We start from the raw sequence: 56362 nt of genomic DNA, 5'->3' as shown, positions 1-56362 counted from the left end.
CCGAAGTCGTGCTCATCTCGAAGAAGAGCGACGAGGACGAGGTGCGCTGGGTCTATCTCGACATCGGCAAGTTCGGCGGTCTCGCCGAGACTATGGACGAGTCGATTCGCTACGCCATCCGCACCCCGCATGACGGTGCGGACATGACGCCGTGCGTGCTCGCTGGGCCAACCTGCGACAGCGCCGACGTGCTGTACGAGAAGAACCCGTATCCGCTTCCCGTCACGCTCGAGATCGGCGACAAGCTGCTGATCGAAGGCACCGGGGCCTATACGTCGACCTACTCGGCGGTGGCGTTCAACGGCATCCCGCCGCTGAAGACCTACCACATCTGATTTGCCACATCTGATCCGCCTCTGATCTGAGGCCTGACGAACCCGGGAGCCGGCTTGCCGGCTCCCTCCCTGACATTTCGATCTGACGACGTCTTGGACAGGCGTGCTTCTCGCACGTCGTTCAAGCGGGGACTGACGCGCCATGACTGCTCTTCGGAAGACACAGGTTGACCTCTCTTCGAAAGCCGCTCCGTTCGCGATCCGCAGCGAGCGTGCTGCCGACGTTGCGATGCGTGAAGCGCTGCTGGATGCCAGCTTTGGCGAGAACCGCCATGGCCGCACCTGCCAGCGCCTGCGCGACGGACGCGCACCAGCCGCGGGGCTTGCCCTGTCGGCAATGCGCGGAGGGACGCTCGTGGGAACCGTGCGGCTGTGGCACGTCAGCGCTGGAGGCAGGCCCGCTCTGGTCCTCGGACCGCTGGCGGTGGACCCTGCCTGCCGCGAGCTCGGGATCGGCGCCGCGCTGATGCATCAAGCGCTGGCCGCCGCCCGGGCGCGCGGGCATGCCGCTGTGATCCTGCTCGGCGATGCCCCTTATTACGCCCGCTTCGGCTTCTCACCCGCGAAAACTGGCGAGCTGTCGCTGCCCGGCCCGTTCGAGCGCGACCGCCTGCTGGCGATCGAATTCACGACGGGCGCGCTGGACGGCGCTGCCGGGATGATCGTCCCGACCGGCGCGGCCTTGCCCAAACGCCGGGCGGCTCGCGCTCTCCAGGCGCACGCGGCTTAAGGATTGCCGTCTTGGCGACGACCCAAGCCGCGGTCGTGCCCACGCCCGCGCTGACGCCTGTCCCTTTTGGGTTGCGCGGGCCCGAGAAACCCCCTTTAACCCGCGGAAACGCCCCTTTCAGTCGAGGCTGAACCGATGTCCCGTCGCCTGATTTCCACCGGCTCCCCGTTCGAGAAGACCGCCGGCTACAGCCGCGCCGTGATCGACGGCGAGTTCGCCTTCGTCGCGGGAACCACCGGGTATGACTACACCACGATGACAATGCCGCCCGATGTCACGAGCCAGTCACGCAACTGCTTCAAGACGATCGAAGCGGCCCTGAAGGAGGGCAGCTTCGAGATGGCCGACATCGTCCGCGCGATCTACTACATCACCGACATCAAGGACGCAGACGCACACTTCAACGTCTGCGGCGAAGTCCTCGGCGATATTCGCCCGGCCGCAACGCTTCTCGTCGTCTCGGCACTCTACAAGCCCGAGATGAAGGTCGAGATCGAAGTGACCGCGAAGCGCCGCGGCGCCTGATCCATCCCTCACCCTTTGTCTGCCAGTACTTTCCGGAGAAACCATCCCATGAGCCCCGCCTCGCAGATCTACGCGAAGATTACCGGTCCTGTCGTCATGGTCGGCTTCGGCTCCATCGGCAAAGGCACGTTGCCGATGATCGAGCGGCATCTCGATTACGACAAGTCGCGCATCACCGTGATCGATCCCAAGGACGAGGGCCGCAAGGCACATTGCGAGAAGCACAATGTAAAATTCATCCAGCAGGGCGTGACCAAGGACAATTATCGCGACCTGCTGACCCCGCTCCTCACTGAAGGTGGCGGCCAGGGCTTTTGCGTCAATCTCTCGGTCGATACCGGCTCCACCGACATCATGGAGCTCTGCAACGAACTTGGCGCTCTTTATATCGACACCGTCAACGAGCCCTGGCTCGGCTTCTATTTCGATTCGTCGAAGGGCCCGGAAGCGCGCTCCAACTACGCCCTTCGCGAAGCGACGCTGGCCGCCAAGAAGGCGCGCCGCGCGGGCTCGACGACGTCCGTCTCCTGCTGTGGCGCCAATCCCGGCATGGTCTCCTTTTTCGTCAAGCAGGCGCTGCTCAACGTCGCCGCTGATCTGAAGCTCAATGCTCCCAAGCCGAAGACCAAAGCCGAATGGGCGGATCTGATGCGGCAGGCTGGCATCAAGGGCATCCACATCGCCGAACGCGACACCCAGCGCTCCAAGACGCCGAAGGAGCCGGACGTCTTCGTCAACACCTGGTCGGTGGAAGGTTTCCTGTCGGAAGGCGTGCAGCCGTCCGAACTCGGCTGGGGCACCCATGAAAAATGGATGCCCGAGAACGCGCACACTCACGAAGCCGGCTGCGGCGCCGCCATCTATCTGATGCAGCCCGGCGCCAACACGCGCGTGCGCACCTGGTGCCCCACCCGCGGCGCGCAGTACGGCTTCCTCGTCACCCACAACGAGTCGATCTCGATCTCCGATTACTTCACGGTGCGTGACGGATCGGGCACGGCAATCTATCGGCCGACCTGCCACTACGCCTATCATCCGGCTGACGACGCCGTGCTGTCGCTGCATGAAATGTTCGGCCGCGCAGCGAAGATGCAGGAAAAGCACCACATCCTCGATGAGAACGAAATCGTCGACGGCATCGACGAACTCGGCGTGCTGCTGTTCGGCCATGACAACAATGCCTACTGGTACGGCTCGCAGCTCTCCATCGAAGAGACCCGCAAGCTTGCGCCCTATCAGAACGCCACTGGCCTGCAAGTGACCTCCGCCGTGCTCGGCGGCATGGTGTGGGCGCTTGAAAACCCGAACGAAGGCATCGTCGAAGCCGACGAGATGGATTTCGATCGTCTGCTGGAGATCCAGATTCCGTATCTCGGCCCGGTAAAGGGTTTCTACACCGACTGGACGCCGCTGACGGATCGTCCGGGACTATTTCCGGAGGACATCGATACGAGCGATCCGTGGCAGTTCCGGAATGTTCTGGTGCGGTGACAACCCAGCCGTCATGGCCGGGCTTGTCCGGACAAGCCCGGCCATGACGCTGCAACTACGAGTTCGCTATTTCTCTTTGATCGGCGGCGCGATCTTCTCGGCAGGTGCCGGCGGCAACGCTGGTTTAGCCGCGCCCGCCGCGCCTTGCGTCTGCGGATCGGGGCGCGCGGGCTCCGGGGCCGGCGTGGTCGGCCGATTACCGCCGGGCCTGGCTTCCGCAGGCTTGTTCTGATCGTCCGACGGCGCGCCCTGGAGTGGCTGCGTCGCCTGCGCCGTCTGCATCTGCATGCGGATCTCGGCGCGGATTTGCGCCAGCGACATGCCTGACACCACGACGCCTGCTGCGAACAGCGAGCACGCGATGAGCAGGTCGAACTTCAGTCTGCGCTTGTCACTATTGCCGGTCATATCGATCACCGCAGTTGTCCGCGGTATCAACGAACTTGCCCCACCCCGGTTCCGTTGCCGGAAAGGCGGGAACCTGCCGCCCCTGAGCCAAAACGCCGCGCTTACTCCGTGGTGCTGACTTCCCACGTGGCATGCCGCACGCCGGGCAAGTGCTGGAGATCGGTCGCCGCCGTGTTCAGTTCGTTAGGATCGACCGCTGTCGCGACCAGCTTTGCGACGATCTCCAGAATGTCGTCGCCGATCTCGACCACGTGGACGTCGGCTACCGGATATTTTGCGGCCTCGAGTTTCTCGACCAGGCGGTCGCGCATGTCGGGCAAGACGTCGGCCGCGACCGCGAGCTTGAAGTAGGAGGTCGCCTCGGAGGCCTTCTCGTTCAGCGGGATGCGGTTGATGGCGTTGACCAGCGGGCGCAGCATGGTGTTGCCGGCGATCACGAACACCGTCAGCGCCGCGGCCTGCGCAACCATGTCGGCGCCAGCGCAGGAGCCGACCGCGGCCGAAGCCCACAGCGTCGCCGCGGTATTGAGCCCGCGCACATCCATCCCCTGCTTCATGATGACGCCGGCGCCGAGGAAGCCGATGCCGGAGACGACGTAGGAGATCACCCGCACCGCACCGTCAGCGCCGGTCAGGTGCATCGCGAGATCGACGAAGGCGGCGGCGCCGACCGCGACCAGCACATTGGTGCGCAGGCCCGCGGTGCGCTGGCGATACTGCCGCTCGGCACCGATCAATGTGCCCAGCACGAAAGCCGTGAACAGGCTGACCAGCGTGTCGGCAAAGTCTGCAATCTGGAAGGTCGTTAGAAACCGCATGGCCCCATCTACGGTCAGAACGATAACAGCTTAAAGCTCCAGAAGCCCGCCGTCCCCATTTTCATCCGCGAACGCCAGCTGAGTCCCCTTGGCGTTCCAGGCGAGCGCAGCCATGGGCGGGGTGCCATTGCGGCGAACCAGGATTTCCGCGCCGTCCTCCAGCCGCACCATCAGCACGGTGCCGTCGCTGTAGCCGGCGGCGAAGATGTCGTTCTTGGGGTGACAGGCAACCACCGACACGCGCGCCTGCAACGGCGCGAGCATCGCGGGCTCCTTGCCCATCGGCCCGTCCTTGCTGGCGAACGGCCACAGGATCACGGTGTCCGCACCCGAGGTCGCCAGCGCCTTGCCGCCCGCGCTCCACGACATCGAGCGGACGCGTCCGGGATAGCCGGTCATGCGCATGTGCCTGTTGTCGGCAAGCCGCCAGCCATGCAGCGCCGATTCGTGCATCGTGGTGACCAGAAATTTGTTGTCCGGGCTGAAGGTGACGCCGAGATGCGAACCGGCCCAGGGCAGGAATTCGGCCGACGCCGCCATGTTGGGAAACCACAGCGTCGCGCCGTTGTAATGGGCGATCGCGAGCCGCAGGCCTTTCGGCGCGAACGCAAGCCCGCCGACGGTCGAGGGCACCTCGATCGACTTCTCTTCTTGCTTGCCGCTCTTGACGAAAGCCGTCTTGCCGGCCGACCAGGCGTAGGCGCCGTCCGGATGCAGCGCCACCGCATCGATCCAGCGCCGCTTCGGGTCGGTCGCAAGCAGGGTCACCGCGCCCTTGGCGTCGAGCGACACAACCTTGCCGTCGTCGCCGCCCATCACGAGACGCTTGCCGTCGGAAGCGGTCGAGAGAATGCCGCCGCTGTGCACGGCGACCGTGCTGATCTCGCCCTGGCCATCCACGAACGCGACGTTCTCCTCGCCGCCGACGAAGGCGGCGCGGTCGCCAAGGAAATGGGCCGCGGTCACGCCCATGCCGAGCGCAACCGGCTTGACGCGGTCGGTGACGGAGACGATCGAGGCGGAATCGGGGGCCGGCGTGAACTCTTTCATCACGAGACGATGCAGCTCTCAAAACCCTGGCGAATGAGATCTTGGGGCAATTCGCGGCCGATGAAGACGAGGCGGCTCTCGCGCGGCTCGCCGTCCTTCCACTTCCGCTGGTGGTTGCCCTCCAGCATCATGTGGACGCCCTGAAAGACGTAGCGGTCGTCATCGTCATGGAAAGCGAGGATGCCCTTGGAGCGCAGGATCTTGCCACCCTCCACCTGCACCAGGTTCTGGAGCCAGGGCATGAACATGTTCGGGTCAAGCGGCTTGTCGGTCTTGAGCGAGAGCGACTGCATGTCCTCGTCGTGATAATGCTTCAGGCCGTGGCCGTGATCATGGTGGTGATGGTCATGCCCGTGATGATCATGGTCATGGTCATGGTCATCGGCCTTCAGGAAATCCGGCTCGATGTCGAGGATGCGGTCGAGGTCGAACGCACCGCGATCAAGCACGTCGGCCAAAGCTACCGAGCAGCGCTCGGTGCGATGGAGCTTCGCATAGGGGTTGATGCCGCGGATGCGGGCCTCGACCTCGGCAAGCTCGGGCTTGGTGACGAGATCGGTTTTGTTCAGCACGATGACGTCGGCGAAGGCGATCTGGTTCTTGGCCTCGGGCGCGTCCTTCAGACGGTCGGACAGCCATTTGGCGTCCGCAACCGTCACGACCGCATCGAGCCGCGCGTTCTTCTGCACGTCCTCGTCGACGAAGAAGGTCTGGGCGACCGGGGCCGGATCGGCAAGGCCGGTGGTCTCGACGATGATGGCGTCGAACTTGCCCTTGCGCTTCATCAACCCGTCCAGGATGCGCACGAGGTCGCCGCGCACGGTGCAGCAGATGCAGCCGTTGTTCATCTCGAACACTTCCTCATCGGCGCCGATGATTAGGTCGTTGTCGATACCGATCTCGCCGAATTCGTTGACGATGACCGCGTATTTCTTGCCGTGGTTTTCCGACAGGATGCGGTTCAAAAGCGTGGTTTTGCCGGCACCGAGATAGCCGGTCAGGACGGTCACGGGAATTTTCTGGGAGGTCGCTTCAGACATAACAACTCCGGACTTCGGGCTTTACGCGCGACGCGAGGCGGGGTGGCCCCTGCCCTAGTGGTCAAGCGCGCTGGTCAGGGCCTTTATATTGTGCCTGACCATATCAATGTAAGTGGGTGCAGGCCCCTTTTCGCCGGTCAAACCGTCCGAAATCAGGGTCCCGCCGACTTTTGAGCCGGTCTCTGCCGAGATCCGCCGGATCAGCCGATCGTCACTGATATTTTCCAGGAACACGGCCGGGATTTTTTGGGCCTTGATCTGGCCGATGATGGTGGCGATGTCCCGCGCGCTGGGCTCGGTTTCCGTGGAGACGCCGAGGGGCGCGATGAACTGGACGCCGTATTCAGCGGCGAAATACCCGAAGGCGTCATGGGTCGAAATCACCTTGCGCCGCTCCTGCGGGATTTTGGCCACGGCGTCGCGGACCTCGCTGTCGAGCGTTTCGAGCTTTTCCAGATAGGCCTTGGCCTGGGCGCGGAAGAACTCCGCGTCATCGGGGTCGGCCGCGGCAAGCGCATCGGCGATGCCGGTGACGTAGATTTTGGCATTGGGGACGGACTGCCAGCCATGCGGGTCGGCGGCCGAGCCGAGCTTGAGCGGCGCGATGCCGGCGCTCGCAGTCACGACCTGCGCCTTGGCTCCGGAGGATTGCACGAGGCGCGGCAGCCAGCCCTCGAGGCCGAGCCCGTTGACGATGACCAGTTTCGCGTCCGCGATCCGCTTCGCATCACTTGGCGCCGGCGTGTAGACGTGGACGTCGCTGTCGGCGCCGACCAGCGTCGTCAGATTGATCCGGTCGCCGCCGACATTGCGGACGAAATCGCCGAGGATAGAGAAGCTCGCGACGACGTTGAGCCGCTCCGCGGCGTGCAGCGGCGAGACGATCAGCAAAAGCACACAAAGCAGGATGCGCCGCATCGCTGTCACGCTTCCAGATGCCGGCCGGGAAATAGTTGCCTGACGACGCCGCCGACGCGACCGAACAGGACGGAGACGATGTAGAGCGCGCTCGCCACCAGAATGATCGCAGGGCCCGACGGCACGCGGGTCTGAAACGACAGCACGAGGCCAGCATAGCCGGAGACGGCGGCAGCGACGACCGCGATGCAGATCATCACCGTGAGATCGCGCGACCAGAACCGCGCGATGCCGGCCGGCAGGATCATCAGGCCGACCGCCAGCAGGGTACCGAGCGCCTGAAAGCCATTGACGAGATTGATGACGACGAGCGCGAGGAAGGCGAGATGCGCAGGTCCGCCGGCACGACTGACGGTGCGCAGAAATAGCGGATCGACGCTCTCGATCACCAGCGGCCGGTAGATCACCGCGAGCACCAACAACGTCACTGTGGCGTTGAAGGCGACGACCAGCAGCGTCTGGTCGTCCATCGCGAGGATGTTGCCGAACAGCACGTGCAGCAGGTCGATATTGGTGCCCTTGATCGAGACGATGGTCACGCCCAGCGCCAGCGAGGCCAGATAGAAGGTCGCGAGCGAGGCATCCTCCTTCAGCCCGGTCGAGCGCGCGACGAGGCCTGCGAGGATCGCGACGGCAAATCCCGCAATCAAGCCACCGGCCGTCATCGCGAACAGGTTGAGACCTGACAGCAGGAAGCCGACCGCCGCGCCCGGCAGGATCGCATGCGCCATGGCGTCGCCGACCAGACTCATCCGCCGCAGCATCAGGAACACGCCGATCGGCGCACCCGCAAACGACAGCGCGATGACGGCGGCAAGCGCGCGCCGCATGAACTCGAATTCGGTGAACGGGCCGATCAGCGCGTCATAGATCATCGGATATCAAGCCGCCCGCGAGCGGGCATCATCGGCCGAACAGGCGGCGGCGCTGTCGTCGAAGGCTTCGCACATCCGCATCGCGACGATCAGGTTTTCGGGCGTCAGCACCTCCGCGGTCGGTCCCCACGCCACGGGGCCGCGCGCCAGCACCAGCGTCTCGCTGAAATGGTTACGCACCATCTCCATGTCGTGCAGCGCGGCGAGCACGGTGCGGCCTTCGCCGTGCCAGTGCTTCACCAGCGCCAGCAGATCGACCGTGGTCTTGCTGTCGATGGCGTTGAAGGGCTCGTCCAGCACGATCAGCCGCGCGTCCTGGAGCAGCACGCGCGCGAACAGCACGCGCTGCATCTGGCCACCCGAGAGTGTGCCGATCGGGCGGTTTTCGAAACCGTTGAGGCCAACGGAAGCGATCGCGCGGAGGATCTTTTCGCGCGCGGTCTTGCCGATGCCGCCGAACAGGCCGGTCCCACGCCACAGCCCGGTGCCGACGAAGTCCAGCACCGAGATCGGGAAGCTGCGGTCGATCTCCGCGCTCTGCGGCAGATAGGCGATATCGCGGGAGTCGAGCCCGCCGAGATGGATGCTGCCGTCGAGCGGCTTGAGAATACCGACGATGCCGCGCAGCAGCGTCGACTTGCCGGCGCCGTTCGGGCCGATCACGGCCAGCAGCGCGCCCGGAGCGACCTCACCATTGAGGTGGTGCACGGCCGGATGCCGGTCATAGCCGAGCGTGACATTGTGGAAATGCAGTCCCGCCATCGTCACCTCATCGCCAGCCACACGATGCCCCACAGCACCGCGCAGACGGCAAGCGCGGCCGCGAGGCGGCTGGCCATGGTCATGCGCAGGATCGACCAGTGCGCCGCCTGGGCCGGATGCGGCACTGCTGCGTCATGGACATGGGCGTGTGTATGGTCATGCCCATGGGAAGGGGCATGGTCATGGGCGTGGCTGTGAGGCTGGGTGTGGGACGCGGCGAGAACCATCCGAGAACGTTATATTATAACATTACCCTTGTCCACGCCCCGGCTCAGGGCTTGCCGATCACCATCGCGATGGCGGCGGCCACGAAGGGGAACGGCACTGAAACCGCGCAGCGGAACCAGACGAAACGGGCCGGCATGAATGGGATTTCCCACAAGATCACCCGCTGGAAGGCGAACAGCGCCCAAGCGACGACATAGGCGACCACCTGCGGGACGCCGCCGCCCGACTTCAGCGCCACCGTACCAATGGAGAAACCGATCACCGGGCCGCCGGGCGTCGCGGCCCCGGCAACCACGGCGGTCGCGACCCCGAGCCAGCCGCTATCGGGGCCGAGCCAGCCGCTGATCACCTCCTGCGGGATGATGGCGGCGATGTAGCCGGAGCCGATCACCCCGAGCGCGATCCGCGGCACGATGTTGATGAAGTCCATGGAGCCTTCGCGCAGCGAGGCCTTGAACACCGGAGGCCCGCGGCGGAAGGCGATCAGGCCGACGCCGAAGACCGAGCCCCACAGCAGCATATCGATGAGAAGCGCCGCGCTCATGTCTCGTCGTCCTTCATGGCCGGCTTCGGATAGAGCCGGACATAGACAAAGCGGCCGAGCGCGCCGGCGAGCACCGGCAGCGGCAGCGAGATGATGATGCGCCACAGCGTGAAGTCGGTGCCCATGATCGGGATTTCCCAGGCCACCGCCCGGCCATAGCCGATCAAGGTCCAACTCACGACCATGGCGATGACGGCACCGAAATCGGCGCCGACCGCGAGCAGCGCGCTCGCCACCGGATAGGCGGTGAAGGGACCGCCGGGCAGGATCGCGCCGAAGGCGGTGCCGATCAGAAGGCCCTTCAGGCCGGATTTCGGCCCGAGTGAGCGCGAGACTTTTTCGTGCGGCAGGATTTCCGAGATGAACGCGCCGAGCAGGCAGCCGGCCAGCACGCGCGGCAGGATGCCGCCGAACAGCGAGAGATCGTGGGTGAGAATTTCGAGAACGCCGTCGGTGCCGTCACGCCGCCAGACCAGCGCCGCGCTCACCGCCACCAGCACCGCGATCATGATTGTCGACCAGCCGATCGGCTTGCGCACGCGGCCCGGCCGCGGCTCGGACTCCACGTCGTCGGCGGGCGGCGGGTCTTTCGGGGAAGGTCCTGACAACGGGCTCGTTCGGCTCGAGGGTGATGCCCGTCCTGATTAAGGACGTCGTCCTCGCGATGCAAACAGTACCGGCGGCGGGAGCGTTGCGCCCCCTGCGCAGAGCCATGCGAGGCACAGACGAACTCCGTAAGCATCAAAGGCGGCCGCGCATGCGACCGCCTTTTCAATCCCGTCATTCAGGAGCGGCAAAGCCGAACCCGAACGCGTGAAGCCTCAGGCCTTGTCGAACAGGGACTCGACGTATTCCCAGTTCACGAGGTTTTCGACGAACGCCTTGAGATAATCCGGACGACGGTTGCGATAGTCGATGTAGTAGGAGTGCTCCCAGACGTCCACGCCGAGGATCGGGGTGGCGCCGTGCACCAGCGGATTCTCGCCGTTCGGGGTCTTGGCGATCTCCAGCTTGCCGTTCTTGACCTGGAGCCAGGCCCAGCCCGAGCCGAACTGACCGACGCCCGCCGCCTGGAAGTCCGTCTTGAACTTCTCGAAGCCGCCGAGGTCCTCGTTGATCTTCTTCTCGAGCTTGCCCGGCAGCTTGGTGCCGCCGCCATTAGGCTTCATCCAGCTCCAGAAGTGGATGTGGTTGTAATGCTGGCCGGCATTGTTGAACACTGCGGGGTTCTTGCCGAACGAGCCCTTGACGATCTCCTCAAGGGACTTGTCTTCCCATTCGGTGCCCTTGAGCGCGTTATTGCCGTTGGTGACGTAGGCCTGATGATGCTTGTCGTGGTGGAATTCGAGCGTTTCCTTCGACATGAATTGCCCGAGGGCGTCATAGGCGTAAGGGAGTGGGGGCAGCGTAAAGGTCATGGGTTGTTGTCCGCGACTGATGGGGGAACGAGACTTAACGGTCAACCTTATAGAAGGTTCCTTTGCCGTTAAATACCGCGAATTTGCCAAAACGGGTGATGCAGACGCTTGGCCCGATTGCATAAAATCGTCGCAAGGATCTGGGGCATTTCAACCGGGCCTTAAAATGTCATTGCCTTTGAGGTGCTTATGGCAGAACGAACGCACTGACAGGGCGGAGATGCAAAAGAGAGAGCCATGAGCATCGAGATCGACATTTTGAACGGCGACGCCTCGTGGTCGATCGCGGAGCCGCTGCACAACGCGGTCTGGCCGCGCCACAGCGTCGAGAAGCAGCCCTGGGCTCACGTCAAATGGGCCAATGCCGACCTGCGCGTGCTGATCGAGACGCCCGAGGATGGTCTCGTCTGCCATGTCGGCATCTACTTCCGGACAGTCAGCTGGAACGGGCAGAAGGTTCACGTCGGCGGCATCGGCGGTGTCTGCACCCGCGAGGACCGCCGCGGCCGCGGCTATGCGACCATGGCGATCGACGCCGCGGTGCACACCATGCGCGCCAACGAGGCGGTCCGCTTCGCGCTGCTGTTCTGCGAGCCACATAATTTTGCGTTCTACGAGGCTCGCAAATGGAGGCCCTTCACCGGCGAGGTCTATTGCGAACAGCCGGCGGGACGGATCCGGTTCACCCACATGGCGCCCTACGTCTTCGACATCGTCAGCGCGCCGACGCTGGGCACCATCGACCTATGCGGTCTCCCGTGGTGAGCCCTGCGTGACGGCAGGTTGGTGCCTGCGCCGCACGTCCTATAATATGTCGAACATCATCTAATATTCCGCGCGGTAACACATGACGATCGACGCCTCCGTAGACGCCGTGCCGCCGCGTGCCCCGGTCGCCTCCTCAATCACCAGTCTTTTGACGGCACCGATCCTGCCGACGCTGCTGCAGCTCGCGATTCCCAACATGATCGCGATGGTCGGCAGCACGCTGGTTGCGATCGCCGAGACCTCCTATATCGGCCGGCTCGGCACCATTCCTCTGGCCGCCATCGCGCTGGTGTTTCCGTTCGCGATGCTAACGCAGATGATGAGCGCGGGCGCGATGGGCGGCGGCGTCTCGTCCGCGATCAGCCGCGCGCTCGGCGCGGGAGATCGCGACCGCGCCGCGACGCTGGCGCTGCATGCCGCCATCATCGGTCTCTGCGGCGGGCTGTTCTTTACGGTAATGATGCTCGCCTTCGGCCGCTCGTTCTTCATGCTGCTCGGTGGGCGCGAGCGCGTGCTCGAGGAAGCCAGCGGCTATTCGCAAATGCTGTTCTCAGGCGCGGTCGCGATCTGGCTCGTCAACACGCTGGCCTCGGTGATCCGTGGCACCGGAGACATGCGCCTGCCCTCGATGACCCTGATCGGGGCGAGCGTGCTCCAGATCGCGCTCGGCGGCACGCTCGGGCTCGGCCTGTTCGGCGCGCCACAATTCGGCATGCCCGGCGTTGCCGCCGGCCAGCTGGTCGCGTTCAGCTGCGCCGCGATCTTCTTGCTCTGGTATCTCCTGTCCGGGCGCAGCCGGCTGCCGCTGAAGGTCCGCGCCTTCCATTTCGAGCGCGCAATGTTCTTCGACATTCTCAAGGTCGGGGCGGTGGCTTGTCTGTCGCCGCTCCAGACCGTGTTCACCATTTTGATCTTCACGAGGATTCTCGCCACCTTCGGCACCGAGATGCTCGCCGGCTACGGCATCGGCTCGCGCCTGGAATTTCTGCTGATCCCGATCACCTTCGCCTTCGGCATCGCCTCGGTCCCGATGGTCGGCTTGGCGATCGGCGCGGGGCAGTTGAAACGCGCGCGGCGCGTGGCCTGGACCGCGGCTGCGGCCTCGGGACTCACAGTCGGCCTGATCGGCCTCGTCATCGCGCTCGAGCCGTCGCTGTGGGTCGCGCTGTTCACGAGGGATCCCGGCGTTTCCGCCGCGGCGCACAGCTACTTCCACTGGGCCGGCCCGGCGTTCGTGTTCTTCGGTATCGGCGTGTCGCTGTATTTCTCCTCGCAAGGCGCGGCGCGCGTCGGCGGTCCCGTGCTCGCCTCCACCGCGCGGCTTCTGATCGTCGCGATCGGCGGCGTTGGCCTGATGATGGCGCAGGCGCCGGCCTGGACCCTGTTCGCGCTGATCGGCGGCGCCATGGTCGTGTTCGGGCTTTCGACCGCGGCCTCGGTCGCCTTCGTGCGCTGGGACAAATGAGCGCAGGTGAATAAGCGCAGGCAAGTAAGCGCAGGAATGTGATTCCATCCAGCGTTGCACTATCCCGCCAGGCTGCTATGGAGGCGCTCCACTTCGGGGCTCTCCATGACTTCCAGATTCGCTGCTCTCATCGTCCTCCTGGCTGCGCTACTTGGCGCGACTGCCGCCCGTGCGCAGAGCGCCGACGGGACTTGGCAGACCCAAGCCGGCGACGCCCGCGTCAAGATCAGCAAATGCGGCGGCGGCATCTGCGGCAATGTCGTCTGGCTGCGTGAACCCCACGACACCGCGACCGGCCAGCCCGCCACCGACAACAAGAATCCCAATCCCGCCCTCGCCAGGCGCCCGATGATCGGCTTGCCATTGTTCAACGGCATGCAGCCTTCAGGGCCGAACAAATGGTCCGGCCAGATCTACAATGCCGATGACGGCGGCACCTATGCCAGCAGCGTCAGCGTGACATCAGCGGATTCGCTGCGCGTCGAAGGCTGCGTCGGCGCGCTCTGCGGCGGCGAAACCTGGACGCGCGCGGGGCGTTAGCTCGCTCCCGCGATCATCGCCTTCAGCGCCGTGGCCGCCGAGGCGTAGCCGCCCCGCGCGCCGTCGATGAAATGGACGTGATCGCTGCGCAGCGCCGACGGCGTGAAGCAGGTCATCATCGCGGCGTCCTGCTGATAGAGACCATAGCGCACGATGCCGTCGCGCGCGGCCGCGGCGAGACGATTGCTGAGGGCGCGTTCGAGTTCCGGCGTACAGTCCAGGATCATGCGCAGGCCATCGTCATATTTGCGGAAGTCGGAGTTCTCCACGACTTGACGTGTATAGCGCTTCGGTACAAAGCCGCCGACGTTGAGATCAAAGCGCATGATCAGATAGACGAAGAGCGTGTAGGCCAGCACGCTGGCGCGGCGTGCGAGCAGCGGACCTCCGCGCTTGGTGCGCGCCTCATAGTCAAGCCCCTGCGGCGGCCATGTCAGCGGCGGCCCTTGCGGCGGCACGGGCCGACCGGCATCCGGACTGCGCTCGACTAGCTGGATGACATCCTCGATCACCTTGCGGAAGGCTCGCGGATCGGCGCCCTGGGTCGGCATCACCAGCACCGACAAAATCAGCCCGCGCGCAGCCGGAATCACCTCGAACCGGCAGGACAGGCCGGAGAGATCGGGCTGCGTGCCCGCGGGCGCTTCGGGTATGGCAAAGTCGCCGCGCTTCATCGCGGCGTCGGCCCAGGCAAGCCCGCCGCCCGAAAACATCGCATAGGACAAATTGGCCGACGGACCGAAGCGCGCGACGCGCACGTCGAGGCCCTGCGCTCGGATGGCACTCACCGGCACCAGCGCGACGCGCATCCCCAAATCGAGATCTTCCCGCACCCAGGTTGCGGTCGCAGCCAGAGCCCCGCGGGCCGGCTCGAGATCGCGAGGCGCGACCGCGAAGCTCGCGCCGTCGCCGCCGAACACGAACGGGAATTCGCGTCCCTCCAATGCGTTTGTCACCGCTGCGATCACGGCGGCGCCGGCCATGTTCACCGCCTTGTAGCGCTGCGCCGCGATCGCCTTGGTGGAATCCACGATGTCAGCAACGCCGACACTCCAGTCGTCCGGCAGCGGCGAATACAATGCGGGGTCCATCAGGCTGGTGAAGCCGCGAAAGACGGGAATGCTGCCGTAGAAGGAAGCGGCTGACATTGCGGTTGCCGGTCAAGTTTCGAATGAGGGAAGATACGCGGCGGGATCGCTTCGGGTTCGCCGGCCGGCTCGCCCGAAGGTCGCACCATCATTGGCCGAAACGACCTCAACGACAAGGTGCCGGTTCATTTCAGCACAAGACAATCGCGCCATCGGCTGACGCAGCGCCAGCCCGACGCCAGAGTTCTTCCGATGGACGATCCCCGCTAGTGCAGCTTCTCGTCCTCATGCTTGCGCAAGGCTTCGAGCGATGCGTCGTGGCAGCCGACCAGACGCACGAACTGCTGCGGATACATTTCATAGCCGTGACTGCCGGAATTCTGCTGCGTCATCGGCGGGCAATGAACATCGTCCGGCTTGGCGCGAGATGGCTCGGTCCGGTCGGGATTTGAAGCGGTCATGTTTGGCGTGGTCATGGACTGCTCCTGTCAATTGGGGCAGATCGATTGACATAACCCAATCGATTTCGGGGGCATCTTACGACCAAATCCGGCTTGATGTCATTGCGCCGGATCAACGCAATTATGGCGACCGGGTTCCGCTTACGCCGTATTCCCCGCGTCGATCGTAAACACGGTGCCGGTGACGTTGCGGCCGCCCTCACCGAGCAGATATTCCACCATGCGCGCGACGTCATCCATCTCCGGCAAGCGACGCAGCGCGCTGCGGCCGGCGATGCGCTTGCGCCCTTCGTCGGAAAGATTGTGCGTGAGCTCGGTATCGATGAAACCGGGCGCGATCGCGTTCACGGTGATGCCGAGCTTGCCAACCTCGCGCGCGAGCGAGCGGGTGAAGCCGGTCGCGGCGGCCTTGGTCGCACCATAGACCGAGAGACCGTTATAGCCTGTCGTCGCAATGATCGAGGAGATGTTGATGATGCGGCCCACACCATCGGCCATCATCTGCCGCGCGACATATTTGGTGAGGATGATCGGCGACAGCACGTTGAGCTGCACCAGCGCCTCGATCTCGGAATTGTGCATGGTCGCGAGCAGGCCTTCGGTGCCGAGGCCGGCATTGTTGACGAGGCCGTAGACCGGGCCGAATTCGTCGCGCACGAGCTTTGCATAGGCCGGGATCGCGTCGATTACGGCGAGGTCGCAGGCACGGAAATGCAGGCGCCCCTCCGACCCGGCGATCGCGGCCTTGAGCTCGTCGCTCTCGCGCCGCGCCGCCGCGATCACGTTGTAGCCGGCATCAACAAGCCGCTTGCCGATCGCAAGGCCGATACCGCGGCTACCGCCGGTGACGAGAACATTATGCATCGGTGCGCGCCAGTTTGCCGGCCGGGGTGACGTCGAGCGCCTCGACGAAGCGGATCACCGCCGGCACCTTGTGGGACGCGAGCTGCGCGCGGCACAGATTCAGGATCTGGTCGCGGATCTCTTTGGCGCGCGCCGGATCGGTGCCGTCGGCGAGGATCAAATCGGCGACGACGATGCCGCCGGTAATCGGGCTCTTGCGCGACTTCGCCCGCGACATACGCACGTCGGGATGTCGGTTGATCACCGCCTCGATCTCTTCAGGGTGAACCTTCAGCCCACCGATATTGATGATGCCGCCGCGGCGGCCGACGAAATAGTACCGGTCGCCGCGCAATTCGACGATATCGCCGCTGTCGACAAATCCGTCGTCATCGGTGAGCGCAGCCGCATTGCGGCCGATATAGGCGTGCGCCGTGCGCGTCGAGCGGATGCGGAGCGAGCCGTCGACGACCTTCATCTCGACACCGTTGCGGCTGCCGAGATAGTCGGCCGGGAAGCCTTCCAGCCCGTCATTGACGGCGAAGCCGACGCCGGCCTCGGTCGAGGCATAGGCATGGCCGACGGATGAATTCGGGAACGCCGCCTTCAGGCCGTCCAGCACCGCCTGGTCGGCGATCTCGCCAGAGAGGCGGACGTAGCGCGGCGCAAACTGAGCGGCCGAGCCGCTCATCAACAGCTTGCGCCAGTGCGAGGGCGTGCCTGAGATATGGGAGACGCCGCGCGCCTTCAGCCGCGTGACGTGATCGCTGAGCACCTCATGCGGATCGGACAGCACCAACGAGCCGCCGGAGAGAACGGCGCGGAGGAAGATTTGCAGGCCGCCATAGCGGCGGATGTCGTAGAACGTTGCCCACACTGGCGCGGGCCCCTTCGCGGGGCCTTCGGCGATGATCGCCCCGGTGAGTGCCTCCAACGTATGGCCAACGATCTTGGGCACGCCCGACGTGCCCGACGTGAGCATCAGCCATTCCGTGGCGCGTTCGGTCCTGGCCGGGGCGGCGACCTGAAGCGGCAATTGCGCGGTGACGACCAGCGGCACGCCGGTATCGGCCCAGCGATCCGGCTCGTCGGTGACGACGGCATCGATCCCGGCATCCGCGATCAGCGCATCGAGATGCGCCGGGTTGAGATCGGGCGGGCACAGCAGCATGCGACGGGCGATACTGTCGAGCTCGATCATGGCAAGGCCCGACCGGAGCTGATCGGACAATTTCAGCAGCACTGCGCGGCCGGACAATTCGCGCAGGCGGCCACCCAGGACCGTGTGCGACAAAATATCCGTCAGCGACACGACATCGTGCGCGTCCGACAGCGTGCGGCCCGTCAGCTCCGCGCCAAGATGGTCGCGGAGCGCAAAGATCTCACGCGGGGACATTTTCGTAGGCCCGCACAAAATCGCCCACGGTGGCGGGGAACGCTGCGTCCTCGGAGATGGTGAAGGGGTCGACGCCGGTCTCGTCCTCGAGGCGCGCCACCAGGATGGCGAAGGCGAGCGAGTCGAAGCCCGTCTCGTGCAGGGACAGATCGTCCGAGAGCGCGGGAAGCGTGACGTGCTGCTCCTTGGCGATCTGCTGGATCGCTTCAATGACTTTAGACCGTACCGACATGGCTGGCTCGCTTCTGTTGTCGTTCGTATTGCGGCGGCTCTTGATGACCGCCTCCCATGCCCGTTTGTTTACCCGACAGAAGTAAATGGCTTCTTGGACAATTCGGATAAAATTGGACCTATCTGGCGGATTCTCACGCGGTTAAAGCCGGATCGTACCCTCGTTGATTTGCGTATAGGTCTTCGCATCCAGCGCAACGTAGGCGCCGGTCTTCGGGTCCAGCATGAACAGGGGATCGGAGATCGCCCCCGGATCAAATCCCTCGCGCGCGAGCTCGCCCTTCTTCTGCTTGAACGTCTCGGTCGCATCGAGCTCGCGCGAGATGCGCATGAAGACGGGGCATGCGTAAGCCGGCAGACGCTGCGCCAGATGTACGGGCAGCGCCGCGACGTCAAAGCCCTCGTTTACCACGATCGCGCTCATGCCGGCGCGGCCATCCGTGCCGGGGATGCCGACGCCGTAAGTGGTGGCGTCGATCACGCCGGTGAAATCGCGCACGGCGTCGTTGACCTCCGAGGTCGCCACGTTCTCGCCTTTCCAGCGAAAGGTATCGCCGATGCGATCGACGAAGTGGAAGAAGCCCTTGTCGTCGAGCCGCATCAAATCGCCGGTGCGGAACCAGGCATCGCCCTTGGCAAAGACATCGCGCAGGATCTTCTTCTCGGTCTCGCTCGCCTCGGTGTAGCCCTCGAAGCGACCGCCGCCCGCATCCGCCGTGCCGATGCGGCCGATGGCTTCGCCGGCCTCGCCGCGCGCGCAGGGGATACAAAAGCCTTCTGCATTGCGCAGCGGCACGCCGCTATCGGGACCGAGCTTGACGAGGCTGGCAGGGAAACGATGCGCGAGCAGCGGCGGGATGCGGCCGATCGCGCCGAGCTGACCCTCGACGTTGAACAGCGAGAAATTGCCTTCGGTCGCCGCGTAGAATTCGAGGATGCGGGGGATTGCAAAACGGGCCTGGAAATCTTCCCAGATGTCGCCGCGCAGGCCGTTGCCACAGACAAGACGAAGGCGATGCCGGTTCTCGTATTCGGACGGCGGCGCCTTCAGAAGATAGCGGCAGAGCTCGCCGATATATTGGAATAGCGTGCAATCGTGACGCACGATCTCGGGCCAGAAATTCGATGCCGAGAATTTTTCCGCGACTACCACCGAGCCGCCGGCGGCCAGCATGCTGCATGGTGCAACGATGCCGCCGACCGAGTGGAACAGCGGCAGGCAGTCGTAAAGCCGATCCTGAGGCGTTGCGCCGGTGAGGCCAGCAAACCAAAAGCCCCAGTTCAGGATGCGGCGGTGGCTGATGCTGGCCGCTTTCGGCAGGCCGGTGGTCCCGGACGTGTAAATCAGCAGGGCCCGATCGTTGATGGTGACGTCGCCACGCTCGTCCGGAGAAAGCGGGCCGTCATTGAGCGCGGCAAGTGCGACGTCGATCGCGCGTCCACCGCGGGCATCACCATGGGTCCAGACCTTTGCTTCCGTCTGCAGGTGCGGCGACGCGCTGTCCAGCGCCTTCGTGAGCTCGTGCGCGACGATAATTTGAGCGGGCTTTGCGACATCAATGCAATGCGCGAGCGACTGGCCGACGAGCTTGGTGTTGATCAGCGCGACCACGCCGCCGACGCGACTGATCCCGAGCCAGGCCGCGACATAGTCGATGCCGTTCGGCATGATCAACGCGACAGTCTCGCCCTTGGCCACACCGGCCGAGCGGGCCCACCGCGCATAACGATTGATGCGTTTCGAGAGCCCCTCATAGTCGAGGCTTGCGTCATCGGCGACCAATGCGACGCGATCGGGCTGGCGCTGCGCCCAATCGTCGACGATGTCGGCGAATAGCCGGCCCGGCAGCGTCTCGATCCGCGCGGTGAGCTCGATGGCCTTCAGCCAGATCTTTGAAGCCGAAGGTGCGCGCGCGGCTTTCGGTTGCTCGATGACGCCAATGGTCATGCCGTTCATTCTTTCGGAACGTGTCTGCTGTTTCCCTAAACTTAGCGCGCATGCCCTGCCCAGATGTTAAGAGACAAGGTAAAACCCGGTTAGTGCGCGATTAACTCTGGTCATCCTTTACCAAGCCCGTGGGATCGGCGTGCGCGGCTGCGCAATTCTTGCGATAGCAAAGCCAGTTGCCTTGGGACGCGCCGCGCGTGTCCCCTTCTCCTGCTTGCGGGGCGCAGGTGAACTGAAGAGCGTCATGATTACCAAGCGACATTTCCTTCATGCTTGTCGGGGATCAGGAAGGAGTAGCGACCTGTATCAGGGCGCGCGAGGCTAGGCGGCCCCGGGTAAACGGTCTAAGCTTTTCTACCCTGCATTGTCCGGGTTGCAAAAGGGAGACGACCGTGGCTCTCGACTCGTCAGAGTTTCCTGTCCAGGCCGCGCCGTTCGAGCAGCCGCTGACCAATTTTGCCAGCCGCCTGAAGGACGGACAGGTTAAGGTGGTCGCGATCGGCTCGTCGACCACGGCGGGCGAAGGAGGCATCGCGCCCTATCCGCAGCGGCTGCTGGCGGACCTGCGGATAAAATTTCCAAATGTCGCAATCGAGGTGATCAACCGGGGCGTCGGCGGCGAAGAGGCCCGTCTGGAGCTGAAGCGGTTCGACCATGACGTCTTCGATCTGAACCCCGATCTCGTCGTCTGGCAGGTCGGCACCAATTCAGTGTGGCAACAGAATCCCCCATCGTTCAAGGACACCACGCAGGCCATCCGTGACGGTGTTGACCGGCTGCTCGGCGCCAAACGGATCGACGTGATCCTGATGGACCTGCAATATGTGCCGGCGCTGCTGACACCGGCCAAGGCCGACAAGACGAACGCGATGGTCGGGGCGATCAGCGAGATCGCCCATGCAACGAGGGTCAACGTCTTTCGTCGCTTCGCGCTGATGAAGGCCTGGCACGATGTTGCAAAAATTTCGTTCGACCGCATGGTCGACCCCGGCGATGGCGACAGGCTGCACGCAAGCGACTGGACCACAGACAAGATGACCTGGGAATTGACCAACGCGATCGCCGTCGCGGCCGACAAGGCGCCGCCCTCCGGAGACGCACACTGCACGTAGTTCTTCATGCTCCGTCGGATCGACGACCGAACGAGCGGCGAGTGCTAGCCGCCTCGCTGATGGCGCAAGCGCTGCGGCGGTGCGTTGAACGGATAATACGGATTGAGATCGCAGCTCGCGGAGCGGCCCGAAGCGGTGGCGCGGCACTGCGGCAGCGAGGTGAAGGAGCAATCGTACCACTCCCCGCCACCGCCATTCGCGCCCGAATAGACATGCATGCAGATGGGATAGCGTGGGTCGAATGTTTGCGCATGCGACGGCGCGGCTGCAAGCAATGCACCGACGATCGCGATCAGGCCGAATGAGCAACGCATGAAAAATGTCCCGGACATCGCAATGGCCAATCGTTAGTGCACCTTCTTGTGACGCCGGCGCGGCGCCGGCGGCGGTTCGTCGAAGGCGTAATAGGGGTTGACGTCGCAGCTCGCCGAGCGGCCCGACGCCGTGGCGCGGCACTGCGGCAGCGAGGTGAAGGAGCAGTCGAAATAGTCGCCGCCGCCCCCGCCGAAGCCGCCGGGCGTGTAGACGTGCATGCACACCGGGTACCGCGGATCATAGGTCTGGGCGCCGGCATCTGCCGCAACGAACAGCGTGACAATCGCGGTGAGGGTCAGGATCGGCAGGCGCATCGGACAGTTCCTCGAATCGGTGGCAACGGCACGCGTTATGCCATTTCGATATGGCACAACCGCACGGAAGAAGCGATTGTTCCTATTCCATAGCTCTCCCGCTTGTGACACGCGGCGAAACGGATGAGGGACAGCGCCGCAAGGATGCGAAAGCGGAAAGTCCCCCTTTTCCGGCCTGCGCGGAACGCATAACTCGCTGCAGCTCTCCTTCGACAAAGGTCGCAAGCATCCGGCGCAGGAATTCGTTCGCTGGCCGGAGCGAACGGACTAGTCTTTCGATCACAACGCCGGCCCCGGACCGACGACGTTCCAGGGCAATCAACAAACAAATGGGCTGAAGGAAACGCGCTTTCGCTCTCGGGCGCGGCTCCGCCGTGCGCGGGGAGAAGATGCGCTGGCCAGGCTGGTGGTGTCAGGGCATGCAAGAGAGCTTCTCGTCTCCGTTCATCCGCTATCCGATCGGCACCTCACTGCTGATGGCGGGCATCCTGTTCGTGGGCCTCGTGGCCTATCCTCTGCTGCCGGTTGCCCCGCTGCCCCAGGTCGACTTTCCGACCATTCAGCTCTCGGCTTCGCTTCCCGGCGGCAGCCCCGAGACCATGGCCTCTTCCGTGGCGCAGCCGCTCGAGCGCCAGCTCGCGCAGATCCCCGGCATCACGCAGATGACGTCGACCAGCTCGCTGGGTTCGGCGTCGATCACCATCCAGTTCGACCTCAACCGCAGGATCGACGCCGCCGCCAGTGACGTGCAAGCCGCGATCAATGCGGCGAGCGGCCAACTGCCGAAGAACCTGCCCTCGCCTCCTACCTATCGCAAAGTCAACCCGGCGGATTCGCCGGTCATGATCCTGTCCGCGACGTCGGATACACTGCCGCTGACCGTCGTCAGCGACCGCACCGACGCGCAGCTCGCGCAGCAGATCAGCCAGCTATCCGGCGTCGCGCAAGTGTTCGTCGGCGGGCAGCAGAAGCCCTCGGTCCGCATACAGATCGATCCGGCCAAGCTCGTCGCCAAGGGCCTGTCGCTGGAGGACGTGCGCGCCCAGATCGCGGCTGCGACCACCGACAGCCCGAAGGGCAGCATCGACGGCGCCAGGCGTGCCTACACGATCTACGCCAACGACCAGCTCACCCAGGCCCAGCACTGGCAGGACGTCATCGTCGCCTATCGCAACGGCGCGCCGTTGCGAATCCGCGACATCGGCGAGGCAGTGGCAGGGCCGGAGGACATGAAGACGGCGGCCTGGGCCGACGGCAAGCGCGGCGTGTTCCTCGTCATCTTCAAGCAGCCCGGCGCCAACGTCATCGAGACCGTCGATCGGATCAAGGCGCAACTGCCGCGGCTGATCGCGGCGATCCCGCCCGCGATCTCAATCAAGATCATCAGCGACCGCACCATCACCATCCGCGCCGCCGTCGAGGACGTGCAGATCACGCTCATGACCACGATCGCGCTCGTGGTGATGGTGATCTTCATCTTCCTCCGCAGCTTCTGGGCCACGATCATCCCGAGCATCACCGTGCCGCTGGCGCTACTGGGAGCCTGCTCGCTGATGTGGGCCTTCGGCTATTCGCTGGACAACCTCTCCTTGATGGCGCTGACGATCGCGGTCGGCTTCGTGGTGGACGACGCCATCGTGATGCTGGAGAACATCACCCGTTACGTCGAGCAGGGCGAGAGGCCGCTTGCTGCGGCGTACAAGGGTGCGGCCGAAATCGGCTTTACCATCGTCTCGATCAGCATCTCGCTGATCGCGGTGCTGATCCCGTTGCTGCTGATGGGCGGTATCATCGGCCGGCTATTCCGCGAATTCGCGGTCACGCTGGCGATGGCGATCCTCGTCTCTCTCGTGGTGTCGCTGACCCTGACGCCAATGATGGCCTCGCGCTTCCTGCGTGCCAATCACGAGGCCCGGCACGGCCGCTTCTATCAGTGGAGCGAACGAATGTTCGAAAGCGTGCTCGGCGCCTACGAACGCGGGCTCGATGTCGCGCTACGCCACAGTTTCGTGACCCTTTGCATCTTCTTCGCGACCGTAGCGCTCTCGGTCTACCTCTTCGTCCTGATCCCGAAGGGGTTCTTCCCGCAACAGGACAACGGCTTCCTCACAGCCGTGTCCGAGATGCCCCAGGACATCTCCTTTGCCGAGATGAAACGGCGCCAGGTGGAGCTCAACACTATCGTGCAGGCCGACCCCGCCGTCGATTCGATCGCGATGTTCATCGGCGGCGGCGGTACGGCACTGAACTCGGGGCGCATGTACATCACCTTGAAACCGCGGGAGGAGCGCGACGCCGGCGCACAGCAGATCATCGCGCGGCTGCGGCCCAAGATCGCCAAGGTCGAGGGCGCCAAGCTCTATATGCAGGCCTCGCAGGACGTTCGTCTCGGCGGCCGCGCCAGCCGCACCCAGTTCGAATTCACGCTCCAGGACGCCAACCTCGCCGAACTGAACGAATGGGCGCCGAAAATCCTCGCCGCGATGAAGACACTGCCGCAACTGCGTGACGTCGCGACCGACCAGCAAACCGAAGGCACGACGGTTCAACTCAGGATCAATCGCGACACCGCCGCACGCTACGGCATCCAGCCGCAGCTGATCGATGATACCCTCTATGACGCGTTCGGCCAGCGTCAGGTGGCGCAATACTTCACCCAGACCAACAGCTATCACATCGTCCTGGAGATCACGCCGGATCTACAAGGCCAGCTCGGTACGCTCGACAAGCTCTATCTCAAATCGCCGCTTACCGGCGACGAGGTGCCGCTCTCGGTGTTCTGCAACTGGACCAATGTGCCCGTGCGCCCGCTCGCGATCTCGCATCAAGGCCAATTCCCCTCGGTGACGATCAGCTTCAATCTCGCCGAGGGCGTTGCGCTGGGAGAGGCGACCGACGCGGTGCTGCATGCGGTCGGCGAGATGCGGGCGCCGCCGGCGCTGGCAACGAGCTTTCAGGGCACCGCGCAGGCGTTCCAGCAATCGCTCAGCACCGTGCCGTTGCTGATCCTCGCCGCACTGGTCGTGGTCTATTTGATCCTGGGCGTGCTCTACGAGAGCTACATCCACCCTCTGACCATCCTGTCCACGTTGCCCTCGGCCGGCGTCGGCGCCGTCGCGATCCTGATGATCTTCGGCTTCGACTTCAGCCTGATTGCCCTGATCGGAGTCATTCTCCTGATCGGCATCGTCAAGAAGAACGGCATCATGATGGTGGATTTCGCCATCGCGGCCGAACGGGAGCAGCATCTCACCCCGGAGCAATCGATCCGCCAGGCGGCGCTGCTGCGTTTTCGCCCGATCATGATGACGACGATGGCTGCCCTGCTCGGTGGCGTGCCGCTGATGCTCGGAAGCGGCACCGGTTCCGAAATCCGCCAACCGCTCGGTTATGCGATGGTCGGCGGCCTTCTCGTGAGCCAGGCGCTGACGCTGTTCACGACCCCGGTCGTCTACCTCTATCTCGACCGCTTCTCCGACCTGCTCTCGCGCTGGATGGAGAAGAAGCCGCAGGCCGCCGCCGCGCGCGACGAGCAGAAGGATCACGCGGCGGAATGAGCGCAGCGGAGCATATGGCCCGTGGCTGCTATCCGCCGAGCCCCTGCAACACCAGCCGGTTCAACCTCGCCGCAAACGCCGCAGGGTCTTCCGGCAGTTCGCCATCCAGGATCTGCGCCTGTTCGAGCAGGAGCAGGCTAAGGTCATCGACCACCTTCGAGCCGGCTTGAGCCTTGGTGATCGCCGTGACCAGCGCATGGCGCAGATTGATCTCGAGGATCGGCTTGGTGCGCATGCCGCGGTTCTGCTGCGCCAGGATGCGCTCGAGTTCGCGGCTCGGGCCCTGGCTGTCGGCGACGAGGCAGGAGGCGGAGCTGGTGAGGCGCGTCGAGGCCTTGACGTCGCTGACGCGCTCGCCCAGCGCGGCCTTGATCACGGCGATGGTGGCAGCCTCGTCGGCGGCCGGCTCGTTCTTCTTCGCCTCGTCCGCCTCGTCGACGCGCGGAATCAGGTCGAGGTTGAGGTCGCCCTGGCTCAGCGACTTCAGCGGTTTGCCCTCGAACTCCGATGGCATCGAGGTCCAGAAGGCGTCGACCGGATCGGAAAGCAGCAGCACTTCGATGCCGCGCGCTGTCGCCGCCTCGAGCCGGGGGCTCGACTTCAGCCGCTCGATGCTGTCGCCGACGAGATAATAGATCTCGGTCTGGTTCGGCTTGAAATCGGCGATGACGTCCTTGAGCGAGCGCTTTTCGCCCGAAGTCGTGGTGAAACGCGACAGCGCGAGCAGCTTTTCACGGCGCTCGAAATCCTCGTAGATACCTTCCTTCAGCACCGCGCCGAAGGCCTCCCAGATCTTCGCAAAGTTCTCCGGGTCCTTGTCGGCAAGGCTTTCGAGTTCGTTTACCACGCGCGTCGCCACCGCTTTACGGATCTGCACGAGCTGCGGATTGTTCTGCAGCATCTCGCGCGAGATGTTCAGCGGAAGATCCTCGCTGTCGACGACGCCGCGGATGAAGCGCAGATAGCCCGGCAACAGATCGGCGTCATCCGTGATGAAGACGCGGCGGACGTAGAGCTTGACGCGACCTTTACGCGAGGGCTCGAACAGGTCGAACGGTTTCGTCGACGGCGCGAACAGCAGCACGGCGTAGGAATAGCGGCCTTCGGCGCGGTAGTGCAGCGTCATCGCGGGATCGTCGAAGGCGGATGCGATCTGCTGATACGCCTTCTTGTAATCCTCGGCTGTCAGCTCGGACTTGGAGCGCTGCCACAGCGCGCTCGCCGAATTGATCTGGCGCGGCTCGCCCTCTTCCGGCGCCAGCTCGATCGGGAACAGGATGTTGTCGGAATAGGCGCCGACGATGCGCTCGATCTCGTAAGTCTCGAGATACTTCTTCGCGTCGTCTTTGAGGTGCAGGACGATCTCGGTGCCGCGTGCCAAGCGCACCGCTTCCTCATCGCTTGCGCGCGCAATCTCGAAGCCGGAGCCGCCGGAGGACGTCCAGGTCCACACGTCGCTCTCGCCGGCGCGGCGGCTGACCACGACGATCTTGTCGGCGACCATGAAGGCGGAATAGAAGCCGACGCCGAACTGACCGATCAGGCCGAGGCCGTCCTTGGCTTCCTTCAGCTTCGAGACGAACGCCTTGGTGCCGGAGCGGGCGATGGTGCCGAGATGGTCGATCAGCTCCTGGCGCTCCATGCCGATGCCATTGTCGGCGATCGTCAACGTCCCCGCGGTCTTGTTCGGAATGATACGAATCTTGAGAACGTCGCCCTCGCCCAGCAGCGCCGGACCGGCGATGGCTTCATAGCGCAGCTTGTCACAGGCGTCCGATGCGTTGGAGACGAGCTCGCGCAGGAAGATGTCGGTCTCGGAATAGACGGAGTGCACCATCAGGTGCAAAAGCTCGGAAACCTCGGCCTGGAAGGGCTGCGTATGCACAGCCGTGTCTGACGTCGTCATGCGTTCACCCGGTCAATCGAAGGGGAAGAGACCCGGGATATAACGCGATGGGGTAGTGGATCAAGTGGACGTGAACAATCGCCCTCCCCGCGGAGGGCGACTTATCCCGGTCCATGCCGATCAGGTCACACAGCGGCCGGGCTGGAGCAGCTTTGCGACCTCGGTCAGGGAGCTGACCATCGGCTCGCAGGCAATCGTCGGCTTTTTGCGGCTCTGCTTCTGGTTCGGGAGCAGCACCGGCGGCTTGGCATTGCCGGTCTCGATCACCGCGGGGATGCGCAGCAGCACCGACGTGTCAGCCAGGTCGTTCAGCCGCATCGACACAGTGCGGGTCGGGACCCCCGCCTGCTTGATATCGGGCAGCCGGTCGGCTTTGCTGGAACGATTGACGTTATGGCCCGGCTTGTCTGCAACAGCCTGCCAGCGGTCGGCCAGATCATGGCCGGAGGCCAGCTGCACTGCGCCCACCTGGACGGCGCCGAGCGTTGCGGCAATCGCGACGGCGCCCAAAAATACCTTTTGAATCTGTGACATATCTATCGGTCCCTCGCCCCATGGCGATGCGGGAACAACGGAGCAGAGGACCGGGAGTTCTCAATCGTTAAGATCACTTAACCGTGTGCAGGACCCTGGCAAAAAATTTCGCAACCGCCTGGAACGACTCCGGCGGCGGGGAGTCGTTTCAACAGCCGGCTATTCCCCCCTGCCCCATAAGCCGGCGACGTAGGGCGCGACTGTGGTGATGCCAGTCGCGCCTTACTTTTGTCTGGGCTTCACTTCTGTCTGGGCTTCACTTCGCCTTTTCCGCCAGCCACGCCCGCCCTTCGCCATAGAGCTTCTCGACCTCAGGCCCAGTCAGGCCGGGCATGTCGCGCTTGACCTTGTAGCCGATCAGCTCCTGCATGTAGGCGAGATGGCGGTAGCCTTCGGGCAGCGCGGCGAGGGCTTTCTGGTCGAGCTGAAGTGTCGCGGCGGGATCGACCGGATCGATCCGGTCCTTCTCGTAGATCGGCTGGCGGCGGACGATGCCCCATTTCCCCTGTCGCTTCTCCAGGAAATCGTAGAAGCGTCCGGTGCAGACGACGTCGCAGGGCACGTCGTGCACCGGCGCGCGCTGCGAGATGGTCATCTTGGTCTGTGCGATGGCGCGCGCACCCTCGAGGTCGATGCTGGTGCCGCCGAGGAAATGCAGGATGCGCACGCCCTTGGCAAACCCCTCCTGACTAACCCGCATGAAATCCCGCGCCGGCCCCTGAAACCAGGTGGCGGACATCCAGCCCTCTTGGTGCCAGACGGTGGCAAAACGCTCCCAGTCGCCGGCATCGCGCCACACCGCCCAATTCTCGACGAGGTCACGGATGGCGAGGCGGTCGAGGAGTTCTTGGTCCATGAACACGTCTCCGATGGCACTGCGGCTGCAACGGCCGCTGCACGAGGTATGAGCGGCGAAATTCGACGGCCGTCAAGCGCGGCAGCCGGTCAACAAAAATCCGGCGCACCTTGCGGCACGCCGGATCAGATGTCGTCAAATGCCGGGCGCAGGCGCCTTCCTTACGCCGCCGGTACTTTCGGCGCGCGGTTGCGCGAGTTGCGCTGGAAGAACAGGGCCTGGCTCGCCACCGCCGACACCATCGCCGGCTGGAACGGTTTTGAGATCAGGAACGCCGGCTCGGGACGTTCGCCGGTGAGGAAGCGTTCCGGGTACGCGGTGATGAACACCACCGGCACCTCGAAGGTGCGGAGCAGCTCGTTGACGGCGTCGAGGCCCGACGAGCCGTCGGCGAGCTGGATGTCGGCGAGGATCAGGCCGGGCCGCTTGTTCTTGGCCAGCGCGACCGCATCGGCGTGGGTGCGGGCGACGCCGACGACATTGTGGCCGAGATTCTTCACCAGGCTCTCGAGGTCCATGGCGATGAAGGTCTCGTCCTCGATGATCAGCACGTCGGTGGCGATCTCGACGGCCATCTCACGCCCGGCGGCATCCGCAAGCCGGCGCGTCTCGCTGACGTCGGTGCCGAGAATGTAGCCGACTTCCTCTTCCGAGAATCCCTCAAGCGAGAGCAGCAAAAAGGCCTGCCGCGGCAGCGGCGTGATGTTCGACAGCCGTCGCTCCGGCGGCATCGGCAGGTTCGTCACCTCGGAATCGTCGTTGACGGAAACGGAATTCCAGATCTGGGTGAACAGCCGGAACAGGCCGGCGCGGGGCCCGTGGCTCTCGTCGAGCACCGACGGATCTCCCAGCATGGCTTCCAACATGGCTGCGACATAGGCGTCACCGGATGACTGGCTGCCCGTCAGGGCGCGCGCGTATCGGCGCAGCAAAGGCAAGTGTTCAGCAACAAGCTGTGAACGGGACATCCCCACTCCATTCATCTTCGGGCCGACCTTGACGTGCAGACGTTACGCGGGGGGCCCGGGTTCCCCTGCTGGGCTGATTACGCTTCAGACCGAGAAAAGTTCCGCATCGGGGCGGAACTTTTTCTCGCAGCTCGAATTGAGCCTATCCAGGGAACGGCTCCCGGTTGAGAGAACTTCTCGATTTTACAGTCACTTAACTCGGGGAAACGTGGAACAGGTCATGAAAGATCTCAAGTCTCAAGCAAGCAAAAGCACGACCCCCGGCAAAGGAGGGCTCACTCCGGAAATCCAATCCCGGATCGGCCATCAGCTGCGCGCCATGTACGACGACGTGGTGCGGCAGGGCGTTCCGGACCGGTTCGCGGAACTCATCAAGAAGCTTGATGCGCCAGGAGCGACACCCCAAGTAGAAAATGGTGGCGGATCCAACGACAACAATGGGAGGGATTGATGCCTCTCACCGACTCCCTGCGTAACGACATTCTGGCGGCCGTGCCCAGCCTGCGCGCGTTCGCCATCTCGCTCAGCGGCAATGCGGACCGCGCGGACGATCTGGTTCAGGAGACGCTGTTGCGCGCGCTTGCCAACATCGACTCGTTCCAGCCCGGCTCCAACCTGCCGGCGTGGCTGTTCACGATCCTGCGCAACCTGTTCCGCTCCGACTATCGCAAGCGGCGGCGGGAAGTCGAGGATGCCGAAGGCAACTATGCCAAGACGCTGAAGACACAGCCCTCGCAGAACGCCCATCTCGAGTTCGAGGAATTCCGCACGGCGCTCGATAAGCTTCCGCAGGACCAGCGTGAAGCGCTGATCCTGGTCGGTGCCTCCGGCTTCTCCTACGAGGATGCGGCTTCGATCTGCGGCTGCGCAGTCGGCACGATCAAGAGCCGCGTCAACCGCGCGCGCTCGAAGCTCGCGGCACTGCTCTATGTCGACGGTGCCGAGGATTTCGGGCCCGACGAGACCATCCGCGCTGTGATCGGCGGCAGCGGCGGATAGCGGCGGGCGTCAATCGGACTTAAACAAGACGAAGGCGGCCGCTTCCGCGGCCGTCTTCGCGCGTCTGAAAACCTGATGCGGGCTTATGGATGGCGGGTAGCGTGGCGGCGATCACTCGTCCACGAAGGTCACGGTCTCGGCCACGCTCGCACGCGAGGTGCGGTAGCTGTTGACCTTGTGGGCGTTGTCGGCATAGCCGAACGAGATGCCGCAGACGATGCGGCGGTCATCAGGCAGATTGAAATGGCGGCGGATCAGGCCGGAGTGGCGCGCCAGCGCCGCCTGCGGAATCGTGCCGACCCCGAGCGCCTGCGCGGCCAGCATGAAGTTCGAGACATAAGCGCCGCAATCGATCGCACCGTAGATGCCGAGCGGCTCGTTGGTGTGGATGATGGCCACATGCGGCGCGCCGAAGAAATTGTAGTTCTCCAGCGCCTGCTTCGCATAGGCCGTCTTGTCGCCCCTGACGATGCCGAGCGTGTTGTAGAGCTGAAAACCGCTCTCGCGGCGGCGTTCGAGATAGGCGCCGACATACTCGCGCGGCGGCGTGAAGTCATAATCGTCGCCGAGCCCGCCGGATGCTTCCGCGTAAATCAGCTTGCGGAAGCGCTCCCTGGCCTCGCCGCTGGCGATGATCACCTGCCAGGGCTGACTGTTGCACCACGACGCCGTGCGCTGCGCGGTAGTCAGCAAATGTTCGATCGTCGCGCGATCGACGTCCTTGGCCAGGAAGGCACGCACCGAATAGCGCTCGTTGAGGAGCTCTTCGAGCACGCCGATGCGGTCGTTTTGGTTCACTTTAGCGTCCATTGCCTAGCTCGCTTTTCGTGCCCCGGACGCGACGCAGCACGAAGTGATGCGGCGCTGAGCCGGGGCCCATTGTGGCCTGTCCATCGTGGCTCCCAGGTCCCGGCTCGCGCTTCGCGCGTCCGGGACACGAGATATCAACGTCCCTTCGTCGGAATCTTGTTATACGGCACGTCCTTGTCGACGCGGATGTCGCCCGGCAGTCCCAGCACGCGCTCGGCGATGATGTTGCGCAAGATCTCGTCGGTGCCGCCGGCGATGCGCATCGAGGGCGAGGACAGCAGCATCTGCTGAAACTGGCCCTGCACCGTCTCCTCGTCCACGCCGGTGAGAACGCCGGCCGCGCCCTGGAGGTCCATGGCGTAGGTCGCAATGTCCTGGAGCATCATGCCGGACACCAGCTTCCCGATCGAATTCTCCGGCCCCGGCCTGTCGCCCTTGGACAGCGCCGAGATCGCGCGGTAGCTGGTGTATTTCAGCCCGCTCGACTTCACCGCCCAGCTCGCAAGCTTTGAACGTACGGCGGGATCGTCGATGGCGAGGCCGTCCTCCAGCATCAGGTTGGAGCAAAACTCCAACATCTCGGGGACGCCGGTCGCAAGCCGGGAGCCGATCGACATGCGCTCGTTCATCAGCGTGGTCAGCGACACGCTCCAGCCCTCGCCGACGGCGCCGAGGCGCTGGCTGTCCGGAATGACGACGTCGGTGAAATAGACCTCGTTGAACTCCTGCATGCCGTTGGCCTGCTTGATCGGGCGCACCTCGACGCCGGGGCTTTTCATGTCCAGGAAGAACATGGTGAGGCCCTTGTGCTTGGGCACATTGGGATCGGTGCGCGCGATCAAAAGGCCATAGTCGGAATAGTGCGCGCCTGAGGTCCATATCTTCTGGCCGTTGACGACCCAATTGTCGCCCTTCTTCTCCGCGCGCGTGCGCAAGCCCGCGACGTCAGAGCCGGCCGACGGCTCGGAGAACAGCTGGCACCAGATCTCCTCGCCCGCGGCGAGCTTCGGCAAATGGCGGCGCCTGGCGTCCTCGCTGCCGAACGCCATCACGGTCGGGCCGCACATGCCTTCGCCGATCTGGAACGGCTGGGTCAGCTTGCCGTAGACGCCTTCCTCCTGCTGCCAGATCACGCGCTCGATCGGCGTGGCGCCGCGGCCGCCATACTCTTTCGGCCAGTGCAGACAGGCCCAGTTGCCCTCCGCCTTCTTCTTCTGCCAGGCCTTGCCGACATCGACGATGTCGTGCTGTGCAAGCCGGATGCGGCCGAGCGAGGATTTTGACAGCTCCGCCAAAAACTCCTTCGGCGCGTTGGCGTCGACCCATTTGCGCGCGGTCTCGCGGAATGCGGCTTCCTGCGGGGTGTCATCGAAATTCATGGCGAACCTCAGTTCTTGCTCGGTGTTAGTCCCTCATGGTGAGGAGGCGCGTAGCGCCGTCTCGAACCACGAGGCCCCAGTGGGGCCTTCATCCTTCGAGACGCCGCGTTCCGCGGCTCCTCAGGATGAGGGTCAGCCTCTTCCCTTGGTCGGGATCTTGTTGAACGGCACGTCCTTGTCGACCCGGATGTCGCCGGGCAGGCCCAAGACCCGCTCAGCGATGATGTTGCGCATGATCTCGTCGGTGCCGCCTTCGACACGCGTGCCCGGCGCGCGCAGCAGCATCGCCTGGAAGCGGCCGGCGACCTCGGCATCTTCAGGACCGCTGACCACGCCGGCGGCGCCCTGAAGATCGAGTGCATAGGTCGCGACATCCTGGATCATCGATCCCGCCACCAGCTTGCCGATGGAATTTTCCGGTCCCGGACGTTCGCCCTTCGACAGCGCCGAGATCGCGCGCATGCTGGTGTAGCGCAGGCCGCTCGCCTTCACCGCCCAGTTCGCCAGCCTCGCGCGCACCGCACGATCCTCGATCGCGGGACCGTCGTCGAGCATCAGGCTTGAGCAATAGTCAAACAGCTCCGGAAAGCCGGTCGAGACGCCGGCGCCGATCGACATGCGCTCGTTCATCAGCGTGGTCAGCGACACGTTCCAGCCGTCATTGACCTCGCCGAGGCGCTGGTGATCGGGAATGCGCACATTGGTGAAATAGACCTCGTTGAAATCGGAGGCACCGCTGGCCTGCTTGATCGGCCGCACCTCGACGCCCAGGCTCTTCATGTCCAGGAAGAACATGGTGAGGCCCTTGTGCTTGGCCACATTGGGATCGGTGCGGGTCAGGAGGATGCCGTAATCCGAGTAGTGCGCGCCCGACGTCCAGATCTTCTGGCCGTTGATGACCCATTCGTCGCCGTCCTTTTCCGCGCGCGTGCGCAGGCCCGCTACATCCGAGCCGCCGGCCGGCTCGGAGAACAGCTGGCACCAGACCTTTTCACCGGAGGCGAGCGGCGGCAGATAGCTGCGCTTATGCTCCTCGCGCGCGAATGCCATCATGGTCGGCCCGCACATGCCGTGGCCGATGATGAACATGCCGGACAGCTTGCCGAAGGGACCCTCCTCCTGCTGCCAGATCACGCGCTCGATCGGCGACGAGCCGCGGCCGCCATAATCCTTCGGCCAATGCAGGCAGGCCCAGCCGGCGTCGGCCTTCTTCTTCTGCCAGGCCTTTGCCACTTCCAGGATGTTGGCGTTCTTGAGCTGGGTGCGGCCGAGCGAGGATTTGCGCAGCTCGTCCTCGTACTGTTGCGGCGCGTTCGCCGCGATCCAAGCGCGAGCGGTGGCGCGGAATGCGGCCTCCTGCGGGGTGTCTTCGAAGTTCATGATTTCATCTCTCGGTTCATTCCCCGGACGCTGCGCATCACGAAGTGGTGCGCTGCAGATCCGGGGTCCATTGCGGCCCCTGGGTCCCGGCTCTGCGGCGCTTCGCGCCGCGTCCGGACACGAGCGGTGGGCTACGCCGCGTTCTTCTTGCGCATGCGGTCGATCAACTGGTCTTCCCAATAGGACAGGCTGCCGAGCCCGAGCGCCATGGCGTTGGCGCGGCGGTAGTACATATGGCAGTCGAACTCCCAGGTGAAACCCATGCCGCCGTGGACCTGGATGTTGTTCTTGGCGCAGTGCTGGAACGCCTGCGTCGCGCTGATGCGCGCCGCGGCGGCGGCTTCCGGCAATTCACCTGCGTTGGTCGAGAGCGCCCAAGCGCCGTAATAGCTGTTGGACCGCGCCAGCGTCGCCGAGACATACATATCGGCGAGCATGTGCTTGACGGCCTGGAACGAACCGATCTGGCGACCGAAGGCAATGCGGTCGAGCGCGTAGTCGCGGCCCATCTCCAGTGCGCGGTCGGAGCCGCCGACCTGCTCGAAAGCACACAGCACCGCAGCCCGGTCCAGCACCTGGGTCAGGATGCTCCACCCTTCGCCGGCGGCTCCGAGCGGCTCGGCCTTGCAATCCCTGAAAGTGATCTCGGCCTGCCCTCGGGTCGGATCGAGATTGGTGAGATTCTTCACCTCGACGCCGCCGCTCTTGAGATCGACAATGAACAAGGAAATGTCACCATCGCGTCCGCTCGATCCCGTACGTGCCGCGACCACTGCGAAGTCGGCAATCGCGCCATCCGCAACCGGCTTCTTGACACCGCTGAGCACGCCGTTCGCAGCCGTCAGCTTGATGTTCTTCGGCGACGGATTGCCCTTGCCTTCGAACAGCGCCAGCGTGCCGATCGCCTCGCCGGAGGCAATCGCCGGCAACCATTTTTTCTTCTGCGAATCGCTGCCGGCAATCAGCAGCGCTTCGGCGGCGAGATAGACGGTGGAGGAAAACGGCACCGGCGCATTGGCTCGGCCCATCTCCTCGGCGATCACGCAAAGTTCGAGATGACCGGCGCCCGCACCACCAAAATCCTCGGGAATCGCGACACCGAGAAAGCCCATCTCGGCGAGGCCCTTCCACAGCGCCTTGTCATACGGCGCCTTGCCGTCGAGAATTGCGCGCACCGCCTTGGGCGAACACTTCTCGGTGAGGAATTTGCGCGCCTGGTCGCGGAGCTGCTTCTGGTCGTCGGAGAAATCGAAGTTCATGGCGCGTACCCGTGTTGATGATGTCGATTACTTGAGAATGATGACGGCCTGGTCGGGCTTGTCGGCATAGAGCCGCTCCACCAGCCCGACGCGGCGCTCCAGGCCGGCGCGCTGGTTGATGTAGCCCTTGTCGGTGAGCTCGTTGCCGTCGATCGAGGGCGGCTCCGCCATCAGCATGGCGCGCGCGATGATGCGGCTGCCGGCGCCTTCGCACTCCCGGTTGTGCGCTTCCAGTCCGCGCCGGAAGCAGGCGATCACCTCGGGGTGCTTCACCGCATCCTCGAAACTCAGGTCGGGATTGCCGACGAGTTGGCGGCAGGCATGCAGGTTCGGCCAGGCCAGCAGACCGATGAACGGACGGTCCTGCCCCGCGACCAGTGCATCGTGCACGACAGGCGTCGCAGCCGCGATCGCATCGGTGCGCAGCGAGCCGACATGGACGAAAGTGCCGGTGGTGAGCTTGAAATCCTCGACCACGCGCCCGGCAAAGATGATGCCCTTCACCGGATCGGTGTCGTCGACGAAGATGCCGGCATCCCCGATACAATAGAAACCTTCCTCGTCGAACATCGTCCTGGTGAGATCGGGCTGGCCGAAATATCCCGGCGTGACGTTGACGCCGCGCAGGCGCAGCTCGTATTTCGAGCCGCACGGCACCATCTTCAGTTCGACGCCGGGGAACGGCAGGCCGATCAGGCCGACACGCTCGGTGTCCCAATAGGTGCCGGTCGAGGTCGGCGCGGTCTCGGTCGAGCCCCAGCCAGTGTAGAACACGATGCGCTCGCCGGTGGTTTTCACGGCGAAAGCTTGCATGCGATCGTAGAGATCATCAGGCAGCCGCGCGCCGCCATAGGCCATGATCGAGAGGTTCTTGAAGAAGGAGCGGCACAACGCATCATCCTTCTCCATGGCCGCTGCCAACGCAGCATAGCCGGCCGGCACGTTGGCGTAATAGGTCGGCGATATCTCGCGCAGATTCCGGAGCGTCTCCTCGAACTGGCCCGGCATCGGCCGGCCATCATCGATATAGAGCGTGCCGCCGTCGACCAGGATCGGGTGGAACGCCGCATTACCGCCCATGGTGTGGTTCCAGGGCATCCAGTCCAGCATGGTGGAGATCGGACCGCTGGGATCGCGCGGCCGCACCTGCATCATCATTGCCGCATTGGCGCACATCATCGCTTGCGTGTTGATGACGGCCTTGGGCATGCCGGTCGAGCCTGACGTGAACAGCAGCTTGCCGACGGTCTCAGGCGTGATCTTCGCGATCGACGCTTCGACATCGGCGGTCACGGGCGTCGCCACGAGCTCGGCAAAGCTGACGCTCTTGATGCCGTCGCAAGGCCGCAGGACGTGAACGATGGTGACGCCGGTGAGATCGAGCGCTTTCAGCGCCTTCTCGAAGGTCGGACCATCCTGCACCATCACCACGGCGGGCTTGATCAGATCGAACAGATATTTCAGTTTGACGTGATCATGGCTCATCAAGGAGTAGGCAGGCGACACCGGCGCGGCTGGGACGCGCGCCTGCATCGCGGCCTGCGTCATCAGCGCGTGCTCGATCGAATTGCCGGAGAGGATCGTAACCGGGCGGCCGTCGAGCGCGAGATTGAGCAAACCCTGCGTCAGCGCATCCACCGTGCGCTTGGCTTCGCCATAGGACACCTTGCGCCATTCGCGGTTCGGACCGCCGCGCTGCGCGAGCCAGATGCGCTCGGGCGCTTGCTTGGCCCACTTCGCCAACGAAGCCGGAATATGCGTCTCGTGAGCTTGCAGCGGAACGCGCGACTTCAGCACAACAGTGCCATCGCCGCGCCGCTCGACGTCGATGTCGCGCTTGAGCCACTCGACCTTGCGAAACGCGGGCTTCGTCATCACCGCCGCCGCATTCCCACTCATTTTGCGTCTCCCGGAATTTCTCGTCCTTTACGGATCTTCATTGTCAGCGCTTGATATAGACAGGCTTTCGCTTCTCAAGGAAGGCCCTGATGCCTTCCGAAAATTCCTCGGAGCGGCTGCACAGGACCTGGTTGCGGTCCTCCATCGCGATAACGGCTTCCAGCGATCCGGCATCGACGCTCATGTTGAGGCATTCTTTGGACAGGCGCAGGCCCACGGGCGACGCCGTGATCATCGCGTCGACATAAGGTTCGGCGGCGTCATCGAGCTTGTCCTCGTCGACGACCTCGGAGACCAGCCCGACCGCCAGCGCGCGGTCGGCGCCGATGAAGCGCCCAGTGAGGATCAACTCCGAGGCCACGGAGACACCGACGAGACGCGGCAGGAAATAGCTGGTGCCGATGTCGCAGCCGCCGAGGCCGAGCTTGAGGAAGGCGCAGTTCATTCGGGCCGACTTCGTGGCGATGCGGATGTCGGAGGCAAGCGCCAGCGCAAAACCGCCGCCGGCCGCCGCGCCCTGTACCAGAGAAATGATCGGCTGCGGACAACGACGCATCAGCATGACGATGTCGGCGATGCGCCGCTGTGAATCCAGCGACTCGGTGACGCCGGGCGGCTCCTGCTGTCCGGCACGACGCGCCATCGCCGCCTTGAGATCGAGGCCTGCGCAAAAGTTCTTGCCGGCGCCCTTCAGCACCACGACGCGCGTATCGCGGTTGCGCTGGAGGCCCTGGAAGTAGACGTTGAGTGCGTCGATCAGCGCCGGATCAAGCGCGTTGAGGCTCTCAGGACGATTGAGCGTCACCGTGTCGACGCCGTCGTTGTGCTCGATCAGCAGCGGTTCGGACATGAGGCGCCTCGTGCTTGCCGCCGATCGCGGTGCCGATTGCTACGCCCTCTCCCCTTGTGAGAGGGCATGTACGCTGTGAGCCCAGAGTTCACTTGGGTGAGGGGTTTGTCTCCGTGGACGCAAACCCCTCATCCGGCGCGCTCAGGAGCGCAATTGCGCTCCAAAGCGCGCCACCTTCTCCCACAAGGGGGGAAGGAAGAAGAGCTACCGCGGCGCCATGCGGATGGCACCGTCGAGACGGATGGTCTCGCCGTTGAGCATCGCGTTCTCGACCATGTGCACGGCGAGCGCGCCGTATTCGTTCGCATCGCCAAGACGCGAGGGATGGGGCACCTGGGCGCCCAGGCTCTTGCGGGCCTCTTCGTTCAGGCCCATCAGCAGCGGCGTCATGAACAGGCCGGGCGCGATGGTATTGACACGGATTTTCTGGCTGGCGAGGTCGCGCGCCGCCGGTAGGGTCAAACCAACAACACCACCCTTCGAAGCAGCATAGGCGATCTGGCCGATCTGGCCTTCATAGGCCGCAACGGAAGCCGTGTTGATAATGACGCCACGCTCTTCACCGACCGGCTCGATCGTCACCAGGCGTTCGGCGAACAGACGCAGGCAGTTGAAAGTGCCTATGAGGTTGACGTTGATGATGCGCGCGAACTTTTCCAGCGGGTAGACGCCATCGCGGCCGACGATGCGCTGCGAGCCGCCGATGCCGGCGCAGTTCATCAGCACGCGCGCGACGCCGTGCGCGGCTTCCGCCTTGGCGATCGCCGCTTTGATCTGCTCTTCGCTGGTGACGTCGGCATGCAGCGCGACGCCTTTCACTTCGGCGGCGACCTTCTCGGCGTTTTCCTTGCTCTGGTCGATCACACCAATCTTGGCGCCCTTGGCGGCCATGGCGCGGGCGGTCGCGGCACCGAGGCCCGAACCACCGCCGGTGATGAGAACCGCTACGTCTTTCAACTGCATCGCAAATACCTTTCCTTGGACGTTTCTTCTCTAGGCTTGAAGAGTTCCGGCCGGATCATCCAGCCGCGGCAGCTTCCTCGACTTGCGTGAGGATGCCGCCGCAGATCAGCGTTTCCATGTGCTTGATATATTGCCGGCAGACTTCGTCGGTGACCGGGCCGACGCCGGTCGCGCGAGACATCGCGTGCCGGCCGAAGAACAAATGATCGCAGGCCCCGATCAGGCTGGTGTAGAACAGCACCGGATCGGTGGCGCGGAATTCGCCGTGACTGACGCCTTCGGCGAGCAGGCGCCGATGGAAATCCAGCAATGGCGCCACGAAGAATTTCGAGACTTCGTCCGCGGAGCCCGCGACGCTCTCGTGCAGCAGATAGTGGATCAGCCGGTTCATGTAGGGAAACCGGTGATAGGCGCGAATGATGCCGGCGATATGCAGCTTCAGCTTCGCGGTTGGCGTAATCGGCTGGGCCAGCAGATATTCGAGGTTGGAGAGTTCCGTCCCCGCGTCGCGCTCGAGCAGAGCCAGCAGCAGACCGTCCTTGTTTCCGAAATGATATTTGACCAGCGCGGCGTTGGCGCCCGACTTCTGTGCGATGTCGCTCAGCGAGATCTCGATCGAGGAGCGTTCGATCATCAGCTCGCTCGCGGCCACGAGCAATTTCTCTGCCGTGGAATTCTTTCCGCTGGGAAGCCTGTTCGGTACGCTGGTAGCCACGGAGATTCCTGAATGCGCTTTGAGAGGCGCGCAGATAACCTCAAGCAGCGCCTCCCCACAAGAGTTAATTGATCGATTGACTAAACGATCAGCCGCCCCTTAAATCCGCGCCGACAACCCATTCGATACAGAACAATCCAGGGAGAAACCGACATGGCCGAGGCTTACATCGTCGCCGCTGCGCGTACCGCCGGCGGGCGCAAGGGGGGCCGCCTCGCCGGCTGGCATCCGGCCGATCTCGCCGCAAAAGTGCTGGACGAATTGGTCGACCGCACCAAGGTCGATCCGGCCCTGGTCGAGGACGTGATCATGGGCTGCGTCATGCAAGTCGGTGAGCAGTCCAACAACGTCGCGCGCAACGCGATCATGGCCTCGAAGCTGCCGGAGAGCGTGCCGGGCACCTCGATCGATCGCCAGTGCGGCTCCTCGCAGCAGGCGCTGCACTTCGCAGCCCAGGCCGTGATGTCCGGCGCAATGGACGTCGTGATCGCCGCCGGCGTGGAATCGATGACGCGCGTGCCGATGGGCCTGTCCTCGCAGCTTCCCGCCAAGAACGGCTTTGGCAATTACAAGAGCGCGGGCATCGAGCAGCGTTATCCGAACATCGTGTTCAGCCAGTTCACCGGCGCCGAGATGATGGCCGAGAAGTACGGCCTCTCCAAGGATGAGCTGGACCAGTACTCCTACAACAGCCATCAGCGGGCGATCGCGGCAACGCAGGCCGGTCACTTCAAGACGGAGATCGTGCCGCTCGAGATCACCCGCGCCGACGGCTCCAAAGACACCCACCATATCGACGAAGGGATCCGCTTCGACGCCACGCTCGACGGCATCAAGGGCGTCAAGCTGATCGCCGAGAACGGCAAGCTCTCCGCGGCCAGCGCCAGCCAGATCTGCGACGGCGCCTCCGGCGTGATGGTGGTGAACGAGCGCGGCCTCAAGCAGCTCGGCGTGAAGCCGCTGGCCCGCATCCATCACATGACCATGATGGGCGGCGATCCCGTGATCATGCTCGATGCACCGCTGCACGCCACCAAGCGCGCGCTGGAGAAGGCGGGCATGACGATCGGCGACATCGACCTGTTCGAGGTCAACGAGGCTTTCGCCTCGGTACCGACCGCGTGGCTCAAGACCACCGGCGCCGATCCGGAGCGCCTCAACGTCAATGGCGGCGCCATCGCGCTCGGCCATCCCCTCGGCGGCTCCGGCACCAAGCTGATGACGACGCTGGTGCACGCGCTACGCCAGCGCGGCAAGCGTTACGGCCTGCAGACCATGTGCGAAGGCGGCGGCATGGCCAATGTGACCATCGTGGAGCGGCTGTAAGCTGCTGCCGCATTAAAGGTGTCGTCCCGGCGAAGGCCGGGACCCATATCCACAAGAGCCTATAGTTAGGGCGAGTTGGGGCGACATCTAACTTCAATTACTAAAATTCGTGGTTATGGATCCCGGCCCCCGTGCGCAATTGCGCACTAGGCCGGGACGACATCTCGTACGCCTTGGGACCGCGCTAATGACTCACCCGTCTGTTCACGCACAGACCACTCCCGACAAGATCGCCTACCAGATGGCCGCCACCGGCAAGGCGATCACCTATCGCGAGCTCGACGGGCTCTCGAACCAGGGCGCGCACCTGTTCCGCTCGCTCGGGCTGAAAGCCGGCGACCATATCGCGCTGCTGATGGAGAACCGGCTCGCCTTCATGGAGATCTGCTGGGCCGCGCAGCGCAGCGGGCTCTATTACACCGCGATCAGCCGCTATTTGAAGCAGGACGAGATCGACTACATCATCGCCGATTGCGGCGCGAAGGTCGTGATCACGACGCCGAAATGCGCCGACCAGATCCAGGGCCTGATCAAGGGTGCAGCCGGCGAGCCGGTCTTCTACATGATGGACGAGCCGCAAGCCGGCTTCCGATCCTACGACAGGGAAGCGGCCGCGCAGCCGACAACGCCGATCGCCGACGAGGTCGCCGGCTACGACATGCTGTATTCGTCGGGCACCACCGGCCGGCCCAAGGGTATCAAGAAGGCGTTCGAGGGCAAGCCGATCGACGAGCCGAACGCGTTTCTGCGCGTCCTCTGCGCCAATATGTGCGGCATGAACGCCGAGAGCACTTATCTGTCACCGGCGCCGCTCTATCACGCAGCTCCCTTGCGCTTCAACATGATGGCGACCGTACTCGGCGGCACCTCCATCATCATGGAGCATTTTGACGCCGAAGAATTCTTGAAGCTGATCGAAAAATACAAGGTCACGCAGTCACAGCTCGTGCCGACCATGTTCGTGCGCATGCTGAAGCTGCCGGACGAGGTCCGCAACCGTTACGACGTCTCCACGCTGAAGGGCGCGATCCACGCCGCCGCCCCCTGCCCGGTCGACGTCAAGGCAAAAATGATCGAATGGTGGGGACCGATCCTGATCGAGTATTACGCGGGCTCGGAAGGCAACGGCGTTACCGTCTGCAACTCGAAGGAATGGCTGGAGCACCGCGGCAGCGTCGGCCGCGCCGTGGTCGGCAAGATCAAGATTCTGGACGAGAACGACGAGGAGCAGCCGACAGGCGAGATCGGCACGGTCTATTTCGCCGATGCGCCTGTTTTCACCTATCACAACGATCCCGAGAAGACGAAGAAGGCCTACAACGCAAAGGGCTGGTCGACGCTCGGCGATGTCGGCTATCTCGACAGAGACGGCTTTCTCTTTCTCACCGACCGCAAGTCCTACATGATCATCTCCGGCGGGGTGAACATCTACCCGCAGGAAACCGAGGACGTGCTCATCACCCACCCTGAAGTCGCCGATGTCGCGGTGTTCGGCGTGCCGAACGAGGAGATGGGCGAAGAGGTCAAGGCGGTGGTGCAGCCGCACGATCCGAAGCGCGCCGGCAAGCAGCTCGAGGCCGATTTGATCGCCTACTGCAAGAGTCGCCTCTCGGCGATCAAATGCCCGCGCTCGATCGATTTCGAAGCCGAGCTGCCGCGCACGCCAACCGGCAAGCTGGTGAAGCGCCATTTACGCGACAAATATTGGCCGAAGGCGGCAGCGAAGATTTAGCGCTTCAAAAAACGACGCCGAGCTTCAATCAAACAAGCTCGGCGTGTGGTTCACCAGCGCGCCTTCGATCTCCAGCATCTTCAGCTTCGTCACCACGCCGCCATTGGCGGAGAAGCCGCCGGGCTTGTTGCCGGCCGCCAGCACGCGGTGGCAGGGCACCACGATCGGGCACGGGTTGCGTCCGAGTGCCTGGCCGACGTCGCGCGACAGCTCGACACCGCCGAGCTGCCTGGCGATGTCGCCATAGGTGACGGTCTTGCCGGGCGGGATGGCGCGGGCGATCGCGTAGACGCCGCGGTTGAACTCGGGCACGCCGTCGAGATCGAGCGGGATGTCGGTGAGGTCATCCGGCTCGCCCGCGAGCAATTTTGTGATGCGGTCGATCGCCTGCTGCACGTCGGCCGTCGGCTCGGCTTCGCTGGCGTCAGCATGGCGCTGGCTGATGCGGGTGCGGATCTTCTGCTCACCACCCATCGGCAGTTGCGTGCCGTTGATGCCGCGCGGACCCCAGGCAATGGCGCACAGGCCGATCTTGCTATCGAACAGGGCAAAATGCTGGTCGGTCATGGCTTGGTCCCTGGCTTGCGTTCCCTCGCATGCCCCCAATGTGAACTGAGCCCAAATCTAGGCTTGGAAATAGTTGCGATCCACCCGGTTTCCGGGAATCTTGCACAGGAGTTCCGCAGCCCGCCGCGAGTCCCCGATGCAAAGCCTCCACGTCAACGGATACGACATGCCCTATCTCGACGTGGGCGAGGCCAGGACGGGACCGCCGCTGGTCTGCGTGCACGGCTCTCTCTCCGACTTCCGCACCTGGGGCTGCGTGCTCGGGCAGCTGACGCAGCGGCACCGGGTGATTCCTGTCAGCCTGCGGCACTTCTTCCCGGCGCAATGGGATGGCGTCGGCGACACCTATTCGATCGCGCAGCATGTCGACGACGTCATCGCCTTCATCGAGAAGCTCGATCTCGGCCCGGTCGATTTAATGGGCCATTCCCGCGGCGGGCACATCTGCTTCCGCGTGGCGCAGCGGCGGCCGGAGCTGCTCCGGCGGCTGGTCCTGGCCGAACCCGGCGGCGAGCTCGATGCGAGCCTCGATCCCGACTATGCCGGCGGGCCCTCGCCGCTGCTGGCGCGCTTCACGGCCTCGGCCGCGAAGATCGCGGCCGGGGACGTCGATGCCGGCCTCGCAGTCTTTGTCGACACGCTGGAGGGCGCCGGCACCTGGCCGCGGCTGCCGGCGATGGTGAAGCAGAATTTGCGCGACAACGCCTTCACCCTGCTCGGCCAGGTCCGCGACAACCGCCCACCGTTCTCGAAGGCGGATGCGGAATCGATCAAAATGCCGACGCTGTTCATCCTCGGCGGGCGAACCAAGGGCCTGCTGCCAAAAGTGCTGCATGCGCTCGCCGCGCATGTGCCGTATTCCAGGACGGCGGTGATCCCGAACGCGACGCACCCGATGTTCGAGCAGGCGCCGCAGAAATACTCCGAAGTGGTGCTGGATTTTTTGGCGGGCTGATCATGCAGACATTTCACGTCAACGGTTACGACATGGCCTATCTCGAAGTCGGAGAAGGCCCGCCGCTGGTCTGCGTGCACGGCACGCTCGGCGATTTCCGCACCTGGTATTCAGTGCTCGGCCCGCTGTCGAAAGCGCATCGCGTGATCTCGGTCAGCCTGCGGCATTTCTTTCCCGAGCATTGGGACGCCGTCGGCGACGATTACAAGATGGCCCAGCACGTCACCGACGTGATCGCCTTCATCGAGCAGGTCGAACCCGCACCCGTCGACCTCATGGGCCATTCGCGCGGCGGCCACATCGCGTTTCGCGTGGCGCAGGCGCGGCCCGATCTGCTGCGAAAACTGGTGCTGGCCGAGCCGGGCGGCGATCTCGACGCCAGCCTGCGGGTGCCTGAAGGCACGCCCGCACATCCGCCGCTGGCCACGCGCACCACGCGCTCGGTCGAGATGATCCGCGCCGGCGACATCGAGGGCGCGCTGCAGAACTTCTACGAAGGCATCGAAGGTGACGGCTCGTGGCGGCGCGTGCCGGCGGCGGCAAAGCAGCAACTCCGCGACAACGCGCTCACCTTCCTCGGCCAGATCAACGAGCAGCGCCGGCCCTACACGCTTGCGGATGCGCAGGCGATCAGGACACCGACGCTGCTGATCGGCGGCGGCGCCACGACAGGGAGCCTGTCGGTGATGTGGCGCGTGCTGGCCGAGCACGTCGCTGGGACGAAGACGGCGGTGATCCCCAATGCCGGGCACTGGATGTTCGAGCAGGCACCGCTGGAGTTCGGCGAGGTGGTGAGCACGTTTTTGGCGGAGTGAGCGTCCTCGCACTTCCATTTCCTCGAAAACAACCCCATGCACAGTAGCGGACCCTAGCAATATCAACGGCTTGGCGAAGCGCAAAAACGAACTCAGACGCCGCGTTGGTGGCGCTTGACGCCCTCAAACTGTCGCCATATCTTCGAACACGGAATTCGGTATTCCCTTTCATCATTCTCGGAGCAGCCGGCGTGATCCCTCTCGACCCGCTTCCGAACCTGATCGACCAGGTCTATGCGCGGATCCTGGAGGCGATCTCCGACCGCACGCTGCAGCCCGGCCAGCGCATCCGGCAGAACGAGCTCGCCGACAAGCTCGGCGTGTCGCGCCAGCCGGTGTCGCATGCGCTGCACCTGTTGCACCGGCAGGGGCTGGTCGCCGAGAGCGGCCGGCGCGGCTTTGAAGTCACCCAGCTCGACCCCTCGCGCATCCGCCAGCTATACGAGGTACGCGGTGCCATCGACGCCTTGGCGGCACGGCTCGCGGCGGAGCGCGCGGCAAGCGACGCGGCGGGACGCGCGCGGCTGGATGCAGCGCTCGGCGCCGGACGCGGTATCGATCTCAAGACGCCGCTCGCGGAGCTGATCGCGCTCGACGTCGATTTTCACCGCGCGATCTACCAGCTGGCAGGCAATCCCGTGATCGAGGAGACGATCGCGCCGCAGTGGCCGCACATGCGCCGCTCGATGGCGACCGTGCTGTCCGAACTCGATTATCGCGGCAGTGCCTGGACAGAGCATGCTGCGATCGCAGGGCACATTCTTGCTGGCGATGCGAAGGCGGCCGAACGCGCGGCGCTTGCACATGCGCAGACGGCGGGACGGATGACTGAGGAGAGATTGAGGGCGACGGACGAGGCGGCGTAGGCATTCCACGCCGGAACGACAATCAAAAACAACGCAAGGAGGACGACCCATGAAACTGTCCCAGGAGCAATTGGAGTTCTTCGACCGCGAGGGCTGGCTGTTCCTGCCCGAACTGTTCAGCCCGGAGGAGGTCGATTTCCTCGCGCGCGAGGCAGTCGGCATCTATGACGCGAACCGGCCCGAAGTCTGGCGCGAGAAGAGCGGCGCGCCGCGCACCGCCTTTGCCGCGCATCTCTACAACGAGGCGTTCGGCATCCTCGGCGCGCATCCGCGCATGATCGACCCGGTCGAGCAATTGTTCGGCGAAAAGGTCTACATGCACCAATTCAAGATCAACGCGAAGTCGGCCTTCACCGGCGACGTCTGGCAATGGCACCAGGATTACGGCACCTGGAAGCGCGACGACGGCATGCCCGAGCCGCGCGCGATGAACATCGCGATCTTTCTGGACGAGGTGATGCCGATCAACGGCCCGCTGATGCTGGTGCCGCGCAGCCAGGACGCCGGTGATCTCCAGGCGTCGCATGACCTCGCCACCACGTCGTACCCGCTGTGGACGCTCGACGAGGACACGGTGACGCGGCTGGTCAAGCAGGGCGGCATCGTGGCGCCGACCGGCAAGCCGGGCGGCATGCTGATGTTCCACGGCAACCTGGTGCATGGCTCGGCCGGCAACATCACGCCCTACCCGCGCAAGATCGTCTACCTGACGCTGAACGCGGTTTCGAACTACATCCGAAACCCGACGCGGCCGGAGTACATCGCGCATCGCGACTTCGCGCCGATCAAGACGGTGGACGACGACGCGCTGGTGCGGCTCGCCCGTGCGCCGCGGCAGGCGGCGGAGTAGAAACACTCTCGTGCCCCGGACGCAGCGCAGCACGTCAGTGATGCGCTGCTGAGCCGGGGCCCACGCCGCGCGCAATACTCTCTCACTGGGTCCCGGCTCTGCGAAGCAGCGTTGCCGGACGATGCTACGCATCGCCTAGGCTGCACCGCGTCCGGGACACGATACTTCATCGGGTAACAACATGAACCTCTTCCGCCTTCTCCAGGCCCGCGCTTCCACCGGCAAGCCCGTCCGTGTCGCGCTGATCGGCGCCGGCAAATTCGGCTCGATGTTTCTGGCGCAGGTGCCGCACACGCCGGGGCTCGTGGTCCCCATCATTGTCGACATCGACCGGGATCGTGCGCGCGAGGCCTGCCGCACGGTCGGGTGGGACGAGGCCCGCATTGCCGCGACCGTCTTCACCGATGACGGCGCGCGCGCGATTGCCGGCGGCGCGATGGACGTGGTGGTGGAGGCGACCGGCAATCCGGCCGTCGGCATCAGGCACGCCCGCGCCGCGATCGCGGCGGGCAAGCATATCGTGATGGTCAATGTCGAGGCCGACGTGCTGGCGGGTCCGCTGCTCGCCGAGGAAGCGCGCAAGGCCGGCGTGGTCTATTCGCTCGCCTATGGCGACCAGCCGGCACTGACCGCGGAGATGGTGGATTGGGCCCGCGCCACCGGGTTTCACGTGGTTGCCGCGGGCAAGGGGACAAAGTATCTGCCGGCCTATCACGACGTGACGCCTGACAGCGTCTGGCAGCATTACGGGCTGACCGCGGGAGAGGCGCAATCGGCCGGGATGAATCCGCAGATGTTCAACTCCTTCCTCGACGGCACCAAGTCGGCGATCGAGATGGCCGCGATCGCCAATGCCTGCGGGCTGGACGTACCCGCGGCGGGCCTGCTGTTTCCGCCCTGCGGCGTCGACGACCTGCCGCATATCATGCGCCCTCGCGACAGAGGCGGCGTGCTGGAGCGGTCCGGCGTGGTGGAAGTGGTCTCCTCGCTCGAGCGCGACGGAAGGCCGGTGTTTCGCGATCTGCGCTGGGGCGTTTACGTCGTACTGGAGGCGCCGAACGACTACGCTGCCGACTGCTTCAGGCAGTACGGGCTGAAGACCGACGCCAGCGGCCGCTTCGCTGCGATGTACAAGCCCTATCATTTGATCGGCCTCGAGCTGAACATCTCGGTGCTGTCGGCCGCGCTGCGGGGCGAGCCAACCGGGCAGCCCTACGGCTTCCGCGGCGACGTCGCCTCGGTGGCAAAACGCAATCTGCGCGCCGGCGAGATGCTGGACGGCGAAGGCGGCTACACGGTGTGGGGCAAGCTGGTGCCGGCGGCCGCGAGCCTGAAGGCCGGCGCGCTGCCGATCGGCCTGGCGCATCGGCTGAAGCTGAAGCACGACGTCGCCCATGGCGAGATCGTGCGCTGGAGCGACGTCGAATTTGACGCAGGCAACGAGACGATCAGGACGCGGAAGGCAATGGAAGCGGCGTTCGTAAGCGCGGATCAGGTCGCGCACTCATAAATCGAGATTCATTGGTGCGGCCTGAGCGATGTCCGCTGGCCAACGCTTTGCGGACTCAAGCTGAACATTGTCTCAGGTCAGCTATGGGCCAACACCGGAAGTCGCTCGCGACCATCTTTTTCCGTAGCCATGGTCATTTCCCGGGCTGAATATGCACATTGTACTCGGCATTGCCGGCGCGGGGATTGCCAGTGCAATCTTGAGCGCCTCGGTATCAACTTGGATGGATAGGTCCGCTACCTGATTTCCGGCTTCATTGGCGGGTCTCACTAATTTGGATTGTTCGTGCCGTACGGCCAACTTGAGGCTTCAGAATACTTTTGGACCACCAGGGCCAGCGGCCTGCACACGAGCAGACTGTCAGTCTCAAAGATCGCGAATACGCTGGCCCATGGAGGGCCGTGCAATAGTCGAGCTATCATTAACGGAACTGCCGAAGGGGGCAAATTATTTCGAATGTCGGCCCGTTAGCGGCGACAGCATTTTAAATTCGCACGATTGCCCGCGTCATTCCTGATCCGATTTCTTGCATCGTGATCGACGCCCTCTTGCGGGTCCTCCGTATTTGCCCATCTCCGTATCCGGAAGGCGATCGCGTTGCAGGCCCCAAAAACCGGGAGACACGTCGATGACATCACAGGGCGACGAGACCGCGCAGTCCACGCGCATGGCGAATATTCCGTACGATCAGCGAGCCAAGATCACCATCGAGCGCAAAGGCCAGACAGCGTTGATTGGCATCAACCGGCCCGACATCGACAACCGACTGGACCCGGACGCGACAGAGAGCCTGGCGCGAGCCTACTACAATTATGACCGCGATCCCTCCCTCCGTGCCGCTGTTCTGTTCGGCTATGGCGATCGCTTCTCCAGAGGTATCGATGTCGATGCCTACAAGGCCTTCGCTCAGTCCGGAAAAAAAATGATGGATGGACCCGGCTTTATCGACCCTCTCGGGCGCACCAAGCCGGCGCTCACGAAGCCCCTGGTTGTCGCGGTGCATGGCGACACCTGGAATATGGCGCACGAGCTTTTTCTTGTCGCCGACATCCGCGTGGCGTCGGAAGACACGGAGTTCGGTCAGGACGAGAACACGCACGGCCGTTTTCCCGGCGGCGGTTCAACGGTACGTTTCCCCAGAGAGGCCGGATGGGGCAATGCGATGCGCTTCATTCTAACAGGCGATCATTGGGGAGCGAAGGAAGCTCTCCGGATGGGAATGGTTCAGGAAGTGACCCCCGACCGGGATGCGGCTCTCGCGAAGGCTGTCGAGATCGCCAGCAAGATCGCCGCATGCGGCCCTCTCGGCATCAAGACGTCGCTGGCCTCCTCGCATATGGCGCTCGACGACTCCGAAACGGCGCTGGGCAAGCTCGACGACCAATATCGTGCGTTGTACGCGACCTGGGATTTCCGGGAAGGCCGCGATGCCGAGGTAGAAAAGCGTCCGCCCGTTTACGAGGGACGTTAGCGGCAAGCTCTCGACGATGGCTTATTTGCTCAGGACGTCTGGATTCTTGGGCGCTGCAAAGGCACGGGTGCGGTGATCCCCGGGTTGAGACCATCGCAGGCACGGTTCGCGCCGACCGAAGCAGAGGTTCAGCCGTTCATCATCCCGACGCAGAACAAAACCTCAGTGATTTCCGCAATGGGTCGCAACCCGACAAACTGGCGCTCGGCTGCAAACTTCCGGTCTACCCCTCTGAGCCGACATGTAGCGGCACCGCCCCGACGGTAGCGATGGGCCAAAACCGGACAGACTCCAAACAACAGGCATTCGGCTTGCTCGCGGCAGTCGGCGCCCTATCTCGAATGGATCACGAAGGGTTCAAAAAATGGAACGTTCCGCACTTGTCGCAGGAGCAACCGGCATAGTGGGCAACAATCTTGCCCAACATCTCCTGGAGCGGGGGTGGTCAGTTTACGGACTGGCACGCAGGCCAGCAATTGATATCCCCGGTATGTTGCCAATCGCTGCTGATCTGTTGGATCCGGCGTCCCTGGGTTCGGCGCTGCGCGAACTGCGTCCCACGCATGTTTTCTTCAGCACGTGGCTTAGGCAGAAAACGGAGGCAGAGAATATCCTGGTCAACTCTGTGATGGTGCGCAACTTGCTGGATGCATTGTCGTCTGCCGGGTCGGTCAGGCACGTCACACTTGTAACTGGCCTCAAGCACTATCTCGGGCCGTTCGAAGCCTATGGTCAAAGCAGCTTGATCGCCACTCCGTTTCGAGAGGACCAACCTCGGCTCGATACCGAGAATTTCTATTATGCCCAGGAAGACGAGGTGTTCGCGGCGGCGAATCGTGACGGCTTCAACTGGAACATTCACCGGCCACATACGATCATAGGCTATGCCGTCGGGAATGCCATGAACATGGGCACGACGCTCGCTGCGTACGCCACGATCTGCCGCGAAATCGGACGCCCGTTTCTGTTTCCAGGCTCTGCAACTCAGTGGAACGCACTAACGGATATGACGGACGCTAGACTGTTGGCCAGACATCTGGAATGGGCGGCCACGACAGATGCTGCCCGCAATCAGGCTTTCAATGTTGTCAACGGGGACGTGTTCCGTTGGAAGTGGATGTGGGGGCGCTTGGCAGCTTGGTTCGGACTGCAGCCAGCAGCGTTTCCGAGCGAAAACCTTCCGCTTGAGCGACAGATGAGCGACGCCCATCAGATTTGGTCCGACATCGCCCGGAAGCATCGTCTGGCAGAACCGGATCTCAACCGGCTCGCGTCTGCGTGGCACACCGATGGTGACCTCGGTCGGCCGATCGAGGTTGTCACCGACATGAGCAAGAGTCGTCGGCTGGGGTTCCTTGACTATCAGGCGACGGACGAAAGTTTCTTCGACCTGTTCACGACTCTGCGAGAGAAGCGGATCATACCGTGAGCGAGGCGGCTCGCTCGAGGCGTTCGAACCGAGCGCGACTTCGGCTTAGGGTCAAAAGCGTCGGTCTAGCGCTCCACTGCAAACTCCCGGTCTACCCCGCTGAACCGACATGGAGCGGCACCGCCTTAACGTAGCGATGGCCAGAAGCGTCGTTCGAACGTGAAAGCAAGGAGCGGCGCGCGCACCACATACAACGGGGGTTGCTGCTTGGAGAAAATGCAATGCGTGTTGTCTTGGGATTATGCCTTGTGATCGCGTCGTGTGCTTCTGCGAACGCCGCCCCAAGGTCGCATCACAACTCGCGACAAGCGATGACGCGTCCTGGCCAGGCTGGCACCCCGAGCTATATCACTCCACGCGGCGTGCACATCTATCGCGACGATTCCGTTCCGGGAGGTCTCCGGACAGATCACGACGAGCCTCCTGCCTACGATGATCCATCCAAGTTTGGCGGCGGCTGATTGACGGAATCAGCGCGCGTCTGCTTTGGGTCAGACTGCGAAGAACTCAGGATGAGCAAATGCCGTCCGGATTACCCCTGAATGCGGACACCGCTCGGTGCAATTGGCATGTCGCGAAAGTCACACCAGCAGACGATGCTTGCCAGCTAACTAGCAAGCTACGCGGGCTCATCTGTTGGGCTGCCTGCGTTCCCTATGAGCAACGACCTCGAAGAGCAGGACGAAGGGTCCGATTATCGCAAAGCCGACGGTCCCGGATATGAGGATCATCTGAACCACGGAGTATTACTTCGTTACTTCTCCAGTCTTGATCTTTCCCGAGGCTGGGAATTTTGGTGAGGCTCATAGCTCATCATCGTCGCCATCGTCATCCTGATCGTCTTCGTCCGAATCGACGACCATCGCTTCGATGTACTCACGACGGACAGCCCCAGCTGTGCGGCCCGATGTCGGACCGGCCAGGAAAAGCCACCATCCCCCGGTCACCTTTCCATAGATGGCAATCGCGCTTCACTTGCGGTCTCAAAAGGCTGACCATCCACTTCCACGCGCGGGTCATTCCAAGTTGCGAGATATCTTTTTCTAAAGCGCCCATTCGCCTACCGTATTAACTGGGGCGGTACGCCCATGTTCGTGCCACGTTTTGAGCTGATGCTTGAAGCACGGCAGAAAAAACAAAAGCGTCGGAGGAAACCGTCATGACAACGAAGTTGGCAAGTGCCGTCTGTATTCTCTCGCTCGTACTCTGGGGCTCGGCCGCAACCGTTCATATTGCATCGGCGCAAGCCCAGTCCATCCCCGCGCCCCCGCTCGCCGGTCCGCCATCGCCGGAGCAAGTGCAGCCGTGGGGTCTGCCACCACCGCCGCCCGGCATCGGACCGGTTACTTTGTTTGCGGATATCCATGATCAACCCCAGGGCAAGTTTCTCGAGGGCGGGGCCTTCGACAAGGCAGGCAACTTCTGGTTTGTCGCGATTGGCAGCGGCTGGGTGTCCTACCTCACTCCAGACGCCAAGCTGGTCCCCGGGTTCAACTGCAACCCGAAAGGAGACCTCGGTCCCGCTTGCGAACCGCAGGGGACGCGCTGGCATGACGGCAAGCTTTACGTCACGACCCGCCACCTCGGCGTCCTGGTCTATGATCCGGAGACGAAGAAACTAAGCTCGCTCGTTTCCACGTTCCATAACGAACTCTTCAAGGGTCCAAATGATCTCGACTTCGACGCCGAGGGCAACCTGTATTTCACCGACCCATGGGGAACAGGACCAGGACCCGATGCGGCTGATCGGACCGGCGCGGTCTATCAATATTCCAAGGACGGGATTCTCCGGCGCATCATCACTACGGGCAGTTTTCCTAACGGCATAGCGGTTTCGCCGGATGACGGCACGCTGGCTGTTGCGGATTATGCGAGCAACCGGATGCTGTATTATTCGTTCCTGCGAGGGCCGAATCCCGCCTGCGCCGACTGCGCCAACGATCCCTCGCACACGACATTCTTCTTCGCCACGGCCGGAAGCTACAATCCCGGCAACGGTGGGCCTGACGGCATCCACTATGACGTGCATGGGAATCTCTGGGCGGCGTGCGGCATCGGCGGAGTCATCGAGTACGATCCGCGTGGCTTCATCATCGGTTACGTACCGTTGCCAAATGGTGATTCCTCGGCCACGAACTTTGCCTTTGGCGGCGAGAATAACCAATATATCTACATGGAAGGTGCCGTCAGCGGAACCGTCTACAAGTTCAAGGCGCCCTACCCGGGACTGATTGGGCCAGATGGCGTGCGGTTGGCGGCGCAACCATGACTTCGCCGCGAGGCTGCTGCGGTGCGCACCGCATCAGCCGCGCATCACCGCGTAGCCGCTGATTACCGCGATTTAATCTTCGTCCTCATCGTTCATTCATAGACGAACCTCTACACGTCCTGTGGAGATAGCACTCAACGGGAGGAACTAGATGAAACTTAGAATCGCACTTCTCGCACTGGCCGCGTTAGGTGGCGCAGCTCTTTCGACCGGGACCGCTTCAGCAATGCCACTGGCCCCCTTGGGACAGTTCCAGTCTTCGAACGTCGAGAACGTCGCAGTGGTCTGCGGTCCGCGCGGTTGCCTCCGCACAAGGCCCGTGTATCGGCGCGGGGCCTACGTCGTCCGTCGCCCCTATGTACGTCGCAGCTATGGATACCATCGGAGCTATCGTCGGTACTAACTTGAAAGAGGGCTTCGGCCCTCTTTTTTCTTCCTGCTAACGTTTGGCCAAAATCTGCTTATCCATCGAGATCCAGATACTCGACGCATTGCTCGCCAATAAAGGCCTGCTTCTTCGGCGGTAGCCAACATGACTTTCGCCGTGCGCTGGGCATCAACGGGTTGCCATGCGTGCAGACCCCTATCTGTCACTTCCGCAGTCCGCCGTGCCTCACTAAGCGGACCTCAACGAAGTGCGCCGCTACTTCGCTGAAGGGCCACAATCTGACCTGGGCAACCGTCCCCGGATATCGGCTTTGGTTCTGCGTCAGGGAAGCAGCCGCTCTTCCTTCGCCTGCCTGAACCACTTCCGGAACATGTCTTCGGTGTCCATCATCTCGGTGAAGCCCGCGCGGTTGATCTTCACGGTCGAGACGATCGAGGGCGAACCGGATTCGGCGTGGCCGTAGCGCAAACTGTAATCGGCGTATTGGAACGAGAGGCCGACGAATTCGGCCAGCGCAGGCGATACAAGGTCGTGCTTGCGCCGCAACGCATCCCAGGGGCCGACCCAGCTTGGAAACGCCTCGGCAAGCGACAGCGGGACCGGCTTGCCCGGCATCATCTCCAGTGCATCCGCCACAGCAGGCCAGATGTTCTCCCAGGTGAAGACGTCGCCATTGGTCACGTTGAAGGTCTCGTTTCGCGCGGCCTTGGCCTCGCCCGACCAGGCGATGGCGCGGGCGAGGAGATCGACGTCGACCGCTTGCGCGACGCGCGCGGCGCCGCCGGGAAAATCGAGCGGCCTGCCCTGCTCGCGCAGCATCGCGGCGTAGACGCCGAGCGGCGGGATCAGGTCCATGGCGCCGCCCATGGCAAGGCCCACGATCAGGACCGGCCGCAGGATGCTCCAATGCCAACTCTTGCCCATTTGAAGTTCGCGCAAAAAGTTTTCCTGCGCCCAGTAGAAGTTGGGCTGCTCGTACATTTCGGAGCGGCCTTCGCGGGCCGGCACGGTCAAGGGGCGAACGTGGACGCCGTAGGCCTTAGTGCCCTGCAACAGGGCGACGTGCTTGAGGCCGGGTGAGACCGGCTCGAGCGCACTCATCAGATTGCGCAGCATCAGGTCGTTGGTCTTGATCTGCTGCGGATCACGCCAGCCATCGACGAGTTGCGGCGCCTCGTAGAGCGCGGCGTAGATCAGATGGGTCGCGCCCTTGAACTCGTCCGCGGCGCGGCGGCAATCGGCTTCGCTGGTGAGGTCGATCGGGACGTGGCGGGCGCCGTAGAGGTCGCGCGGCCTGCGCCGCGACAGTGCAACGACCTCGCAGGGGTCCGATGTACCGAAGTGCCGCAACGCGGCGTTGCCGACGAGGCCGGTTGCTCCGGCGACCACGACCTTCTTGCCCGCCATGCGAGGCTCCCTGGTTTTTGCGCGACTGAATAGCAGATCGCTAAGGGGCCCGACTTGCGTCAAGCCGGCGTTCGCACCTGCGAGGCGCCGATGAGGCTTGATTCTCGAGAGGCGCCCGGTCATCCTCGCTCGCGGAACCGCAACGATCGGAATTCCACCAACGAGTGCCTCAAGGGCCTTTCGGAAACGCCACCAGGTCTCAACAGACACCGTCGAGCGTCGACGAAGACAAGACGACACCAAGATCGTTCCCTGGTCGAAGCATCGACTTAACGGAGGGAAACGCATGGAACGTCGTAAATTCCTGACGGCAGGCGGATTGGGCCTGGCCGCGAGTGCTGTTGCTGCGCCCGCGATCGCGCAATCCAATCCGGAGGTGAGATGGCGGCTCGCCGCGAGCTGGCCGAAATCGCTCGATACGCTGTACGGCGGCTGCGAATATTTTTGCAAGCGCGTCGCCGAGATCACCGACAACCGCTTCCAGATCCAGCCGTTTGCCTCCGGTGAAATCGTGCCCGGCCTGCAGGTGCTCGACGCGGTGTCGAACGGCACCGTCGAGATGGGAAACACCGCGCTGTATTACTATTGGGGCAAGAATCCCGCCTTCACCTTCGGCACATCGCTGCCGTTCGGGCTCAATACGCGTCAGCATATCTCCTGGCTATTGTGGGCCGGCGGTCAGGACATGCTCAACGATCTCCTTAGGGAGCACAACGCCGTCGGCGTGCCGACCGGTTCGACCGGAGCTCAGATGGGCGGCTGGTTTCGCAAGGAGATCAAGACCGTCGATGATCTCAAAGGACTGAAATTCCGCGTCGGCGGCTTTGCCGGCACCATCATTGCGAAGCTCGGTGGCGTGCCGCAACAGATCGCAGCCGGCGAGATTTACCCGGCGCTGGAGAAGGGCACCATCGACGCGGCCGAATGGGTAGGCCCATATGACGATGAGAAGCTCGGCTTCGTGAAGGTTGCAAAGTACTATTACTATCCAGGCTGGTGGGAGGGCACAGGCCAGGGCCACAACATCATGAATCTCGAGAAGTGGAATGCATTGCCTAAACACTATCAGGCAGCCGTTT

55 protein-coding genes (2 of these 55 only partly in view) are annotated in these 56362 nt (G+C 63.7%); 22 read left to right on the top strand and 33 right to left on the bottom strand.

Annotated features, from left to right (window positions below):
* The 4 genes from ABIB00_RS12305 to ABIB00_RS12290 all read left to right on the top strand — a co-directional run.
* A protein-coding gene (locus tag ABIB00_RS12305; protein ID WP_354104499.1) for a type III PLP-dependent enzyme crosses the window boundary here: on the top strand, positions 1-335 show its 3' end. Its footprint begins 808 nt before the window's first position; the window shows 335 of its 1143 coding nt (coding positions 809-1143); the start codon falls outside the window, past its left edge; it ends in the stop codon at positions 333-335.
* A gap of 142 nt (positions 336-477) precedes the next feature.
* Positions 478-1065, top strand: a complete 588-nt coding sequence (locus tag ABIB00_RS12300; protein WP_354104498.1) for a GNAT family N-acetyltransferase — start codon at positions 478-480, stop codon at positions 1063-1065.
* Positions 1066-1200: 135 nt separating this feature from the next.
* Positions 1201-1590, top strand: a complete 390-nt coding sequence (locus tag ABIB00_RS12295) for a RidA family protein (RefSeq protein WP_354104497.1) — start codon at positions 1201-1203, stop codon at positions 1588-1590.
* A gap of 48 nt (positions 1591-1638) precedes the next feature.
* Positions 1639-3081 carry a homospermidine synthase gene (locus ABIB00_RS12290; protein WP_354104496.1) on the top strand — a complete coding sequence of 481 codons (1443 nt, stop codon included), beginning with the start codon at positions 1639-1641 and terminating at the stop codon, positions 3079-3081.
* A gap of 66 nt (positions 3082-3147) precedes the next feature.
* On the opposite strand, the gene ABIB00_RS12285 is transcribed toward ABIB00_RS12290, so the two are convergent.
* From ABIB00_RS12285 to ABIB00_RS12235, 11 genes are all read right to left on the bottom strand, one after another.
* A complete protein-coding gene (locus ABIB00_RS12285) occupies positions 3148-3489 on the bottom strand; it encodes a hypothetical protein (protein WP_354104495.1) in 342 nt (113 codons plus the stop codon).
* 101 nt (positions 3490-3590) lie between these two features.
* Entirely contained in the window at positions 3591-4307 is a 717-nt protein-coding gene (locus tag ABIB00_RS12280; protein WP_354104494.1) for an MgtC/SapB family protein, read from the bottom strand.
* Between the two features lie 30 nt (positions 4308-4337).
* The gene (locus ABIB00_RS12275) at positions 4338-5357 is read right to left on the bottom strand and encodes a WD40 repeat domain-containing protein (RefSeq protein ID WP_354050715.1); all 1020 of its coding nucleotides are present in this window, start codon (positions 5355-5357) and stop codon (positions 4338-4340) included.
* Complete coding sequence (locus tag ABIB00_RS12270; RefSeq protein ID WP_354104493.1) at positions 5357-6397, bottom strand: CobW family GTP-binding protein; 1041 nt, start codon at positions 6395-6397, stop codon at positions 5357-5359. The genes ABIB00_RS12275 and ABIB00_RS12270 overlap by 1 nt, the downstream gene beginning before the upstream one ends.
* 54 nt (positions 6398-6451) lie before the next feature.
* Positions 6452-7315, bottom strand: a complete 864-nt coding sequence (locus ABIB00_RS12265; RefSeq protein WP_354104492.1) for a metal ABC transporter solute-binding protein, Zn/Mn family — start codon at positions 7313-7315, stop codon at positions 6452-6454.
* A 5-nt stretch (positions 7316-7320) separates the two neighbouring features.
* Positions 7321-8190, bottom strand: a complete 870-nt coding sequence (locus ABIB00_RS12260) for a metal ABC transporter permease (RefSeq protein WP_354104491.1) — start codon at positions 8188-8190, stop codon at positions 7321-7323.
* Positions 8191-8196: 6 nt separating this feature from the next.
* Complete coding sequence (locus ABIB00_RS12255) at positions 8197-8952, bottom strand: metal ABC transporter ATP-binding protein (protein WP_354104490.1); 756 nt, start codon at positions 8950-8952, stop codon at positions 8197-8199.
* Positions 8953-8954: 2 nt separating this feature from the next.
* The gene (locus ABIB00_RS12250) at positions 8955-9179 is read right to left on the bottom strand and encodes a hypothetical protein (RefSeq protein ID WP_354104489.1); all 225 of its coding nucleotides are present in this window, start codon (positions 9177-9179) and stop codon (positions 8955-8957) included.
* A gap of 44 nt (positions 9180-9223) precedes the next feature.
* Positions 9224-9724, bottom strand: coding sequence for a hypothetical protein (locus ABIB00_RS12245; RefSeq protein ID WP_247339602.1), 501 nt, complete (start codon positions 9722-9724; stop codon positions 9224-9226).
* The gene (locus ABIB00_RS12240; protein ID WP_354104488.1) at positions 9721-10332 is read right to left on the bottom strand and encodes a permease; all 612 of its coding nucleotides are present in this window, start codon (positions 10330-10332) and stop codon (positions 9721-9723) included. The genes ABIB00_RS12245 and ABIB00_RS12240 overlap by 4 nt, the downstream gene beginning before the upstream one ends.
* Positions 10333-10545: 213 nt before the next feature.
* On the bottom strand, positions 10546-11142 hold the full coding sequence (locus ABIB00_RS12235) for a superoxide dismutase (RefSeq protein ID WP_247445116.1): 597 nt from the start codon (positions 11140-11142) through the stop codon (positions 10546-10548).
* Between the two features lie 237 nt (positions 11143-11379).
* Between ABIB00_RS12235 and ABIB00_RS12230 the strand changes: the two genes are divergently transcribed.
* From ABIB00_RS12230 to ABIB00_RS12220, 3 genes are all read left to right on the top strand, one after another.
* Positions 11380-11907, top strand: coding sequence for a GNAT family N-acetyltransferase (locus ABIB00_RS12230; RefSeq protein WP_354104487.1), 528 nt, complete (start codon positions 11380-11382; stop codon positions 11905-11907).
* Positions 11908-11989: 82 nt separating this feature from the next.
* On the top strand, positions 11990-13375 hold the full coding sequence (locus tag ABIB00_RS12225) for an MATE family efflux transporter (protein WP_354104486.1): 1386 nt from the start codon (positions 11990-11992) through the stop codon (positions 13373-13375).
* A gap of 105 nt (positions 13376-13480) precedes the next feature.
* Positions 13481-13915, top strand: coding sequence for a DUF2147 domain-containing protein (locus ABIB00_RS12220; protein WP_354050706.1), 435 nt, complete (start codon positions 13481-13483; stop codon positions 13913-13915).
* Here the strand turns inward: ABIB00_RS12220 and ABIB00_RS12215 are convergent.
* The 6 genes from ABIB00_RS12215 to ABIB00_RS12190 form a co-directional block, all read right to left on the bottom strand.
* Positions 13912-15063, bottom strand: coding sequence for a DUF3095 domain-containing protein (locus ABIB00_RS12215; protein WP_354104485.1), 1152 nt, complete (start codon positions 15061-15063; stop codon positions 13912-13914). The two genes, ABIB00_RS12220 and ABIB00_RS12215, sit on opposite strands and share 4 nt — an antisense overlap.
* 206 nt (positions 15064-15269) lie before the next feature.
* Positions 15270-15479, bottom strand: a complete 210-nt coding sequence (locus tag ABIB00_RS12210; protein ID WP_354104484.1) for a hypothetical protein — start codon at positions 15477-15479, stop codon at positions 15270-15272.
* A gap of 126 nt (positions 15480-15605) precedes the next feature.
* Positions 15606-16328 carry an SDR family NAD(P)-dependent oxidoreductase gene (locus ABIB00_RS12205; protein ID WP_354104483.1) on the bottom strand — a complete coding sequence of 241 codons (723 nt, stop codon included), beginning with the start codon at positions 16326-16328 and terminating at the stop codon, positions 15606-15608.
* Positions 16321-17703, bottom strand: a complete 1383-nt coding sequence (locus tag ABIB00_RS12200; RefSeq protein WP_354104482.1) for a class I adenylate-forming enzyme family protein — start codon at positions 17701-17703, stop codon at positions 16321-16323. Before ABIB00_RS12200 ends, ABIB00_RS12205 begins: the two co-directional genes overlap by 8 nt.
* Entirely contained in the window at positions 17690-17935 is a 246-nt protein-coding gene (locus tag ABIB00_RS12195; protein ID WP_015688794.1) for an acyl carrier protein, read from the bottom strand. Before ABIB00_RS12195 ends, ABIB00_RS12200 begins: the two co-directional genes overlap by 14 nt.
* A gap of 141 nt (positions 17936-18076) precedes the next feature.
* The gene (locus ABIB00_RS12190) at positions 18077-19891 is read right to left on the bottom strand and encodes a long-chain-acyl-CoA synthetase (RefSeq protein ID WP_354104481.1); all 1815 of its coding nucleotides are present in this window, start codon (positions 19889-19891) and stop codon (positions 18077-18079) included.
* A gap of 383 nt (positions 19892-20274) precedes the next feature.
* Here ABIB00_RS12190 and ABIB00_RS12185 point away from each other — a divergent pair, with 383 nt between their 5' ends.
* Positions 20275-20994 (top strand): SGNH/GDSL hydrolase family protein, encoded by a 720-nt coding sequence (locus ABIB00_RS12185; protein WP_354104480.1) that lies wholly within the window; start codon positions 20275-20277, stop codon positions 20992-20994.
* Between the two features lie 44 nt (positions 20995-21038).
* Here ABIB00_RS12185 and ABIB00_RS12180 read toward each other — a convergent pair whose 3' ends face one another.
* Both ABIB00_RS12180 and ABIB00_RS12175 read right to left on the bottom strand, forming a co-directional pair.
* A complete protein-coding gene (locus tag ABIB00_RS12180) occupies positions 21039-21308 on the bottom strand; it encodes a DUF3551 domain-containing protein (RefSeq protein ID WP_354104479.1) in 270 nt (89 codons plus the stop codon).
* A gap of 33 nt (positions 21309-21341) precedes the next feature.
* On the bottom strand, positions 21342-21623 hold the full coding sequence (locus tag ABIB00_RS12175) for a DUF3551 domain-containing protein (protein WP_354104478.1): 282 nt from the start codon (positions 21621-21623) through the stop codon (positions 21342-21344).
* Positions 21624-22042: 419 nt separating this feature from the next.
* Between ABIB00_RS12175 and ABIB00_RS12170 the strand changes: the two genes are divergently transcribed.
* Positions 22043-25180: a multidrug efflux RND transporter permease subunit gene (locus ABIB00_RS12170; protein WP_354104477.1), complete on the top strand. Its 3138-nt coding sequence runs from the start codon at positions 22043-22045 to the stop codon at positions 25178-25180.
* Positions 25181-25208: 28 nt separating this feature from the next.
* Here the strand turns inward: ABIB00_RS12170 and htpG are convergent, their stop codons facing one another.
* The 4 genes from htpG to ABIB00_RS12150 form a co-directional block, all read right to left on the bottom strand.
* The gene (gene htpG, locus ABIB00_RS12165) at positions 25209-27086 is read right to left on the bottom strand and encodes a molecular chaperone HtpG (protein WP_354104476.1); all 1878 of its coding nucleotides are present in this window, start codon (positions 27084-27086) and stop codon (positions 25209-25211) included.
* A 120-nt stretch (positions 27087-27206) separates the two neighbouring features.
* The gene (locus ABIB00_RS12160; protein WP_247339564.1) at positions 27207-27620 is read right to left on the bottom strand and encodes a hypothetical protein; all 414 of its coding nucleotides are present in this window, start codon (positions 27618-27620) and stop codon (positions 27207-27209) included.
* A 256-nt stretch (positions 27621-27876) separates the two neighbouring features.
* Positions 27877-28476: a nuclear transport factor 2 family protein gene (locus tag ABIB00_RS12155; protein WP_354104475.1), complete on the bottom strand. Its 600-nt coding sequence runs from the start codon at positions 28474-28476 to the stop codon at positions 27877-27879.
* Between the two features lie 161 nt (positions 28477-28637).
* Positions 28638-29444, bottom strand: a complete 807-nt coding sequence (locus tag ABIB00_RS12150) for a response regulator (RefSeq protein ID WP_247351040.1) — start codon at positions 29442-29444, stop codon at positions 28638-28640.
* A 220-nt stretch (positions 29445-29664) separates the two neighbouring features.
* Between ABIB00_RS12150 and ABIB00_RS12145 the strand changes: the two genes are divergently transcribed.
* Both ABIB00_RS12145 and ABIB00_RS12140 read left to right on the top strand, forming a co-directional pair.
* Complete coding sequence (locus tag ABIB00_RS12145) at positions 29665-29895, top strand: NepR family anti-sigma factor (RefSeq protein WP_026232505.1); 231 nt, start codon at positions 29665-29667, stop codon at positions 29893-29895.
* Positions 29895-30443: a sigma-70 family RNA polymerase sigma factor gene (locus ABIB00_RS12140; RefSeq protein ID WP_007597240.1), complete on the top strand. Its 549-nt coding sequence runs from the start codon at positions 29895-29897 to the stop codon at positions 30441-30443. The genes ABIB00_RS12145 and ABIB00_RS12140 overlap by 1 nt, the downstream gene beginning before the upstream one ends.
* Positions 30444-30554: 111 nt before the next feature.
* On the opposite strand, the gene ABIB00_RS12135 is transcribed toward ABIB00_RS12140, so the two are convergent.
* The 8 genes from ABIB00_RS12135 to ABIB00_RS12100 form a co-directional block, all read right to left on the bottom strand.
* Entirely contained in the window at positions 30555-31253 is a 699-nt protein-coding gene (locus ABIB00_RS12135; protein WP_354050688.1) for a nitroreductase, read from the bottom strand.
* Between the two features lie 134 nt (positions 31254-31387).
* Positions 31388-32632 carry an acyl-CoA dehydrogenase gene (locus ABIB00_RS12130; protein ID WP_354104474.1) on the bottom strand — a complete coding sequence of 415 codons (1245 nt, stop codon included), beginning with the start codon at positions 32630-32632 and terminating at the stop codon, positions 31388-31390.
* A gap of 132 nt (positions 32633-32764) precedes the next feature.
* Positions 32765-34012 carry an acyl-CoA dehydrogenase gene (locus tag ABIB00_RS12125; RefSeq protein WP_354104473.1) on the bottom strand — a complete coding sequence of 416 codons (1248 nt, stop codon included), beginning with the start codon at positions 34010-34012 and terminating at the stop codon, positions 32765-32767.
* Positions 34013-34143: 131 nt separating this feature from the next.
* Positions 34144-35271 carry an acyl-CoA dehydrogenase family protein gene (locus ABIB00_RS12120; RefSeq protein ID WP_354104472.1) on the bottom strand — a complete coding sequence of 376 codons (1128 nt, stop codon included), beginning with the start codon at positions 35269-35271 and terminating at the stop codon, positions 34144-34146.
* 27 nt (positions 35272-35298) lie between these two features.
* Positions 35299-37170 (bottom strand): AMP-binding protein, encoded by a 1872-nt coding sequence (locus ABIB00_RS12115; RefSeq protein WP_354104471.1) that lies wholly within the window; start codon positions 37168-37170, stop codon positions 35299-35301.
* Positions 37171-37213: 43 nt separating this feature from the next.
* On the bottom strand, positions 37214-38020 hold the full coding sequence (locus ABIB00_RS12110) for an enoyl-CoA hydratase/isomerase family protein (protein WP_354104470.1): 807 nt from the start codon (positions 38018-38020) through the stop codon (positions 37214-37216).
* 204 nt (positions 38021-38224) lie between these two features.
* Positions 38225-38983, bottom strand: coding sequence for an SDR family NAD(P)-dependent oxidoreductase (locus tag ABIB00_RS12105; RefSeq protein ID WP_247351049.1), 759 nt, complete (start codon positions 38981-38983; stop codon positions 38225-38227).
* 55 nt (positions 38984-39038) lie between these two features.
* Positions 39039-39698, bottom strand: a complete 660-nt coding sequence (locus ABIB00_RS12100; protein ID WP_354104469.1) for a TetR family transcriptional regulator — start codon at positions 39696-39698, stop codon at positions 39039-39041.
* A 153-nt stretch (positions 39699-39851) separates the two neighbouring features.
* Between ABIB00_RS12100 and ABIB00_RS12095 the strand changes: the two genes are divergently transcribed.
* The gene (locus ABIB00_RS12095) at positions 39852-41024 is read left to right on the top strand and encodes an acetyl-CoA C-acetyltransferase (RefSeq protein WP_354104468.1); all 1173 of its coding nucleotides are present in this window, start codon (positions 39852-39854) and stop codon (positions 41022-41024) included.
* A gap of 187 nt (positions 41025-41211) precedes the next feature.
* Positions 41212-42756: an acyl-CoA synthetase gene (locus ABIB00_RS12090; protein ID WP_354104467.1), complete on the top strand. Its 1545-nt coding sequence runs from the start codon at positions 41212-41214 to the stop codon at positions 42754-42756.
* 24 nt (positions 42757-42780) lie between these two features.
* Here ABIB00_RS12090 and ABIB00_RS12085 read toward each other — a convergent pair whose 3' ends face one another.
* On the bottom strand, positions 42781-43323 hold the full coding sequence (locus ABIB00_RS12085; protein WP_354104466.1) for a methylated-DNA--[protein]-cysteine S-methyltransferase: 543 nt from the start codon (positions 43321-43323) through the stop codon (positions 42781-42783).
* Positions 43324-43459: 136 nt separating this feature from the next.
* On the opposite strand from ABIB00_RS12085, the gene ABIB00_RS12080 reads away from it, so the two are divergent.
* The 8 genes from ABIB00_RS12080 to ABIB00_RS12045 all read left to right on the top strand — a co-directional run bounded on the left by ABIB00_RS12080 (position 43460) and on the right by ABIB00_RS12045 (position 53488).
* Positions 43460-44278, top strand: coding sequence for an alpha/beta fold hydrolase (locus ABIB00_RS12080; protein WP_354104465.1), 819 nt, complete (start codon positions 43460-43462; stop codon positions 44276-44278).
* A 2-nt stretch (positions 44279-44280) separates the two neighbouring features.
* The gene (locus tag ABIB00_RS12075) at positions 44281-45093 is read left to right on the top strand and encodes an alpha/beta fold hydrolase (RefSeq protein ID WP_354104464.1); all 813 of its coding nucleotides are present in this window, start codon (positions 44281-44283) and stop codon (positions 45091-45093) included.
* 191 nt (positions 45094-45284) lie between these two features.
* Positions 45285-45959, top strand: a complete 675-nt coding sequence (locus ABIB00_RS12070) for a GntR family transcriptional regulator (RefSeq protein ID WP_247445140.1) — start codon at positions 45285-45287, stop codon at positions 45957-45959.
* Between the two features lie 49 nt (positions 45960-46008).
* A complete protein-coding gene (locus tag ABIB00_RS12065) occupies positions 46009-46809 on the top strand; it encodes a phytanoyl-CoA dioxygenase family protein (protein WP_247445141.1) in 801 nt (266 codons plus the stop codon).
* 181 nt (positions 46810-46990) lie between these two features.
* Positions 46991-48319 carry an NAD(P)H-dependent oxidoreductase gene (locus ABIB00_RS12060; protein ID WP_354104463.1) on the top strand — a complete coding sequence of 443 codons (1329 nt, stop codon included), beginning with the start codon at positions 46991-46993 and terminating at the stop codon, positions 48317-48319.
* Positions 48320-48947: 628 nt separating this feature from the next.
* Positions 48948-49790: an enoyl-CoA hydratase-related protein gene (locus tag ABIB00_RS12055; RefSeq protein ID WP_354104462.1), complete on the top strand. Its 843-nt coding sequence runs from the start codon at positions 48948-48950 to the stop codon at positions 49788-49790.
* Positions 49791-50154: 364 nt separating this feature from the next.
* Positions 50155-51219, top strand: coding sequence for an SDR family oxidoreductase (locus tag ABIB00_RS12050; RefSeq protein ID WP_354104461.1), 1065 nt, complete (start codon positions 50155-50157; stop codon positions 51217-51219).
* A gap of 1159 nt (positions 51220-52378) precedes the next feature.
* Complete coding sequence (locus ABIB00_RS12045) at positions 52379-53488, top strand: SMP-30/gluconolactonase/LRE family protein (protein ID WP_247445146.1); 1110 nt, start codon at positions 52379-52381, stop codon at positions 53486-53488.
* A 709-nt stretch (positions 53489-54197) separates the two neighbouring features.
* Here ABIB00_RS12045 and ABIB00_RS12040 read toward each other — a convergent pair.
* Positions 54198-55283 (bottom strand): NAD-dependent epimerase/dehydratase family protein, encoded by a 1086-nt coding sequence (locus tag ABIB00_RS12040; RefSeq protein ID WP_354104460.1) that lies wholly within the window; start codon positions 55281-55283, stop codon positions 54198-54200.
* A 286-nt stretch (positions 55284-55569) separates the two neighbouring features.
* Here ABIB00_RS12040 and ABIB00_RS12035 point away from each other — a divergent pair, with 286 nt between their 5' ends.
* On the top strand, positions 55570-56362 hold the 5' portion of the coding sequence (locus ABIB00_RS12035) for a TRAP transporter substrate-binding protein (protein ID WP_354104459.1). Its footprint extends 296 nt past the window's final position; 793 of the gene's 1089 nt are visible here — the first part of the coding sequence; its start codon is at positions 55570-55572; its stop codon lies off the right edge, out of view.

Source organism: Bradyrhizobium sp. LB14.3 (assembly GCF_040547985.1).
Lineage (GTDB): Bacteria > Pseudomonadota > Alphaproteobacteria > Rhizobiales > Xanthobacteraceae > Bradyrhizobium.
Note: the sequence above shows the minus strand (reverse complement) of the source record. Positions and strands in the feature narration are given on the sequence as shown.

Bases quoted from the DNA above. Each gene is read 5' to 3' on its own strand.
- ABIB00_RS12205 (WP_354104483.1), bottom strand. From the start codon at position 16,328: ATGCATAATGTTCTCGTCACCGGCGGTAGCCGCGGTATCGGCCTTGCG.
- ABIB00_RS12090 (WP_354104467.1), top strand. From the start codon at position 41,212: ATGACTCACCCGTCTGTTCACGCACAGACCACTCCCGACAAGATCGCC.
- ABIB00_RS12200 (WP_354104482.1), bottom strand. From the start codon at position 17,703: ATGTCCCCGCGTGAGATCTTTGCGCTCCGCGACCATCTTGGCGCGGAG.
- ABIB00_RS12160 (WP_247339564.1), bottom strand. From the start codon at position 27,620: ATGTCACAGATTCAAAAGGTATTTTTGGGCGCCGTCGCGATTGCCGCA.
- ABIB00_RS12150 (WP_247351040.1), bottom strand. From the start codon at position 29,444: ATGTCCCGTTCACAGCTTGTTGCTGAACACTTGCCTTTGCTGCGCCGA.
- ABIB00_RS12235 (WP_247445116.1), bottom strand. From the start codon at position 11,142: ATGACCTTTACGCTGCCCCCACTCCCTTACGCCTATGACGCCCTCGGG.
- ABIB00_RS12220 (WP_354050706.1), top strand. From the start codon at position 13,481: ATGACTTCCAGATTCGCTGCTCTCATCGTCCTCCTGGCTGCGCTACTT.
- ABIB00_RS12140 (WP_007597240.1), top strand. From the start codon at position 29,895: ATGCCTCTCACCGACTCCCTGCGTAACGACATTCTGGCGGCCGTGCCC.
- ABIB00_RS12195 (WP_015688794.1), bottom strand. From the start codon at position 17,935: ATGTCGGTACGGTCTAAAGTCATTGAAGCGATCCAGCAGATCGCCAAG.
- ABIB00_RS12265 (WP_354104492.1), bottom strand. From the start codon at position 7,315: ATGCGGCGCATCCTGCTTTGTGTGCTTTTGCTGATCGTCTCGCCGCTG.
- ABIB00_RS12210 (WP_354104484.1), bottom strand. From the start codon at position 15,479: ATGACCACGCCAAACATGACCGCTTCAAATCCCGACCGGACCGAGCCA.
- ABIB00_RS12275 (WP_354050715.1), bottom strand. From the start codon at position 5,357: ATGAAAGAGTTCACGCCGGCCCCCGATTCCGCCTCGATCGTCTCCGTC.
- ABIB00_RS12055 (WP_354104462.1), top strand. From the start codon at position 48,948: ATGACATCACAGGGCGACGAGACCGCGCAGTCCACGCGCATGGCGAAT.
- ABIB00_RS12110 (WP_354104470.1), bottom strand. From the start codon at position 38,020: ATGTCCGAACCGCTGCTGATCGAGCACAACGACGGCGTCGACACGGTG.
- ABIB00_RS12130 (WP_354104474.1), bottom strand. From the start codon at position 32,632: ATGAATTTCGATGACACCCCGCAGGAAGCCGCATTCCGCGAGACCGCG.
- ABIB00_RS12245 (WP_247339602.1), bottom strand. From the start codon at position 9,724: ATGAGCGCGGCGCTTCTCATCGATATGCTGCTGTGGGGCTCGGTCTTC.
- ABIB00_RS12120 (WP_354104472.1), bottom strand. From the start codon at position 35,271: ATGAACTTCGATTTCTCCGACGACCAGAAGCAGCTCCGCGACCAGGCG.
- ABIB00_RS12085 (WP_354104466.1), bottom strand. From the start codon at position 43,323: ATGACCGACCAGCATTTTGCCCTGTTCGATAGCAAGATCGGCCTGTGC.
- ABIB00_RS12060 (WP_354104463.1), top strand. From the start codon at position 46,991: ATGAACCTCTTCCGCCTTCTCCAGGCCCGCGCTTCCACCGGCAAGCCC.
- ABIB00_RS12050 (WP_354104461.1), top strand. From the start codon at position 50,155: ATGGAACGTTCCGCACTTGTCGCAGGAGCAACCGGCATAGTGGGCAAC.
- ABIB00_RS12095 (WP_354104468.1), top strand. From the start codon at position 39,852: ATGGCCGAGGCTTACATCGTCGCCGCTGCGCGTACCGCCGGCGGGCGC.
- ABIB00_RS12170 (WP_354104477.1), top strand. From the start codon at position 22,043: ATGCAAGAGAGCTTCTCGTCTCCGTTCATCCGCTATCCGATCGGCACC.
- ABIB00_RS12215 (WP_354104485.1), bottom strand. From the start codon at position 15,063: ATGTCAGCCGCTTCCTTCTACGGCAGCATTCCCGTCTTTCGCGGCTTC.
- ABIB00_RS12075 (WP_354104464.1), top strand. From the start codon at position 44,281: ATGCAGACATTTCACGTCAACGGTTACGACATGGCCTATCTCGAAGTC.
- ABIB00_RS12065 (WP_247445141.1), top strand. From the start codon at position 46,009: ATGAAACTGTCCCAGGAGCAATTGGAGTTCTTCGACCGCGAGGGCTGG.
- ABIB00_RS12040 (WP_354104460.1), bottom strand. From the start codon at position 55,283: ATGGCGGGCAAGAAGGTCGTGGTCGCCGGAGCAACCGGCCTCGTCGGC.
- ABIB00_RS12045 (WP_247445146.1), top strand. From the start codon at position 52,379: ATGACAACGAAGTTGGCAAGTGCCGTCTGTATTCTCTCGCTCGTACTC.
- ABIB00_RS12155 (WP_354104475.1), bottom strand. From the start codon at position 28,476: ATGGACCAAGAACTCCTCGACCGCCTCGCCATCCGTGACCTCGTCGAG.
- ABIB00_RS12260 (WP_354104491.1), bottom strand. From the start codon at position 8,190: ATGATCTATGACGCGCTGATCGGCCCGTTCACCGAATTCGAGTTCATG.
- ABIB00_RS12175 (WP_354104478.1), bottom strand. From the start codon at position 21,623: ATGCGCCTGCCGATCCTGACCCTCACCGCGATTGTCACGCTGTTCGTT.
- ABIB00_RS12255 (WP_354104490.1), bottom strand. From the start codon at position 8,952: ATGGCGGGACTGCATTTCCACAATGTCACGCTCGGCTATGACCGGCAT.
- ABIB00_RS12115 (WP_354104471.1), bottom strand. From the start codon at position 37,170: ATGAGTGGGAATGCGGCGGCGGTGATGACGAAGCCCGCGTTTCGCAAG.
- ABIB00_RS12295 (WP_354104497.1), top strand. From the start codon at position 1,201: ATGTCCCGTCGCCTGATTTCCACCGGCTCCCCGTTCGAGAAGACCGCC.
- ABIB00_RS12280 (WP_354104494.1), bottom strand. From the start codon at position 4,307: ATGCGGTTTCTAACGACCTTCCAGATTGCAGACTTTGCCGACACGCTG.
- ABIB00_RS12290 (WP_354104496.1), top strand. From the start codon at position 1,639: ATGAGCCCCGCCTCGCAGATCTACGCGAAGATTACCGGTCCTGTCGTC.
- ABIB00_RS12300 (WP_354104498.1), top strand. From the start codon at position 478: ATGACTGCTCTTCGGAAGACACAGGTTGACCTCTCTTCGAAAGCCGCT.
- ABIB00_RS12125 (WP_354104473.1), bottom strand. From the start codon at position 34,012: ATGAACTTCGAAGACACCCCGCAGGAGGCCGCATTCCGCGCCACCGCT.
- ABIB00_RS12285 (WP_354104495.1), bottom strand. From the start codon at position 3,489: ATGACCGGCAATAGTGACAAGCGCAGACTGAAGTTCGACCTGCTCATC.
- ABIB00_RS12250 (WP_354104489.1), bottom strand. From the start codon at position 9,179: ATGGTTCTCGCCGCGTCCCACACCCAGCCTCACAGCCACGCCCATGAC.
- ABIB00_RS12080 (WP_354104465.1), top strand. From the start codon at position 43,460: ATGCAAAGCCTCCACGTCAACGGATACGACATGCCCTATCTCGACGTG.
- ABIB00_RS12135 (WP_354050688.1), bottom strand. From the start codon at position 31,253: ATGGACGCTAAAGTGAACCAAAACGACCGCATCGGCGTGCTCGAAGAG.
- ABIB00_RS12190 (WP_354104481.1), bottom strand. From the start codon at position 19,891: ATGAACGGCATGACCATTGGCGTCATCGAGCAACCGAAAGCCGCGCGC.
- ABIB00_RS12145 (WP_026232505.1), top strand. From the start codon at position 29,665: ATGAAAGATCTCAAGTCTCAAGCAAGCAAAAGCACGACCCCCGGCAAA.
- htpG (WP_354104476.1), bottom strand. From the start codon at position 27,086: ATGACGACGTCAGACACGGCTGTGCATACGCAGCCCTTCCAGGCCGAG.
- ABIB00_RS12105 (WP_247351049.1), bottom strand. From the start codon at position 38,983: ATGCAGTTGAAAGACGTAGCGGTTCTCATCACCGGCGGTGGTTCGGGC.
- ABIB00_RS12180 (WP_354104479.1), bottom strand. From the start codon at position 21,308: ATGCGTTGCTCATTCGGCCTGATCGCGATCGTCGGTGCATTGCTTGCA.
- ABIB00_RS12270 (WP_354104493.1), bottom strand. From the start codon at position 6,397: ATGTCTGAAGCGACCTCCCAGAAAATTCCCGTGACCGTCCTGACCGGC.
- ABIB00_RS12230 (WP_354104487.1), top strand. From the start codon at position 11,380: ATGAGCATCGAGATCGACATTTTGAACGGCGACGCCTCGTGGTCGATC.
- ABIB00_RS12225 (WP_354104486.1), top strand. From the start codon at position 11,990: ATGACGATCGACGCCTCCGTAGACGCCGTGCCGCCGCGTGCCCCGGTC.